Annotated in this window: 64 protein-coding genes and 1 pseudogene (1 of these 65 cut by a window edge); 43 read left to right on the top strand and 22 right to left on the bottom strand. The window is 70.9% G+C overall.

The genetic code is table 11. The annotated features are described in order from the left end of the window. The 4 genes in view from ABT297_RS14110 to ABT297_RS14095 are tightly spaced (at most 10 nt apart) and all read right to left on the bottom strand, a layout consistent with a single transcriptional unit that may run on beyond the window. On the bottom strand, positions 1-113 hold the beginning of the coding sequence (locus ABT297_RS14110) for an ABC transporter permease (RefSeq protein ID WP_350548707.1). It extends 700 nt beyond the left edge of the window; 113 of the gene's 813 nt are visible here — the first part of the coding sequence; its start codon is at positions 111-113; its stop codon lies beyond the left edge, outside the window. Between the two features lie 10 nt (positions 114-123). After that, positions 124-906 carry an ABC transporter permease gene (locus ABT297_RS14105; protein WP_350548705.1) on the bottom strand — a complete coding sequence of 261 codons (783 nt, stop codon included), beginning with the start codon at positions 904-906 and terminating at the stop codon, positions 124-126. Further along, positions 906-1,841: an ABC transporter ATP-binding protein gene (locus tag ABT297_RS14100; RefSeq protein ID WP_350548703.1), complete on the bottom strand. Its 936-nt coding sequence runs from the start codon at positions 1,839-1,841 to the stop codon at positions 906-908. The genes ABT297_RS14105 and ABT297_RS14100 overlap by 1 nt, the downstream gene beginning before the upstream one ends. Continuing rightward, positions 1,838-3,226: a condensation domain-containing protein gene (locus tag ABT297_RS14095; protein WP_350548701.1), complete on the bottom strand. Its 1,389-nt coding sequence runs from the start codon at positions 3,224-3,226 to the stop codon at positions 1,838-1,840. The genes ABT297_RS14100 and ABT297_RS14095 overlap by 4 nt, the downstream gene beginning before the upstream one ends. A 403-nt stretch (positions 3,227-3,629) precedes the next feature. Between ABT297_RS14095 and ABT297_RS14090 the strand changes: the two genes are divergently transcribed. After that, complete coding sequence (locus ABT297_RS14090) at positions 3,630-3,905, top strand: phosphopantetheine-binding protein (RefSeq protein ID WP_350548699.1); 276 nt, start codon at positions 3,630-3,632, stop codon at positions 3,903-3,905. Positions 3,906-3,963: 58 nt separating this feature from the next. On the opposite strand, the gene ABT297_RS14085 is transcribed toward ABT297_RS14090, so the two are convergent. Both ABT297_RS14085 and ABT297_RS14080 read right to left on the bottom strand, forming a co-directional pair. Beyond that, positions 3,964-4,572, bottom strand: a complete 609-nt coding sequence (locus ABT297_RS14085) for a pyridoxamine 5'-phosphate oxidase family protein (protein WP_350548697.1) — start codon at positions 4,570-4,572, stop codon at positions 3,964-3,966. Between the two features lie 4 nt (positions 4,573-4,576). Then, a complete protein-coding gene (locus tag ABT297_RS14080; RefSeq protein WP_350548695.1) occupies positions 4,577-5,551 on the bottom strand; it encodes a TauD/TfdA family dioxygenase in 975 nt (324 codons plus the stop codon). A 162-nt stretch (positions 5,552-5,713) separates the two neighbouring features. Between ABT297_RS14080 and ABT297_RS14075 the strand changes: the two genes are divergently transcribed. From ABT297_RS14075 to ABT297_RS14015, 13 genes are read left to right on the top strand one after another with little or no spacing between them, the layout of a single operon-like run. Beyond that, on the top strand, positions 5,714-6,574 hold the full coding sequence (locus ABT297_RS14075; RefSeq protein WP_350548693.1) for an isocitrate lyase/phosphoenolpyruvate mutase family protein: 861 nt from the start codon (positions 5,714-5,716) through the stop codon (positions 6,572-6,574). A gap of 5 nt (positions 6,575-6,579) precedes the next feature. Further along, positions 6,580-7,545, top strand: a complete 966-nt coding sequence (gene sbnA / locus ABT297_RS14070) for a 2,3-diaminopropionate biosynthesis protein SbnA (RefSeq protein ID WP_350548691.1) — start codon at positions 6,580-6,582, stop codon at positions 7,543-7,545. Continuing rightward, the gene (gene sbnB / locus ABT297_RS14065) at positions 7,535-8,575 is read left to right on the top strand and encodes a 2,3-diaminopropionate biosynthesis protein SbnB (protein ID WP_350548689.1); all 1,041 of its coding nucleotides are present in this window, start codon (positions 7,535-7,537) and stop codon (positions 8,573-8,575) included. The genes sbnA and sbnB overlap by 11 nt, the downstream gene beginning before the upstream one ends. Further along, positions 8,572-10,263 (top strand): amino acid adenylation domain-containing protein, encoded by a 1,692-nt coding sequence (locus ABT297_RS14060; protein WP_350548687.1) that lies wholly within the window; start codon positions 8,572-8,574, stop codon positions 10,261-10,263. Before sbnB ends, ABT297_RS14060 begins: the two co-directional genes overlap by 4 nt. A 2-nt stretch (positions 10,264-10,265) precedes the next feature. Beyond that, positions 10,266-11,429 (top strand): nucleotidyltransferase domain-containing protein, encoded by a 1,164-nt coding sequence (locus ABT297_RS14055; RefSeq protein ID WP_350548685.1) that lies wholly within the window; start codon positions 10,266-10,268, stop codon positions 11,427-11,429. Next, the gene (locus ABT297_RS14050; protein ID WP_350548683.1) at positions 11,426-12,232 is read left to right on the top strand and encodes an amino acid kinase family protein; all 807 of its coding nucleotides are present in this window, start codon (positions 11,426-11,428) and stop codon (positions 12,230-12,232) included. Before ABT297_RS14055 ends, ABT297_RS14050 begins: the two co-directional genes overlap by 4 nt. Then, positions 12,229-13,338, top strand: coding sequence for a pyridoxal-phosphate-dependent aminotransferase family protein (locus tag ABT297_RS14045; protein WP_350548681.1), 1,110 nt, complete (start codon positions 12,229-12,231; stop codon positions 13,336-13,338). The genes ABT297_RS14050 and ABT297_RS14045 overlap by 4 nt, the downstream gene beginning before the upstream one ends. Continuing rightward, positions 13,335-15,548 (top strand): FAD/NAD(P)-binding protein, encoded by a 2,214-nt coding sequence (locus tag ABT297_RS14040; RefSeq protein ID WP_350548679.1) that lies wholly within the window; start codon positions 13,335-13,337, stop codon positions 15,546-15,548. The genes ABT297_RS14045 and ABT297_RS14040 overlap by 4 nt, the downstream gene beginning before the upstream one ends. Further along, positions 15,545-16,255 carry a maleylpyruvate isomerase family mycothiol-dependent enzyme gene (locus ABT297_RS14035; RefSeq protein ID WP_350548677.1) on the top strand — a complete coding sequence of 237 codons (711 nt, stop codon included), beginning with the start codon at positions 15,545-15,547 and terminating at the stop codon, positions 16,253-16,255. The genes ABT297_RS14040 and ABT297_RS14035 overlap by 4 nt, the downstream gene beginning before the upstream one ends. Before the next feature lie 25 nt (positions 16,256-16,280). Next, positions 16,281-16,820: a thiamine pyrophosphate-binding protein gene (locus tag ABT297_RS14030; protein WP_350548675.1), complete on the top strand. Its 540-nt coding sequence runs from the start codon at positions 16,281-16,283 to the stop codon at positions 16,818-16,820. After that, on the top strand, positions 16,817-17,365 hold the full coding sequence (locus ABT297_RS14025) for a thiamine pyrophosphate-dependent enzyme (protein WP_350548673.1): 549 nt from the start codon (positions 16,817-16,819) through the stop codon (positions 17,363-17,365). The genes ABT297_RS14030 and ABT297_RS14025 overlap by 4 nt, the downstream gene beginning before the upstream one ends. Then, positions 17,365-18,384: a FomB family phosphonate monophosphate kinase gene (locus tag ABT297_RS14020; protein WP_350548671.1), complete on the top strand. Its 1,020-nt coding sequence runs from the start codon at positions 17,365-17,367 to the stop codon at positions 18,382-18,384. Before ABT297_RS14025 ends, ABT297_RS14020 begins: the two co-directional genes overlap by 1 nt. A 34-nt stretch (positions 18,385-18,418) precedes the next feature. Further along, a complete protein-coding gene (locus tag ABT297_RS14015) occupies positions 18,419-19,273 on the top strand; it encodes an EamA family transporter (protein ID WP_350548669.1) in 855 nt (284 codons plus the stop codon). A 12-nt stretch (positions 19,274-19,285) separates the two neighbouring features. On the opposite strand, the gene ABT297_RS14010 is transcribed toward ABT297_RS14015, so the two are convergent. The 3 genes from ABT297_RS14010 to ABT297_RS14000 all read right to left on the bottom strand — a co-directional run bounded on the left by ABT297_RS14010 (position 19,286) and on the right by ABT297_RS14000 (position 21,277). Further along, on the bottom strand, positions 19,286-20,002 hold the full coding sequence (locus ABT297_RS14010; protein WP_350548667.1) for a hypothetical protein: 717 nt from the start codon (positions 20,000-20,002) through the stop codon (positions 19,286-19,288). 111 nt (positions 20,003-20,113) lie between these two features. Then, positions 20,114-20,521, bottom strand: coding sequence for a helix-turn-helix domain-containing protein (locus ABT297_RS14005; protein WP_350548665.1), 408 nt, complete (start codon positions 20,519-20,521; stop codon positions 20,114-20,116). Positions 20,522-20,716: 195 nt separating this feature from the next. Further along, positions 20,717-21,277 (bottom strand): CGNR zinc finger domain-containing protein, encoded by a 561-nt coding sequence (locus ABT297_RS14000; protein WP_350548663.1) that lies wholly within the window; start codon positions 21,275-21,277, stop codon positions 20,717-20,719. A 152-nt stretch (positions 21,278-21,429) separates the two neighbouring features. Between ABT297_RS14000 and ABT297_RS13995 the strand changes: the two genes are divergently transcribed. From ABT297_RS13995 to ABT297_RS13975, 5 genes are all read left to right on the top strand, one after another. Beyond that, positions 21,430-21,882 (top strand): VOC family protein, encoded by a 453-nt coding sequence (locus ABT297_RS13995; protein ID WP_350548661.1) that lies wholly within the window; start codon positions 21,430-21,432, stop codon positions 21,880-21,882. Positions 21,883-22,025: 143 nt separating this feature from the next. Beyond that, complete coding sequence (locus ABT297_RS13990) at positions 22,026-22,844, top strand: pyridoxamine 5'-phosphate oxidase family protein (protein WP_350548659.1); 819 nt, start codon at positions 22,026-22,028, stop codon at positions 22,842-22,844. A 14-nt stretch (positions 22,845-22,858) separates the two neighbouring features. Continuing rightward, positions 22,859-23,050: a ferredoxin gene (locus ABT297_RS13985; protein WP_350548657.1), complete on the top strand. Its 192-nt coding sequence runs from the start codon at positions 22,859-22,861 to the stop codon at positions 23,048-23,050. Between the two features lie 3 nt (positions 23,051-23,053). Beyond that, positions 23,054-24,196, top strand: coding sequence for an NAD(P)/FAD-dependent oxidoreductase (locus tag ABT297_RS13980; protein WP_350548655.1), 1,143 nt, complete (start codon positions 23,054-23,056; stop codon positions 24,194-24,196). Further along, positions 24,193-24,648 carry a nuclear transport factor 2 family protein gene (locus ABT297_RS13975; RefSeq protein WP_350548653.1) on the top strand — a complete coding sequence of 152 codons (456 nt, stop codon included), beginning with the start codon at positions 24,193-24,195 and terminating at the stop codon, positions 24,646-24,648. The genes ABT297_RS13980 and ABT297_RS13975 overlap by 4 nt, the downstream gene beginning before the upstream one ends. Positions 24,649-24,765: 117 nt before the next feature. Here ABT297_RS13975 and ABT297_RS13970 read toward each other — a convergent pair whose 3' ends face one another. Beyond that, complete coding sequence (locus tag ABT297_RS13970; protein WP_350548651.1) at positions 24,766-25,377, bottom strand: CueP family metal-binding protein; 612 nt, start codon at positions 25,375-25,377, stop codon at positions 24,766-24,768. Between the two features lie 287 nt (positions 25,378-25,664). On the opposite strand from ABT297_RS13970, the gene ABT297_RS43135 reads away from it, so the two are divergent. Further along, positions 25,665-25,856 (top strand): hypothetical protein, encoded by a 192-nt coding sequence (locus tag ABT297_RS43135; protein ID WP_502885568.1) that lies wholly within the window; start codon positions 25,665-25,667, stop codon positions 25,854-25,856. Here the strand turns inward: ABT297_RS43135 and ABT297_RS13960 are convergent. After that, the gene (locus tag ABT297_RS13960; protein ID WP_350548649.1) at positions 25,844-28,588 is read right to left on the bottom strand and encodes a BTAD domain-containing putative transcriptional regulator; all 2,745 of its coding nucleotides are present in this window, start codon (positions 28,586-28,588) and stop codon (positions 25,844-25,846) included. The two genes, ABT297_RS43135 and ABT297_RS13960, sit on opposite strands and share 13 nt — an antisense overlap. A 187-nt stretch (positions 28,589-28,775) precedes the next feature. On the opposite strand from ABT297_RS13960, the gene ABT297_RS13955 reads away from it, so the two are divergent. Next, positions 28,776-29,210, top strand: a complete 435-nt coding sequence (locus ABT297_RS13955) for a hypothetical protein (protein ID WP_350548647.1) — start codon at positions 28,776-28,778, stop codon at positions 29,208-29,210. Between the two features lie 101 nt (positions 29,211-29,311). Here the strand turns inward: ABT297_RS13955 and ABT297_RS13950 are convergent, their stop codons facing one another. Then, positions 29,312-29,509, bottom strand: a complete 198-nt coding sequence (locus ABT297_RS13950; protein WP_350548645.1) for a hypothetical protein — start codon at positions 29,507-29,509, stop codon at positions 29,312-29,314. 54 nt (positions 29,510-29,563) lie between these two features. Here ABT297_RS13950 and ABT297_RS13945 point away from each other — a divergent pair, with 54 nt between their 5' ends. The 5 genes from ABT297_RS13945 to ABT297_RS13925 are packed head-to-tail and all read left to right on the top strand — an operon-like array spanning position 29,564 to position 33,185. Continuing rightward, on the top strand, positions 29,564-30,103 hold the full coding sequence (locus ABT297_RS13945) for an RNA polymerase sigma factor (RefSeq protein ID WP_350548643.1): 540 nt from the start codon (positions 29,564-29,566) through the stop codon (positions 30,101-30,103). A 13-nt stretch (positions 30,104-30,116) separates the two neighbouring features. After that, positions 30,117-30,938 carry a hypothetical protein gene (locus ABT297_RS13940; RefSeq protein ID WP_350548641.1) on the top strand — a complete coding sequence of 274 codons (822 nt, stop codon included), beginning with the start codon at positions 30,117-30,119 and terminating at the stop codon, positions 30,936-30,938. Then, positions 30,935-31,792 carry an ATP-binding cassette domain-containing protein gene (locus tag ABT297_RS13935; RefSeq protein WP_350548639.1) on the top strand — a complete coding sequence of 286 codons (858 nt, stop codon included), beginning with the start codon at positions 30,935-30,937 and terminating at the stop codon, positions 31,790-31,792. The genes ABT297_RS13940 and ABT297_RS13935 overlap by 4 nt, the downstream gene beginning before the upstream one ends. Beyond that, entirely contained in the window at positions 31,789-32,544 is a 756-nt protein-coding gene (locus ABT297_RS13930) for a hypothetical protein (protein WP_350548637.1), read from the top strand. Before ABT297_RS13935 ends, ABT297_RS13930 begins: the two co-directional genes overlap by 4 nt. Before the next feature lie 8 nt (positions 32,545-32,552). After that, positions 32,553-33,185, top strand: coding sequence for a hypothetical protein (locus tag ABT297_RS13925; RefSeq protein WP_350548635.1), 633 nt, complete (start codon positions 32,553-32,555; stop codon positions 33,183-33,185). Between the two features lie 128 nt (positions 33,186-33,313). Here ABT297_RS13925 and ABT297_RS13920 read toward each other — a convergent pair whose 3' ends face one another. Both ABT297_RS13920 and ABT297_RS13915 read right to left on the bottom strand, forming a co-directional pair. Then, positions 33,314-33,931 (bottom strand): TetR/AcrR family transcriptional regulator, encoded by a 618-nt coding sequence (locus ABT297_RS13920; protein WP_350548633.1) that lies wholly within the window; start codon positions 33,929-33,931, stop codon positions 33,314-33,316. Between the two features lie 66 nt (positions 33,932-33,997). Further along, on the bottom strand, positions 33,998-35,428 hold the full coding sequence (locus ABT297_RS13915) for an MFS transporter (RefSeq protein WP_350548631.1): 1,431 nt from the start codon (positions 35,426-35,428) through the stop codon (positions 33,998-34,000). 235 nt (positions 35,429-35,663) lie between these two features. Here ABT297_RS13915 and ABT297_RS13910 point away from each other — a divergent pair, with 235 nt between their 5' ends. From ABT297_RS13910 to ABT297_RS13860, 11 genes are all read left to right on the top strand, one after another. Next, the gene (locus ABT297_RS13910) at positions 35,664-35,834 is read left to right on the top strand and encodes a hypothetical protein (RefSeq protein WP_350548629.1); all 171 of its coding nucleotides are present in this window, start codon (positions 35,664-35,666) and stop codon (positions 35,832-35,834) included. A gap of 217 nt (positions 35,835-36,051) precedes the next feature. Further along, the gene (locus ABT297_RS13905) at positions 36,052-36,534 is read left to right on the top strand and encodes a helix-turn-helix domain-containing protein (protein WP_350548627.1); all 483 of its coding nucleotides are present in this window, start codon (positions 36,052-36,054) and stop codon (positions 36,532-36,534) included. Between the two features lie 5 nt (positions 36,535-36,539). Then, a complete protein-coding gene (locus ABT297_RS13900; RefSeq protein ID WP_350548625.1) occupies positions 36,540-37,001 on the top strand; it encodes a phosphotransferase family protein in 462 nt (153 codons plus the stop codon). Continuing rightward, positions 36,998-37,126 carry a hypothetical protein gene (locus tag ABT297_RS13895; RefSeq protein WP_350548623.1) on the top strand — a complete coding sequence of 43 codons (129 nt, stop codon included), beginning with the start codon at positions 36,998-37,000 and terminating at the stop codon, positions 37,124-37,126. Before ABT297_RS13900 ends, ABT297_RS13895 begins: the two co-directional genes overlap by 4 nt. A gap of 1,748 nt (positions 37,127-38,874) precedes the next feature. Further along, positions 38,875-39,522: a GOLPH3/VPS74 family protein gene (locus ABT297_RS13890; RefSeq protein WP_350548621.1), complete on the top strand. Its 648-nt coding sequence runs from the start codon at positions 38,875-38,877 to the stop codon at positions 39,520-39,522. 133 nt (positions 39,523-39,655) lie between these two features. Continuing rightward, the gene (locus ABT297_RS13885; RefSeq protein WP_350548619.1) at positions 39,656-41,200 is read left to right on the top strand and encodes an APC family permease; all 1,545 of its coding nucleotides are present in this window, start codon (positions 39,656-39,658) and stop codon (positions 41,198-41,200) included. Positions 41,201-41,268: 68 nt separating this feature from the next. Then, positions 41,269-41,811: a GNAT family N-acetyltransferase gene (locus ABT297_RS13880; protein WP_350548617.1), complete on the top strand. Its 543-nt coding sequence runs from the start codon at positions 41,269-41,271 to the stop codon at positions 41,809-41,811. A gap of 299 nt (positions 41,812-42,110) precedes the next feature. Then, entirely contained in the window at positions 42,111-42,920 is an 810-nt protein-coding gene (locus tag ABT297_RS13875; protein ID WP_350548615.1) for a tetratricopeptide repeat protein, read from the top strand. Positions 42,921-42,996: 76 nt separating this feature from the next. Next, a complete protein-coding gene (locus tag ABT297_RS13870) occupies positions 42,997-43,314 on the top strand; it encodes a hypothetical protein (protein ID WP_350548613.1) in 318 nt (105 codons plus the stop codon). A gap of 395 nt (positions 43,315-43,709) precedes the next feature. Next, positions 43,710-44,522, top strand: coding sequence for a hypothetical protein (locus tag ABT297_RS13865; protein ID WP_350548611.1), 813 nt, complete (start codon positions 43,710-43,712; stop codon positions 44,520-44,522). A 244-nt stretch (positions 44,523-44,766) separates the two neighbouring features. Continuing rightward, positions 44,767-45,180 (top strand): hypothetical protein, encoded by a 414-nt coding sequence (locus ABT297_RS13860; RefSeq protein WP_350548609.1) that lies wholly within the window; start codon positions 44,767-44,769, stop codon positions 45,178-45,180. Between the two features lie 180 nt (positions 45,181-45,360). Here ABT297_RS13860 and ABT297_RS13855 read toward each other — a convergent pair whose 3' ends face one another. Both ABT297_RS13855 and ABT297_RS13850 read right to left on the bottom strand, forming a co-directional pair. Then, a complete protein-coding gene (locus tag ABT297_RS13855) occupies positions 45,361-45,747 on the bottom strand; it encodes a hypothetical protein (protein WP_350548607.1) in 387 nt (128 codons plus the stop codon). Positions 45,748-45,966: 219 nt separating this feature from the next. Next, positions 45,967-47,754: an MFS transporter gene (locus ABT297_RS13850; protein ID WP_350548605.1), complete on the bottom strand. Its 1,788-nt coding sequence runs from the start codon at positions 47,752-47,754 to the stop codon at positions 45,967-45,969. Between the two features lie 65 nt (positions 47,755-47,819). Here ABT297_RS13850 and ABT297_RS13845 point away from each other — a divergent pair, with 65 nt between their 5' ends. Together ABT297_RS13845 and ABT297_RS13840 are read left to right on the top strand one after the other, a co-directional pair. Further along, entirely contained in the window at positions 47,820-48,203 is a 384-nt protein-coding gene (locus ABT297_RS13845) for a winged helix-turn-helix transcriptional regulator (RefSeq protein WP_350548603.1), read from the top strand. Positions 48,204-48,670: 467 nt separating this feature from the next. Then, entirely contained in the window at positions 48,671-48,961 is a 291-nt protein-coding gene (locus ABT297_RS13840) for a GNAT family N-acetyltransferase (RefSeq protein ID WP_350548601.1), read from the top strand. Positions 48,962-49,182: 221 nt separating this feature from the next. On the opposite strand, the gene ABT297_RS13835 is transcribed toward ABT297_RS13840, so the two are convergent. Together ABT297_RS13835 and ABT297_RS13830 are read right to left on the bottom strand one after the other, a co-directional pair. Further along, complete coding sequence (locus ABT297_RS13835) at positions 49,183-49,473, bottom strand: DUF4287 domain-containing protein (protein WP_350548599.1); 291 nt, start codon at positions 49,471-49,473, stop codon at positions 49,183-49,185. 332 nt (positions 49,474-49,805) lie between these two features. Continuing rightward, positions 49,806-50,219 (bottom strand): hypothetical protein, encoded by a 414-nt coding sequence (locus ABT297_RS13830; protein ID WP_350548597.1) that lies wholly within the window; start codon positions 50,217-50,219, stop codon positions 49,806-49,808. 51 nt (positions 50,220-50,270) lie between these two features. Between ABT297_RS13830 and ABT297_RS13825 the strand changes: the two genes are divergently transcribed. Beyond that, on the top strand, positions 50,271-50,429 hold the full coding sequence (locus tag ABT297_RS13825; protein WP_350548595.1) for a hypothetical protein: 159 nt from the start codon (positions 50,271-50,273) through the stop codon (positions 50,427-50,429). 68 nt (positions 50,430-50,497) lie between these two features. Here ABT297_RS13825 and ABT297_RS13820 read toward each other — a convergent pair whose 3' ends face one another. The 3 genes from ABT297_RS13820 to ABT297_RS13810 form a co-directional block, all read right to left on the bottom strand. Beyond that, positions 50,498-51,277 carry a hypothetical protein gene (locus ABT297_RS13820; RefSeq protein WP_350548593.1) on the bottom strand — a complete coding sequence of 260 codons (780 nt, stop codon included), beginning with the start codon at positions 51,275-51,277 and terminating at the stop codon, positions 50,498-50,500. Beyond that, positions 51,277-51,804 carry a SigE family RNA polymerase sigma factor gene (locus ABT297_RS13815; protein ID WP_350548591.1) on the bottom strand — a complete coding sequence of 176 codons (528 nt, stop codon included), beginning with the start codon at positions 51,802-51,804 and terminating at the stop codon, positions 51,277-51,279. The genes ABT297_RS13820 and ABT297_RS13815 overlap by 1 nt, the downstream gene beginning before the upstream one ends. A 155-nt stretch (positions 51,805-51,959) precedes the next feature. Then, positions 51,960-52,442, bottom strand: coding sequence for a helix-turn-helix transcriptional regulator (locus tag ABT297_RS13810; protein WP_350548589.1), 483 nt, complete (start codon positions 52,440-52,442; stop codon positions 51,960-51,962). 209 nt (positions 52,443-52,651) lie between these two features. Here ABT297_RS13810 and ABT297_RS13805 point away from each other — a divergent pair, with 209 nt between their 5' ends. Beyond that, positions 52,652-52,993, top strand: coding sequence for a response regulator transcription factor (locus ABT297_RS13805; protein WP_350548587.1), 342 nt, complete (start codon positions 52,652-52,654; stop codon positions 52,991-52,993). Positions 52,994-53,056: 63 nt separating this feature from the next. Here ABT297_RS13805 and ABT297_RS13800 read toward each other — a convergent pair whose 3' ends face one another. Then, positions 53,057-53,392 (bottom strand): winged helix-turn-helix transcriptional regulator, encoded by a 336-nt coding sequence (locus tag ABT297_RS13800; protein ID WP_350548735.1) that lies wholly within the window; start codon positions 53,390-53,392, stop codon positions 53,057-53,059. Positions 53,393-53,554: 162 nt separating this feature from the next. Here ABT297_RS13800 and ABT297_RS13795 point away from each other — a divergent pair, with 162 nt between their 5' ends. Next, positions 53,555-54,424 (top strand): alpha/beta fold hydrolase, encoded by an 870-nt coding sequence (locus ABT297_RS13795; RefSeq protein WP_350548585.1) that lies wholly within the window; start codon positions 53,555-53,557, stop codon positions 54,422-54,424. A gap of 281 nt (positions 54,425-54,705) precedes the next feature. Beyond that, positions 54,706-54,831: pseudogene (locus ABT297_RS13790) on the top strand (IS3 family transposase); the annotation flags it as partial. Positions 54,832-54,888 lie beyond the last annotated feature (57 nt).

The raw sequence follows: 54,888 nt of genomic DNA, 5'->3' as shown, positions 1-54,888 counted from the left end.
ACGAACCAGGTGTGCCGATAGATGAACAGGTTGCGTTCGACCATGGCCGCGGCGCGTCCACGGCGCAGCGGCCCGCTGAGCGGGTTGAGCAGGGTGCTGGCAGTCGTCGGCATGCGGGCCCCGTCAGATGTAGAGGTTTCGGCGGAAGTTGCGGCGGGCGAAGTACAGCCCGACGACGGTCATGGCGCCCAGGTAGCCGGCATGGACGGCGACGCCGGCCGGGGTGGCGGTGCCGACGGCGGTGTCGCGGGCCAGTTCGACGCCGTGCCACAACGGGGTGGCCTGCGCTACCCACCGCAGCGCCGGGGTCACCGTGTCGAGGGGGAAGAACGTGCCCGACAGCATGTACATGGGCATGACGATGAACCGCAGGATCGCCACCATCGTGGACAGCCGGTGCACCCGGACCGCCATCGCGGCCACGCACGGGGCGAACGCACAGCCGACGAGCACCGCGCAGCCGACGACCAGCAGCCCGCGCAGCGGATCCAGCGCGCCCATCGCGGCCGCGACGGCGGCGAACAGCAGCGAGGTCACCGTCACCCGCAGGATGATGAACACCAGGTGGCCGTAGAAGATGGTCTCCGGCCACATCGGGGTGGCGGCGGCGGCCTGGTAGTTGTGCCGCCCTCGGATGGACTGGAAGACCGGCCCGGCGGACTCGACATAGGTGGTCTGCATGGCGGCCGCGATGAGCAGCCCGGGCACGACGAAGCGCAGGTAGGTGCCGCCGGGCAGGGCCTGCGGGTCGGCGACGAGCTGGCCGAGGCCGACGCCGATGGCGATCAGGAACAGCAGCGGGTTGACGACGCTGATGACGATGCTGCCGCGCCAGGTGCGGCGGTAGCGCAGCAACCAGTACCGGGTCTCCCGCAACGTCTGGCTGGTGAGGGCGACGGTGCTCATCAGTCCACCAAGGTCCGGCCGGTCAGGGTGAGGAAGACGTCCTCGAGGGTGGAGCGGCGCACGAGCGCGGTCAGCGGCGTCACCTTGCGCGTGTGGACGGCGGCGAGCGTCTCCTCGCCGTTCTCCGTGTACAGCAGTACCCGGTCGGCGAACACGTCGACGCGGTCGGTCAGCCCCTGGAGCTTCTCTGCGGCGACCTCGCGCTCGGCGGCGGGGAAGCGCAGTTCGAGGACCTCGCGGGTGCTGTGCCGGGCGATGAGGTCGGCCGGGGTGCCCTCGACGAGGATCTTCCCCCCGTCCATGATGATGAGCCGGTCGCACAGCTGCTCGGCCTCGTCCATGTAGTGCGTGGTGAGCAGCAGCGTCACGCCGTCCTGCTTGAGCTGGAAGAGCCGCTCCCACAGCAGGTGCCGGGCCTGCGGGTCCAGGCCGGTGGTGGGCTCGTCGAGCAGCACGATCGCGGGGTCGTTGATGAGGGCCCGGGCGATGGTGAGCCGGCGGCGCATCCCGCCGGAGAGGTTGCCGACCTGTTCGTCGGCGCGTTCGGTGAGGCGGGCGAACTCCAGCAGCTCGGTGGTGCGCCGCTTGATGTCGGCCCAGCGCATGCCGAAGTACCGGCCGTAGACCAGCAGGTTCTCCCGGACGGTGAGGTCGGTGTCGACGCTGTCCTCCTGAGGCACGACGCCGAGGCGGGCGCGGACCGCGGCGCCGTCGCGGTCGGGATCGCCGCCGAGGACCCGCAGCGTGCCGCCGGACACGGGGGAGGTGCAGGCGACCATGCGCATGGTGGAGGACTTGCCCGCGCCGTTGGCGCCGAGCACGCCGAAGGCCTCGCCGCGGCGGACCTGGAACGTGATGCCGTCCACGGCGCGCAGCCCGCTGGCGTACGTCTTCACCAGGTCGCGGGCATCGACCAGGATCTCGTCGGTTGTCATGGCTGTGCTCCGAACTCGCGGCGCAGGGCGGCGATGGTGAGAGTGGTGTCCGCGGCGGCCAGGATGAGGATGCGTTCGAGGTCGCCGAGGGCGTCGGTGGCCGCGCGAGGGGCGAGGAACGCCGGGTGGGCGCTGAGCTGGAGCACGGCCTGGTCGCCGAGCTCCTTGAGGAACAGGAAGAACTTGCTGGTCATCTGCGTACGGGTGTCGTCGAGCGCGATGAGCTCGGTCGCGGTCCGCGCCTTGGCGAGCCGGTCGGTGAGCTCGTCGCCGTCGGGCAGGTCGTCGCGGGCCGGGGCCGCGTCGTAGCGCACGTCGTTGAAGAAGCAGTAGCCGCCGACCTCGATGCCGCGCTGCGCGGCGATCCGGGCGACGAGCTCCTCCAGGCGCCGCGGGTGGTACTCGCTGTTACGGCTGGCCGCCAGGGCGGCCGCGCCGGCGTGACGGAAATAGTCGTCGGCAGTGCCGGCCTCCGGTACGTCGACGCGGAAGAGGGCGTTCTGGTTGAAGGCGCCGACGAGGCGGCGGCTGTTCGGCTGAAAGCGGGTCGCGACGAGCACCCGCAGCCCTGCGCCGTTGCTGCCGGTGTGCAGGGCGAGCAGCAGCCCGGCGCCGGCGAGCACGACCTGTGAGTCGCTGAGGCCGTTGCGCCGGGCGAGCACCCGGGCGGCGAGGGCCAGGGCGGTGGACCGGATCTCGGCCCAGTCCGGCCGGGTGTCCGGTGTGGACGGTGGCGGGGTGAGCAGCGCGGCCGGCATCGTCGTCATGTGCCTGGCCCAGAAGGCGAGGGCCCGCTCCTGCCGCTGCTGGGCGACGTCGCCGCGTTCGTGGGCGGCCCGGGCGAGGGGCTGCTGGGCGGGCGGCTCGAGGGTCCTGCCGGTCGGGTCGCGCAGCAGCTCGCGCAGGTCGTCGGCGACGATCTGGATGCTCCAGCCGTCCACAGCCATGTGCGACACGACCATGACGATCAGCCGCGGCTGCCCGTCGCTGGTGAGCACGGCGAGGCGGATGGGCTGGTCGGCGGCGTGATCGAAGGGCGGCGCCAGCAGCCGGCCGGCGGTCTGGCCGGCAGCGCGGTCGAGGTCGGTCGTCTCGATGAGCTCGACGAGGACCTCACCTTCGGCTTCGACGGTCTGCGTCGGCTCCGGCTCGCCCGGGTGCCAGCGGCTGTGCAGCGCGTCGTGGCGCTCCAGCAGCGTTCGCAGGGCGCCCTGGACGGTGTCGAGGCCGACGCCCGGGGGGACCTCGATCCGGCGGATCAGGTTGAGCGTGTGCCACTCGTCCGGCGGTAGCCAGGCGAAGACGTCCCAGATCGCGATCTGTCCCCACATGAGTGGTCCGCTGCCGTGGTTGCCGGCGAAGCGGACGGGCATCCGATCAGGCACCGGCAGATGCTATGTCTGTGGGCACCGGCTTGCAATCCTTTGCGTTAACGGTTTGACACCTAACGGTTACTTGACGTGGCTTGGTTGGGGAGAATGTCCGCATATGGCAATGCTCCTCGAAACCTCGCACGAGACGGTGTCAGATGATGGAAATGCTGATCAAGAAGATGATGATCATTGTCGGCTTTTTTGCGTTCTCATTTCGGATGCTTGCAGGTAAACATCGCGTCGTCATACAGTCACCGTGAGGCCGCAACGCAGTTCATCGATGTGTTCGCCGGCCGCCTGCCACGGGGCCCGGGCTCAACGCTGCGTCGGCGTCACCTGGCGAGATCTGGTTCGTGTGTGCGCCACAGCCGGGATCGGCGCGCGACGGACCCCGTGACGGACTGGGAGCAGCGGGATGACGACGCCGTTGGACAGCACGACCGGCAATGCCTGGGATGAGCGGTTCGAGCGGGTGTTGCGGGTGCACCTCGCGCCCGGCGCGGCGCCGCTGAGCCCCGACGACAGGCTGTTCGAGCTCGGCCTCGACTCCCTCGCCGTGGTGCAGCTCGCCACCGACCTGGAGGACGCCTACGGAGTGTTCCTGCCCGATGAGTCGCTGACCCGGGAGAGCTTCGCGACGCCCGGCCGGCTTTGGGCCGTCGTCCACCCACTGCTGCCCGCCGACCGGTAGTCCGGTGTCAGGCAAGGGAGCCGGCATGCGATCCATCGACTGGCCGTGACCGCTCACGTCAGTACAGCCGCTGCTCGTACTGCGGGCCGTATCGTTCCTCCAGCTCGGCCATTGACTTCTCCGTCCACTCGGTCGCCTTGGCGATGCGGGCCCGCGAGGAGACCGCATCCGGGGCCCAGGTCTCGGGGCGCCACACGTCGCCGCGCAGGAACGCCTTCGCGCAGTGGAAGTACGCCTCCTCGACGCGCACCCGCAGCGCGAGCTGCGGCCGCCGGTCCCGCACGACCATCCGCTCGAACCACGGCTCATCGCGCACCAGGGCGGCGCGGCCGTTGACGCGCAGCGTGTCGCCCCGGCCCGGGATCAGGAACAGCAGCCCGACGTGCGGGTTGCTCAGCACGTTGAGCCAGCTGTCGAGCCGGCGGTTGCCGGGCCGGTCGGGCAGGGCGATCGTCCGCTCGTCCAGCACGAGGGCGAAGCCGGGCGGGTCGCCGCGCGGTGACACGTCGCAGGTGCCGTCGGCGGCCGAGGTGGCCAGCAGGCACAGCGGGGAGTGGGCCAGCCACTCGCACTCCAGCGGGCCGAGGACCGCGGTTGCCTTGCGGTACACGACGGGGCTCGCCTCGCCCGTCAGTGCCCGCAGCTCCTCGGCCGAGGTGATCTCCATCGGGCTAGTTCGCCGGCTGCTTCGTCGACCACATGCGGAACATGTAGCGGTTGACGTCCTGTGGCCGGTCGGTGCGCATGTCGATGGGCCGCGGCGGGTGGCGGTCGGCGAAGGCGGTGCGGGTGTGCAGGAACCGGTCGTCGGCGGAGACGAGGATCTGGCCCCGGTCGAGCTGGACCCGGATCTGCACCGAGGACTGGTCCATCACGGCGTCGAAGACGTCCAGCGCGGCGGTCGTGTCGTCGCTCAGCGGCTCGCCGAGCTTCTCGTGGGCCACCTCGATGTAGGTGCGGAAGTAGCGGACGAGGGCGGCGCCGTCGGGGGAGTACCGGATGATCGGCGAGCGGAAGAACTCCGGCTCCAGGGCCATGCCGCGCTTCTCGAACCAGAACTCCCGCTCCAGCTCGCCCAGCACCTCGGGGTGTGCCCGCAGCGCCTCGTGCACGGCCACGGCGTCCACCAGGATGCTCTCGCCGCCGACGAGGGCGTCCTGGCCGCAGGACAGCAGCAGATAGTCGATCGGGTCGACGTCGTTGACGGCGTCGTTGTGCATGTACGAGCCCTGCCGCGTCTGGTGGTAGCGGGCGCCCTCGGCGATCGTGCGGCCGGTGCCGCGGTCGTAGACCTCGATGATCCGCCAGCCGTCGGTGTTCTGGACCATGGGCGTGCCGAGCGCGTGGCCGAGCACCCAGGTGTAGATCGCCTGGCCGCGCAGGGTGTCCACGTCCAGCACCCGGTTGTAGACGACGAAGTGTGGCGAGGCGTCGATCACCCGGCGGGTGGCCTCGACCTCCGCGGTGAAGACCGGCACCGCGCCCAGGTCGACCACCAGGTCGTCGACGCGGCCCTCGGGCTGGCCGCGGTCGAGGATGTCCACATAGGACGCCAGCTCGTCCTGCGCCGCGGCGGAGAACGTGTGGAAGGTCTGCGGCGGCGCGGCGAGCGTGCGCGGCTGGCTGGCGATGGTCGCACTGGTCATGGTCGTGACGTCCCCCTGTGCTTGCGGTCTGCCCGGTGGTCGTCGCCGAACGTAACAGCGCTTGGCAATTGATGACAAGCGGTTTGTCAAGCTTGACGAGATCGTCAAATATCACTACCTTCGGCCGACGACACAGCCGTATCGGCGATCAGGGGGGATCGAATGCAGCGATTGACCTACCCGTCCTTCCGCACCGTGCTCGAGGAGCGGGCCTTCGTTCGCGTCGCGGGCGTCAACCACGCCCTCGGCGGGCTGCTCGCCGAGGAGGCCGGATGTGATGCGGTCTGGTCCTCCAGCCTGGAGGTCTCGGCCTGCCGCGGGGTGCCCGACGCCAGCATCCTGACCATGTCGGAGTACCTGGAGGCGGCGGCCAACATCCAGAAGGTGCTGCAGATCCCGGTCGTCGCCGACTGCGACACCGGCTACGGCGGCACGATGAACGTCGCGCACATGATGCACGAGTACGAGGCCGCCGGTATCACCGCGGTCTGCCTGGAAGACAAGCGGTTCCCGAAGATGAACAGCTTCGTCGGTACCGGCCAGCACCTGCTGGACACCGGCGAGTTCACCACGAAGATCAGCGTCGCCAAGCGGGCGCAGACCTCACCGGAGACGTTCTTCATCGCCCGCACCGAGGCGCTCATCGTCGGCCAGCCCGTCGCCGAGGCCCTCGAACGCTGCCGGGCCTACGCCGACAGCGGCGCCGACGCGGTCCTCATCCACTCCAAGGCCAAGACCCGCGACCAGATCATGGCGTTCCTGGACGGCTGGGACTTCCGCGTCCCCGTCGTGGTCGTGCCGACCACCTACCCCGACTGGCAGATCGACGAGATGCGCGCCGCCGGCGTCTCCGTCGTCATTTACGCCAACCAGGGTCTACGCGCCACCGTCGCCGCGCTGCGCGACACCTACGCGGCGATCCTGCGCCACGGCGACTCGACGATCGTGGAGGGCTCGATCGCCTCGGTGCGGGACATCTTCGACCTCCAGCGCCTCGCCGAGTGGCAGAAGCTCGAGGTCTGAACGCGGTGGCGGTCATCACCCGAGCCGACGAACTGCATGACAGCGACCTGTACGTCGACCTGCGCGCCGAGCTCGGCCTCAACCTGCGCCTGCGCTGCGACGGGCTCAACCTGGCCGGGTCGGTGAAGCTGCGGCCCGCCGTCGCGATGGTCGCGCAGGGCCTGGCCAGCGGCGCCATCACCAGCGACTCGGTGCTCGTGGAGTCCTCGTCGGGCAACCTCGGCGTCGCGCTGGGTCTCGTCGCGGCGGCCAACGGGCTGCGCTTCCACTGCGTCACCGACCCTAAGTGCAACCCGACCGCGCTGAAGCTCATGCGAGCCTTCGGCAGCGTGGTCGAGGTGGTCGCCGAGCCCGACGCCACCGGCAGCTACCTCACCGCCCGCAAGGCCCGCATCCGCGAGCTGTGCGCCGCCGACCCCCGGTATACGTGGCTCAACCAGTACGAGAACCCGGCGAACTGGATCGCCCACCAGGAGTCCACCGCCCCGATGATCGCCAAGGAGTTCCCCGACCTCGACGTGCTGTTCGTCGGCGTCGGCACCGGGGGCACCCTCGCCGGCTGCTCCCGCTACTTCCGGGAGAACCGCTCCGGCGTGCGGATCGTCGCCGTCGACAGCGTCGGGTCGATCAACTTCGGCCGGCCCGCCGCGCCCCGGCACATCCCTGGCCTCGGCGCCAGCGAGCCGATGCCGCTGGTCACCGCCGACCTCATCGACGACCTGGTCCGGGTGGAGGAGCCGGCGTCGCTGCGCATGTGCCGCCGGCTCGCCGGCCGTGGGTTCCTCTTCGGCGGCTCCACCGGCACCGTCGTCGCCGGCGCCGAGCGGTGGCTGCGCGAGTACGACCCCGCCCAGCGGCTCACCGCCGTCGCCGTCTCCGCCGACATGGGCGAGCGATACGTCGACACCATCTACGACGACGCCTGGATCACCGGACTGTACGGGGCATTGGAGGACGACCGTGACCGCTGACGACATCATCCCCGCCTTCTCCGTCGTGTCCGGCGCGGCCGTCGAGCGCGCCCTGCACGGTCGCCGCCGCGAGATCATCGACCTCGTCGAGCACGCCTACCGGCTGCACGGGCAGGGCGACACGGTGAACCCGCCGTCGTACTTTCTGCGCTTCCCGGATCGGCCGGACGCCCGGATCATCGCGCTGCCCGCGTCCGTCGGCGGTGACGTCGGCGTCGACGGCATCAAGTGGATCTCCAGCTTCCCGTCGAACCTGGCGCTGGGCATCCCCCGCGCCTCGGCGCTGCTGATCCTCAACGACGCCCGCACCGGCGTGCCGTTCGCGTGCCTGGAGGGCTCCATCATCAGCGCCGTGCGTACCGCCGCCTCCGCCGCGGTCGCCGCCCGCGCCCTCGTCGCCGGCCGGGAGGCGCCGGGCCGCGTCGGCTTCATCGGTGCCGGCCTCATCGCCCGCTACATCCACGCCTACCTGTCCGAGCTGGACTGGAAGGTCGAGCAGTACGCGGTGCACGACCTCGACACCGGCTACGCCGCGTCGTTCGCCGAGCGGGTGCTCGGCGCCGACGGCACCGACGTGCGCGTCCACGACAGCGCCGAGGCGCTGATCCGCGACAGCGACGTCGTCGTGCTCGCCACCACGGCGGCCACGCCACACCTGCACGACCCGGCGCTGCTCGCGCACAACCCGCTGGTGCTGCACGTGTCTCTGCGCGACCTCGGCGAGGACGTCGTGCTCGGCGCCGCCAACATCGTCGACGACGTCGAGCACGTGCTCAAGGCCGGCACCTCCGTGCACCTCACCGAGCAGCGCACCGGTCACCGCGATTTCATCGACGGCACCCTGTACGACGTGCTCACCGGCGCGGTCCGGGTGCCCGTCGACCGGCCGGTGGTCTTCTCGCCGTTCGGGCTCGGCGTGCTCGACCTGGTCGTCGGCGCCGCCGTGCACCGCCACGCCACCGAGCACGGCGATCTCACCACTGTCGACGGGTTCTTCCACGAGCTGAGCCGGCACGGAGGGACCCGATGAGCCTGCCGCCACCTGCGGCCATGCCGCCGCCCGCCTCCGCCGCGTGGGCGGTCCTGCCGCTGCGGCCCGGCGCCGCCGCCCGGTCCGCCGAGCTGGCACTGCGCAACCCGGTCCGCTTCGACACCGCCACCGGCGTCCTGCAGCACGTCACCCGCCACGCCCGGACCCATCCGGACGCCCCGGCGGTCACCGACGGCGACCGCGTGGTCGGCTACGACGAACTGGCCGGGCGCGCGCGGGGGCTGGCCGGCGCGCTCGCAGCCGCCGGCGTCCGCGCTGGTGACCTCGTCGCGGCGGCCGGGCCCCGCAGCGCCGAGACCGTCGTGACGTTCCTGGCCCTGGAGCGCCTGGGCGCCGTCTACCTCCCGGTGGACCCGCAGTGGCCGCAGCGGCGCACCGCCACGGTGCTCGCCGTCAGCGGCGCCCGGCACCTGCTCGACTACGCCGACGGCACCGCCGACACCACCGCGGCCCGGGCCGCCGCCGCCGACTCCGGCGCGGCCGTGCACGCGTTCGGCGACCTCAACCGCGAGGGGGCACCGAGCGAGGAGCCGGACCGGCCGGCCGAGCGCGACCACGGCCGGGAGCCCCGCTACTGCATCTTCACCTCCGGCACCACCGGACGGCCGAAGGGCGCCCTCGTCGAGCACCAGGGGATGGCCAACCATCTGTGGGCGAAGGTCCACGACCTCGGCCTCACCGCCGCGGACCGGGTCGCGTTCACCGCGCCGCTGGTCTTCGACATTTCGATCTGGCAGATGCTCACCCCGCTGGCGGCCGGCGCCACCGTCGTCGTCGCCCGGGATACCGACCTGGCGTTCCCGCGCCGTCTCACCAGCCTGCTCGACCGCGCCGCCGTGACCGTCGTGGAGCTGGTGCCGACGATGGTCGGCTGGGTCGCCGACGATGCCGAGCGGCGCGGCGCCGACTCCCTGTCCCGGCTGCGCTGGCTCATCTCCACCGGCGAGGAGCTGCCCGTCGGGCTGGCCCGGCGGGTCCTCACGGTCGCACCGCACGTTCGGCTCCTCAACGCGTACGGGCCGACGGAGTGCTCCGACGACGTCACCCACCACGAGGTACGCGCCGCGGACCTGGACCTGCCCCGTCTGCCGGTCGGCGCCGCCGTGCCCAACGCGGTGCTGTACCTGCTCACCGACGACGATGGCGTCGGCTGGCGCACCGCCGAACCCGGCGAGACCGGGCAGCTGTTCGTCGGCGGCGTCGCCGTCGGCCTCGGCTACCGCAACGACCCGGACACCACCGCCGGCGCGTTCTTCGCCGACCCGTTCGACCCGCACTCGCCGACCGGCCGGCTGTACCGCACCGGCGACGCCGCCCGCCTCGCCGACGGCCGCGTGTTCTACCTCGGGCGCATCGACCGGCAGGTGAAGGTCGCCGGCGTCCGCATGGAGCTGGACGAGATCGAGGTCGTCCTGCGCCGCCACGCGGCCGTCGACGCGTGCGCCGTCACCGTCGTCACCACCGACGGGCGGCCCGACCTCGCCGCGTTCGTCACGCTGCGCACCGCGGGCACCGACCACACCGACCTACTCAAGTACCTCGCCGAGGAGTTGCCCGACGCGATGGTGCCCCGGCACCTGCTCGTGCTGGACGCATTGCCGCTCACCGGCAACGGCAAGACCGACCACCGGGCCCTGGCCGGGCTCGTCACCCGAGAGGCGCCGTGACCATGCCCGACCACACCGCTGACGACACCGCCGAGCTCACCGTGGCCGGTCTGCCGGCCCACGCGCAGCTCCTGCTCGCCCTCGCCACGCTGCGGCTGTCCACCGACGAGGTCGCCGCCGTGCGCGCCCTGGCCCGCCGCCCAGACCTCGACTGGGGCGCCTTCCTCGAGGCGTCCGCGCGGCACAAGATGCTCCCGCTCGTCGGGCGGCTCGTGGACCGGCACCGCCTGGACCGCAAGACCCCCGACGGCGGTGCGTTCCCCTACCCGTGGGTGTTCACCACCGCGTACCTGGGCAACCGCACGCGCAACCTCGCCCTCGCCGACGAGTTCGGCCGCGTCTTCGACGAGCTCAACGCCGCGGGCATCCGCTTCGCCGTGCGCAAGGGCTTCTCCCTCGGCGAGGCCGAGTACCATGATCCGGCGCTGCGGCGCATCGCCGACCTCGACGTCCTCATCGACCGTGCCGACGCCCCCGCCGCCCATGAGGTGCTGGTGCGGCTCGGGTACGCCCAGGGCACCGTCGCCGACGACGGCGAGCGCATCGAGCCCTTCAGCCGCCAGACGCAGGTCTTCTGGCGGGTGAACCTGAGCAACCAGCTGCCCTACCGCAAGCCGGCCGGCCGCCCCGACGTGCTCGACTTCAACGTCGACCTGTGTCACGACATCTTCCAGCAGCGCTCCGGGATCTCCGCCACCGCCGCCGATCTGCTGGACCGGGCCGTCCCTGCGGTGCTGTGCGGCACCCTGGCCGCCGTGCCCGCGCCCGACGACCGGCTGCTGGACCTGTGCTCGCACCTGCACAAGGAGGCCACCAGCCTGCACTTCATCGAGGACAGCCAGGACCTGCAGCTGAGCAAGTTCCTGGACCTGAGCCTCGTCGCCGCGCGGCGCGGGCCGGACGACTGGGCCCAGTTCGTCAAGCGGGTCCAGGAGCTGGGCGCGGAGACCATCGCGTACTACGCGCTGCACTTCACCGCGATCCTGTTCCCGGCCTCGATCCCCGCCGACGTGCTCGACGTGCTGCGCCCGGCCGACCTGTCCTACCTGGACAGCTACGGCGCCATGGACGGGCAGACCGCGACCTGGCGACAGCCGTTCCTCGCCCGCCTCTTCGACGTGCACCGGCACACGGGCGCGGCCGCGTCGAACGTGCCCCGCACATGAGGACGGCCCCTGGGCCGCGGCTGCTGGTGCTGAAGGTCGGCGGCAGCGTCCTGTCGGACAAGCACACCACCGGCGCGACCGACTATGCGGCGATCGACGACTTCGCCGCCCGCATCGCCGACCTGCACGCCGAGCAGCCCGGGCGGATCGTGCTCGTCACCGGCGGCGGAGCGCTGTGCCACCCGGTGGGCCTGCGCATCAAGGCCGACCGGACCGACGCGTACGCCGCAGTCGCGCTCACCGAGCCGGCGTTCGCGATGCGGTGGGCGTGGACGACCCGGCTGCGGGCGCACGGCGTGCGGGCGGTGCCGCTGCAGGTGTCGGCCATGTACACCGAACGCCCGGACGGCACCGTCGTGCAGACCGAGGCCGTCGAACGGCTGCTGCGCGCCGGCGCCCTGCCGGTGCTGTCCAGCGACTTCGTCGTCACCGCCGCCGGGACCCTGCGCATCTTCAGCAGCGACGAGGTCCCGGCGCTGTTCACGGCAGAACGGTTCCGGCCGCTGCGGGTCGTCGCGCTCAGCGACGTGCCGGGCATCCTCACCGGCGGCGGCGCGGTCCTGACCGCGGTGGACCCGCACCGGCTGGACGAGATCCGCGGCCTGCTGTGGAGCAGGCCCGGCGACGCCACCGGCGCCATGGACGGCAAGGTCGAGGCCCTCGCCGCGCTGGCCCGCGACGGCGCCGAGTGCGTCATCGCCCGCGGCGAACGGACCCAGCCGCTGCGGCACCTGTTCGCCCCCATGACCGAATGGCCGCCGGCCACCCCTCGCACCCTGATCGCGGTTGGAGCGCACCGATGACCCGTGTCGTGCTGATGAATCCGGGACCCGTCAACGTCGACGAGCGGGTCCGAGCGGCCATCGCCTCGCCGGACGAGTGCCACCGCGAGCCCGAGACCCGCGAGCTGCTCACCCGGGTCCGCGGCAAGCTCACCGCCGTGGCCGGCGGCGACGGGCACACGGCGGTGCTGCTGACCGGCTCCGGCACCGCCGCGCTGGAGGCGACGGTCTCCTCTGTCGTGCCGGCCACCGGCGGGCTGCTCGTGCTCGACAACGGCCACTACGGCGAGCGGCTGCACCGCATCGCCGAGGTCCACGGCATTGCGGCTCGGCGACTCGAGTTCGGCTGGGCGAACCCGGTCGACCTCGACGCCGTCGACCGGGCCCTGGCCGCCGAGCCGTGGCTCAGCCACGTCGCGATGGTCCACCACGAGACCAGTACCGGCATGCTCAACCCGGCCGGCGGCGTCGGCCGGCTCGCCGCCCGGCACGGCCGCTCGTTCATCCTCGACGCCATTTCCAGCATCGGCGCCGAGGACCTGGACGTCGTGGCCGACCACGTCGACTGGTGCGTCGGCACGGCCAACAAGTGCCTGGAGGGCCTGCCCGGCATCAGCTTCGTCCTGGGCACCCACGCCGCCTTCGACGCCCTCGCCGAGATCCCGGCCCGCACCTTCTACCTGGACCTGCACGCCGGCTACCGGGCGCAGGTCACCGGCGGCGCACCCCAGTTCACCCCGGCCCTGCAGGTGCTGCGGGCCTTCGACGTCGCACTCGAGCTCACCCTGGCCGAAACGGTCGCGAGCCGCGGCGCGCGGTACCGGGCCCGCGCCGAACAGATCCGGACCGGTCTCACCGGCCGCGGCGTTCGGCTGCTGCTGCCACCGCAGCACCGGGCCGCCTCGATCACCAACGCATGGCTCGGCGGCGACCTCACCTATGACCAGCTGCACGACGGGCTCCGACAGCACGGATTCGTCATCTACGCCGTCCAGGACCGCGCCGCGGGCTCCTTCCGGCTGGCCAACATGGGTCAGCTCACCGCCGCCGACATCGACCGCTTCTTCATCGCCTTCGACGCCGTGACCGCCCGGCCCGCCGTCACCGCCCTGGGGGTCGCACAGTGACCGGCACCGGCCAGGCCCGCATCGGGCTCGCGATCGTCGGCGGTGGACCGACGTGCACCTACGTCCTGGAGCGCCTCGCCGCGCTCACCCTGGACCGCGCCGGCGAGCTCGCCCTCGACCTGGTCATCTACGACCACTCCGGCGAGTTCGGCTCCGGCGCCGTACACAGCCCGAAACAGACCACGACGAGCTACCTCAACCGGATCGTCGGACAGGTCGCCTTCGCCGCCGACGAGAGCGTCATCGACGCCGGCCCGCTGCTACCCCGCGACGCCCGGCCGACGCTGCTGGACTGGTGCCGGGCCAAGTACGCCGCGACCGGCGACCCCGCCTACGACCTCGTCGCCGAGGACTGGCCGAAGCGGTACCTGCACGGTCTGGCCCTGCAGGACCAGTTCGCCTGCTACATCGACATGCTGCGGGCCGCACCCGGTGTCAGCGTCGAGCTGCGCCAGGCCGACGTCACCGACCTCGTCGAGAACGGTGACGGGCTCGTCGTCGTCACCGCCGACGGCGACGCCCCCTTCCAGGCCCACTACGTGCTGCTGCTCACCGGCCACTCCACCAACCGCCCCGAGACCGATCCCATGCAGGCCGAGTGGGCCCGGTTCGCGGCCCGCACCGGCACGCGGCTCATCCCGTCGGCCTACCCGATGGAGGAGACGCTGCACGGCCCGCACACCGGGCCCGGCTCCACCGTCGCCTGCCTCGGCATGGGCCTCACTGGCATCGACGTGCTGTTGTACCTCACCGAGGGTCGCGGCGGCCGGTTCACCCGCGGCGACGACGGCACGCTCACCTACCAGCCGTGCGGGCGGGAGCCGGACTCGATCGTCGCGTTCAGCCGCAACGGGCTGTTCACCTTCGCCCGGCCGTACAACCAGAAGGAACGTGACATCGCCAAGTACGAGTACCGCGGCGTGTTCCTCACTACCGCCGCCGTGCAGCGGCTGCGCGACGCGTTCGGGCTGGTGCACCCCGTGCCGGCCCTCAGCCGGCCGCAGCTGGACTTCGAACGGCACGTGTTTCCGCTCGCCGTGCTGGAGATGGCGCTCATCTATTACAGCACCCTGTACGGCGCCCGGTTCCGTGACGCGGCGATCAACGCCACCGGGCCCGCGTACGAGCAGTTCCTGGCCACCGCGGACGAGTATCCCGATCACCACGCCGCGTGCGCGGAGCTCACCGCGCCGGTGCAGGATCTCGCCGCGGCCGTCGCCGCCGACGTCGACGCGGTCCTCACCGGGCGGCGGCCCCTCGGCGACGACCCGGCGCTGCACGAGGCGGTGACCGCGTTCCTCACCGTCCTGCACGACCCCGCCCGCGCCGCCGACCTGCTGACCCGAGCCGACCGGCCCGGCGACCTGGCCGCGGCCGTGTTCGCCGCCCCGTCGCCGCACCGGCACCCGGCCTCGGCGGCGCGGCACCGCTTCTCGTGGGCCGAGGCCATTGAACCGGTGCCGCCGCACGCGTACACGACCGCCGAGGAGTACCACCGCGCGTTCCTCGACTTCCTCGACGCCGACATCCGGTGGGCGGCGCAGGGCAACCTCAGCAACCCGGGCAAGGCCGCCGCCGACGCCGTGTGGCGCGACCTGCGCGGCGTCATGATCGACGCGGTGGACTTCGGCGGGCTGCGCGCCGGGTCGCACCGAACCTTCCTCGACGTGTACACCGGCCACCACAACCGGCTCTGCCAGGGCGCCTCCTGCGAGGCGATGGAGAAGGTCGTCGCGCTCATCCGGGCCGGCTACGTCGACGTCACCGTCGGCCCGCAGGCGCGCGTCACCGGCGACGAGCGCACCGGGAAGTTCCGCGTCAGCGGGCCGGTCACCGGCGTGGACCGCCACGCCGACGCGCTCGTCGACGCGCGGGTGCAGCGCTTCGACGCCGCCCGCGACGTCAGTGCGCTCTACCCGAACCTGCTGCGGCGTGGCCTGATTCGCCAGTGGACCAACCCCGGCATCGACGAGCCCGACTTCACGCCCGGCGGGCTGGACCTGACCCCCCAGTTCCACCCGGTGCGCGGCGACGGCACCGTAGAGCGCCGCATCACCGTCCTCGGCCCGCCGAGCGAAGGCGTCATGTACCACCAGATCGGTGCCCTGCGTCCGAACAAGGACCACCACGTGATCCGCGACATCCTCAGCTGGACCAACGTATTCCTGCCGCACGCGGCAGCCCGTACACCAGAAAGGGTCTCCCCATGACCGACCGACAGCCCACCCAGGACATCCCGGGCCGGCTGGCCGAGATCGACGCCGTGCACGCCTGGATCCGTTCGGCGATCGCCGGCCTCGACGAGGACGGCGTCCGGGCCCCGAGCGGCCTGCCGGGCTGGACCCGCGCGCACGTGCTGGTCCACCTCGGCGACCTGTCCCGGGCGTTCGCCCGCCAGGCGCGCTACGCCCGGCGTGGCGAGACCATCGAGGTGTACGACGGCGGCCGGTCCACCCGCGACAAGTCGATCGAGGAGAATCACACCCGCGACGCCGCCTGGCTCGTCGAGCACGCCGACACCGGCCTCGCGGACCTGCGGGACGCCTGGTCCGGCCTCTCGCCGCAGGACTGGCAGCGGCCGTGCGCGTACCGCGACTCGCCGCTCATCGCCACCCAGTACGCGTGGTGGCGCGAGTCGGAGCTGCACGGCGTCGACCTCGCCCTCGGCCGCACCAGCGAGCGGTGGAGCGCCCCGCTGGCCGCGCACGTCGTCACCTACCTCCAGCCGCGCCTCGGCCCAGACGCCGGCGTCCGCCTGGAGGCCCCCGACGCTGAGCTCACCTGGAACCCGGACGGCGCCGTCACCGTCTCCGCGCCGCTGACCGCGCTCGCCGCCTGGATCTCCGGCCGGCCCGCCGCGGCCGCCCCTGTCGTGTCGCCGTCCGGCCCCCCGCCGCTGCTGCACGCCTGGCCGTGACCGACCCCTCGTCGAAAGGTTCCCCGTGCCCACTGACGCACTGCAAGCGGCCGCCCCGCCAGCCCTGAGCACGGCCGAGGAGGTGATCAGGGCCTACACCGGACAGGGCTTCACCCACTTCACCGGTGTGCCGTGCTCACTGCTCAAGGGCCTGTTCAAGCTGCTGGACGGGCCGCCGACCGAGCTCACCCGGCAGGTGTCCTACCTGCCGGCGCCCCGCGAGGACGCGGCCGTCGGCGTCGCCACCGGCCTCGCCGTCGCCGGCGCCCGGCCGGTCGTCATGATGCAGAACTCCGGCCTCGGCTACTGCCTCAACGTGCTGACCTCGCTCAACCTCATCTACGACGTGCACGTCCCGCTCATCGTCAGCTGGCGGGGCCACGACGGCAACGACGCCGTCGAGCACGACATCATCGGCCGTGAGCTCACCAACTTGCTCGACGTCTTCGGGCTGCGCTGGAGCGTGCTCGACCCGGCCCGCCCGCACGACAGCGTGCTGGACTGCCTGGCGGCCGCCGCCGACGGGCGGGCCACCCCGGTGCTCATCGTCAAGGAGGGCATATGACGACGCCAGGCATCACCGAGGCGATCCTCGCCGTGACCCGCCGGTTCCCGGCCGCGCTCACCGTCTCCACCTGCGGCTTCATCACCCGGGATCTGTACAACGTCGCGGACCGGCCGCGGAACTTCTACCTCGTCGGCTCGATGGGGATGGCCGCGCCGGTGGGGCTCGGCATCGCCCTCGCGGCCCCCGGCCGGCAGGTCGTCGTGCTCGACGGCGACGGCTCGTTCGCCATGAACCTGTCCGTGCTGCCGATGATCGCCGAGCACCGGCCGAACCTCGTGCACGTGGTGCTCGACAACGGCGTGCACGAGAGCACCGGCGGCCAGCGGCCCGTGCACATCGGCGACCCGGCCGGGCTGGCCCTGGCCGCCGGGTACGCCGCCGCGCACACCATCGACAGCCTCGACGCCCTCGAGGCGCTCGACCCCGCGGACGGGCCGACACTCGTGCACATCCGGTGCGCGCCGCGCGGCAAGTCGGCGGGCGCCCGGGTGCGGTGGACGCCGGCGCAGATCGTCGCCCGGTTCGCCGAGGCGGCCGCCTGATGCGGGTCGGCGCGGACGTGCTCGACCCGGTGCTGCGCTCGTCGAGGACCGTGGATCTGGGTGTGCTGACGCTGCGGATCTCCTCCAACCTCGAGGAGTTCGACGGATACGCGTACTTCCCCCGGCCGGCGGCCCCCGACAGCGAGCCCGACGACGAGCTCGTCTGCGTCGACCTCGACCGCGACCCGGTCGACGTCACCGCGCTCGAAGCACTGACGGACCGGACGCTGCGCGCCAAGCGCCTCCGGACCGGCTACTACCTCAGCCACGTCTTCGGCGCCCCGGCCTACCTCGTGACCCGGGGCCGGCGGCGGTACGTCTTCGGCCGCCGGCTGGAACGCACGGTGTGGCCGTACTTCGTGAAGACCATCCTCACCGCGCACGCCATCGAACACGGCCGGCTGCACCTCAAGGCCGCGGGCTTCGCCGTCGGCGGGGCGGCGACGCTGCTCGTGGGCGCCAATGCCGGCGGCAAGACGGTGTTCCTGGAGCAGGCGTGCCGGGCCGGCGCCCGGTTCCTGAGCAATACCCACACACTGGTCCGGCCGGGCCCCGGCGCCGGGGTGGCGGTCGGGGTCCCGTCGGCGGTACGGGTCCGCGAGGTCGCACCGGACCTGCTCGCGTCGGGGCGGGCCCGCCGGCACATCGAGGCCGGCGACTACATCGTCGACCCTGCCGACCTGTTCGGCGGCGACCCCGTCGCAGCGGCCCCCGTGCGTAACGTCGTCATCGCCAACTACCGGCCCGGCGCGCCCTTCGCGTTCGACCGGATCGACCCGGCCGATGCCGAGGCGTTCTGCGAACAGTTCGCCTCGGCGCTGACGATGTACGGGCTCAAGGACGACGTCCTCGCCTACGGCGGCGGCGACGCCCTGCGCTTCGCCGGCATCGTGCGCGACATGCGCCGCCGCCTGCACCACCTGGTGACGGCGGCGCGCTGCTACCGGGCCACGGTCGACATGCACGACGCCACGCACCGAGCCGCCGTGCTCGCCGAGCTGGCCGCACCGGACCCGTGACGGCTTTCCTGCCTGTACCGCCGGTGGTGGCCGGATGACGGCGGCGGTGTTGCTGGCGGTGCTGGTCGCGGCGGTTGTGCACGCCAGCTGGAACGCTGCCGCCCACACGATCGACGACGAGCTGGCCGGCCTGACCCTCGTCGGCGCCGGGCGGGTGGCGTGCGGTCTCACCCTCGCGGTCGCCGTGCCGGCACCGGACCCGGCCTCGTGGCCGTGGCTGGCCGCCTCGGCGGTGCTGCACGTCGTCTACCAGATCCTGCTCGTGCGCTCCTTCGCGCTCGGCGACTTCGGGCAGGTGTACCCGATCGCCCGCGGCACCGCGCCGATCGTGGTGACGCTCGTGGCGACGACCGTCCTCGGCGAACGGCTGCACCCCCTGACCCTCGCCGGGATCGCCGTCACCATGGCCGGGCTGGTCGGGCTCGCGCTGTGGGGCTACCACGCCCGCCGCGCCGACGCCCCGCGATCGTGGCCCGGGATCGTGGCGGCGCTCGGCACGGGGCTCACCATCGCGGCGTACACCGTCGTCGACGGCGTCGGCGTGCGCGCGGCGGTCGCCACCGCCGGCTACGTCGCCTGGCTGATGATCAGCGACGGCATCGCCGTCCCCACCTACGCGACCGTACGCCACGGCACCGCGATCCTCCGCCGGGCCAGACCGGTGGTCGCGAAGGGCCTCATCGCCGGCGCCCTGTCCGTACTCTCCTACGGCCTGATCCTGTGGGCGCAGGCGCACGCGCAGCTGGCACCGGTGGCGGTGCTGCGCGAGTCGAGCATTCTCGTCGGCGCGGCTATCGCCACGTTCTGCTTCCGGGAACGCTTCGGCGCGCCCAGAGCCGTCGCCGCCGGCGTGGTACTCGCCGGCATCACGCTCATCCTGGCCCGCTGACCCCGCGCCCGTTCAGTCTGTCGCGGCGTCGTCGGCCGTGGCGGTCATGGCGATCGTCCGCCAGATGTCAGCGGCGACCTCCGGCATGTTCATCGCCGCCACCCGCTCAGCCAGCGCCGTGAGCCGGGAAAGGGCGTCGCGCTCACCGAGCCGCATCCCGATCCGGCCGTCCAGGGCCTCCAGCATCACCTGGTCCCGGAACGCCATCAGGCTCGTCGCCGCGCGGGCCTCCTTCGCCAGCAGCGCCGCCCGCTCCAGCTCGCCGCGGTGGTACGCCAGCTGCGCCCGCAGATACAGGTGCTCCTGCTGGTGCCGGGCCGTGCCCACCAGCGCCAGCGCCGGCGCGACCGCGTCCAGCAGCGACTGCGCCTCGTCGACCCGCGGCGGTGACGCCTGCAGCGACAGCGAGGTCGCGGCGAGCCGGATGCGGATCCACAGCACCATGTCGTCGCGGGCGTCGATCGCGGCCATCGCCGCGTCGATGAGCGCCCCGGCCCGGGGGTAGTCGCGCTGCCACGTCGCGACGGTCGCCGCTGTCCAGTACGCCTCCGCGGCGAGGGCCCCCCGGTCAGTGGTGAGCCCGTCGCACACCTGCGCACAGAGGCGCGCCGCCTCGGCGATGTCGCCGAGCTCCGCCTCTGCGGATACCAGCATCAGCCGGGCCCGGGTCAGGTCCGACGGCGGCACCATGAACTGGTGCCGCTCGCCCAGGCGCAGCGCCTCCCGCACCGTGTCGCGCGTCGCCGCCGCGTCGCCGAGGTGCCGGTAGCAGCGGGCCAGCTGCAGCCGCGCCTGCGCCTGCAGCGCGGGCCGCTTCAGCTCGTCGCTGATCGCGCACGCCTACACGAGCATGTCGCGCTCCCGCTCGTGCTCGCCGAGGACGCTGTACAGCCGGGCCAGCTCCGACAGGGCGAGCCATCGCGTCGTGGCGTCCGCGCCGGGCGTGCCGTCCAGCGCCGCGGTGAGCAGGTCACGAGCCTCGGCGGCGCGGGTCGCGTCGCTGGACGTGAACACCATGCCGAGCACGTCGGCGAGGTTCGGCCCGGCCAGGTCCTCGAACGCCTCGACCGCCACCCCGAGCGCCTCGGCCAGATACTCCACGGCCCGCGCCGTCGGCTCCCGTGACCCCGACTCCAGCCGGGACAGGTAGGCCGCCGACATGCCCAGGCCGACGAGCTCCGCCTGCGACTTGCCCCGCTCCATTCGAAGCTGGCGAAGCCGCCGGCCGAACTCCGGCTGCTGCAACACGTGAGAGGACCGTCCCTGGGGATCGACGCGGCTATGGTCCATCGGATGGTACCGGTCGCCCCCCGCCGGCCCGGCAACGCCACAACTGATACTTCAGTACCCATATTCCGTACAAGCTGCGAAACCCGTCTATCACGGCCAACGATCGCACGTGGGGTGTCCGTGGGCTGCCTCGTGGGGGCGCGGGGGGACCCGTCAGGTGGTGTCTCGTGTTTTGGCGTAGTGGCGGGCGGCTCGGGCCCGGTTGCCGCAGCCGGCCGAGCACCATTCGCGCCGTGGCGTGTCGCGAACGAAGTAGAGCACGCAACCGGGGCCGTGGCAGGCGCGCAGTTCATGGCGTATTGGACCGGCGAACAGGCTGACGGCGTCTTCGGCCACCGCGGCTAGCGCGGCTGCGGCCGGCCGGCCCAACGAATGTATCGACGCGTGCGGCTCGGGCGTCATGGACAGTTCGCGCCACCGTGGGGTGTCGCGCACATGCTGATTGAGCGTCGCGACCACCTCCGGATCCGGCGTACGGCCCGCTGTCGTCGCGGCGACGAGGGCGCGGATGACGTCCCGGAGTTCTCGGGCGACCTCCAGGTCGCGGTCCGTTACGCCGAGGATGTCAGCGTCGGTGAGCGGGATCGCCAGGCGATGGCGCATGTCGCGTAGCCACGCAGCCAGGTGCTCGACGGTCCGCAAGCCGTCCTTGAGACGACCTCGCACCGCGTACGTGGTGTTGCCGAGCTCGATCGCGGGCGGCTCGCCGAGCAACGGGGCTCCGCCGTCCGTAAGGTCGGTCACACTCACGCTTCTAACGGTACATCGCGCTTGACGCCGTAAGAAACTGCCCCCATATTCTAATGGTCAACTAGCGCTTTATGCGTTAGAAGTGATGGCCAAACAATCCGCCCTGGAGGATTCACATGAGCGCACCCGCTCTGCAAACCGGACACGTCGGCCTGAACGTGACCGACCTGCCGCGTTCCACCGCCTTCTACCGCCGGGTCTTCGGCTTCGACCTCATCGGTGAGCAGACCGACGGCGACCGCAGGTTCGCCTTCCTCGGCCGTGACGGTGCCCTGCTGGTCACACTGTGGCAGCAGAGCGACGGCGCGTTCGCCATCGACCGGCCCGGGCTGCATCACCTGTCCTTCCAGGTACCCGACATCGAGGCGGTCCGCCGCGCCGAGACCACCCTGCGTGAGCTCGGCGCGGAACTGGTCTACGACGGGATCGTCCCGCACGGCGAAGGCGCGTCCTCCGGCGGCGTGTTCTTCACCGACCCGGACGGCATCCGCCTGGAGATCTACGCGCCGGCCGGTGCCGACACCGCACCAGCACCCACACAGGCCGCACCGACCTGCGGCTTCTTCTAGAAAACCCTTCCCGGCCCATCCCGGTCCGGGCCGCTCACCGCGGCCCGGACCGACACGGAAAGGAGTCGCCCATGCTCCATCGAGGCGAACGGGTCGTACAGCGCCGTGCTGGTGTGACTGTCGACGGCTGGGGATCAGCCGGCGTGGGCGCGACCATTCCGCCGGTCGCCGCGGAGTTTCTCGGCCAGCAGCGCCTGGTGGTGATCGCAGCCGCCGACGAAGGTGGGGCGGCATGGGTCAGCGCGCTCACCGGTCCACCCGGGTTTACCGCCGCGCCCGACGACCGCACCGTCATCGTCGACCGACTCCCCGGCGCCGGCGACCCACTCGCCGGCAGGTTCGACACCGAGCAGGACATCGGCATGCTCATGATCGAGCCGGCCAGCCGGAAACGGATGCGGGTCAACGGCCGAGCCCGCGGCGACGGGGAGCGGCTCGTGGTGCGCACCGAACAGGTCTACGCGAACTGCCCCAAGTACATCCAGACCCGTGCCTACGTCGACGACGCACCGCCGGTGACCAAAGCCGTGGCCGCCACCAGCGAACTGACCACCGACCAACAGCGATGGATCGCCGCAGCCGACACGTTCTTCATCGGCACCTACGCGGCGGGGCTCGGGACCGACGCGTCACACCGCGGCGGCAACCCCGGCTTCGTCACGGTGACCGACGGACGCCGGTTGACCTGGCCCGACTACGTCGGCAACTCGATGTACATGACGCTGGGCAACCTCGAGCTCGAGCCGCGCTGCGGGCTGCTGTTCCTCGACTGGGAACACAGCCGCACGCTGCACCTGACCGGCCGTGCCCGCACCGTCCGGGACCCGGACCGGGCCGCCGCGGTGCCCGGCGCGCAGCGGCTGGTCGACTTCGATGTCGGCCAGGTCGTCCAGGTCACCGGCGGCCTCCCACAACGCTGGTCATTCGGCAAGTACTCCCGGTTCAATCCACCCATCAGCTGAAAAGAGCAACCACGATGCGCGTCCGTGTCGACATGAGCCGGTGCGAGACCCATACCCAATGCGTGTTCGCCGCTCCGGAGGTGTTCGCCCTCGACGACGGCGACGAACTCGTCTACGACGCCATGCCCGACGACGCGTCGCGGCCAGCCCTCGAGCAGGCCGCCCGCGCCTGCCCCGTGCAAGCCATCTTCCTGGACGGCAACTGACCGATGCACCGCATCGCCATCGCCGGCGCCGGCCTTGCCGGGCTGACCGCCGCCCAGGAACTGCGCCGCCTCGGCTACGACGGTGACATCAGCATGGTCGGCGCCGAACGCCACCGGCCCTACCGGCGTCCACCACTGTCCAAGGAGTACCTACTCGACCCCGGCGCCGACATCGCCCTCGCCGGCACCGACGACCTCGACGTGACCTGGCTGCTCGGCCACGCCGCCACCGGCCTGGACCTGTCCGGCCAGCGGCTGCACCGAGGCCATCGGTCATCCGTGCCGTTCGACGCTCTGGTCATCGCCACCGGCGCGCGGGCCCGTGCCCTGCCGGGCGTCGGTGACCTGGACGGCGTGCTCACCCTCCGCGGCCTCGACGACGCCCACGCGTTGCGTACCGCACTCACGACCCGTGCCCGCGTGGTCATCGCCGGCGCCGGCTTCCTCGGATCGGAAGTCGCGGCCACGCTGCGCACCCGGGACCTCCCGGTCACCCTGGTGGAATCCGACCACGTACCGCTGCGCCGACCACTCGGCGAACGCATCGGCACGATCATCGCCGACCTGCACCGCGCCCATGGCGTCGACCTGCGCCTCGGCCGCCGCGTCGTCGCCGTCACCGGCACCCGCCGCGTGGAGCAGGTACACCTCGACGACGGCACAGTGCTACCAGCCGACCTGCTGATCGTGGCGCTCGGCGCCGAACCGGAGACCGACTGGCTACGCGGCAGCGGCCTGCGTCTCGACGGCGGCGTCGTCGTCGACGGCCAAGGGCTGGCCGCCCCACAGGTCGCAGCCGCCGGGGACGTCGCCCGCCGGCCGTCCACCCTGCTCGGCGGGGAACTGATCCGGGTGGAGCATTACAGTAACGCCATCGAACAGGGCGCACACGCCGCCCGGGCACTGCTCGGGATCGCCGGCCGTTTCGACGCGATTCCGTCCTTCTGGTGCCACCTGTACGGCCACCGGCTGCAATCCACCGGCTTCACCGGCGCCAGCTACGACCTGCACCTGAGGATCTCCGAACCCGACGGCCGGTTCCTCGCCGAATACCACCACGACGGCCGCGTGGTCGGCGTGGTGGCCGCGGGCTTCCTCCGCCAACTCGCCGCCTACCGGCAACTGCTGACCAAGGAGTACGTATGACCCGCCCGCCCGTCCCGCCCTTCACCGCCGAGACCGCCCGCGCCAAGGTCCAAGCCGCCGAGGACGCCTGGAACACCCGCGATCCGCACCGCGTGGCCCTCGCCTACACACCGGACTCGGCCTGGCGCAACCGCGGCGAGTTCATCACCGGCCGAGACGAGATCGTCGCCTTCCTGACCCGCAAGTGGACCAAGGAACTCGACTACGCGCTCCGCAAAGACCTCTGGGCCTTGACCGACGACCGCATCGCCGTCCGGTTCCAGTACGAGTGGCACGATGCCGACGGGCAATGGTGGCGCAGCTACGGCAACGAACTGTGGGAGTTCGACCCCGACGGGCTGATGCGACGGCGGGAGGCCAGTATCAACGACCTCCAAATCACCGCCGATCAGCGCCGCATCCTCGGACCACGCTCGGACAGCGAGCACAATGTGTCGATTCCGCTCCGCTGACTGTCCCTACCGGCCCGACGCCAACGTGCCCGTACGTCACACACGACGTCGACACCGCTCCGCCTGGCATCTTCGTCGCGGGCCCCCCTCGGCATGGGCCATCCTCGGCGCCGGGCGTCAGGTCAGGCGGAGCGTCGTCAGGCAGGTCGGGGCGTCCGGGGCGGTGGCGATGTCGGTGGTGGCCGTACGGCCATTGTGGGTGATCTGCAGTGTCGCGGTGATGCCGCTCGGCAGCCAGAAGCCGGTGAAGCCGTTCTCGGACGTCTTCGCGGCGCCGTCGACCAGCACCTTGCCCGTCGCGGTGTCGGTGATCCGCACCTGCAGGTCCTGGCCGGTCAGCTCGCCCTGGCAGGTGGTCAGGCTGTGGAAGAAGCACTCGTGGGTGCGGTCGACGTACGGCGCGACGGAGAGGTAGAACAGCCCGGCCGGGATGTCGAGGGCCGTTGTCGCGCCGGTGCGGGTGTCGGTGAGCTGGAGCTGGCTCGGGCGGACCGACGCCCTCAGCGTCTGCGGGCGGTCGGCGACCGGTGCGCGTTCGAGGCGGTCGATGATCCCGCGGGCGTCCAGGCCGGACAGGCCGTGGGCGGCCAGGAACGAGCCGTCCGCCGGGGCGGCGGCCGAGGTACCCGCCGTGGACGCGGCCGGGCCACCGCCGTCGCCGGGCGACGCGCATCCGGCGGCGAACATCGTCGCAAGCGCCGCGAGGACCAGGGCTGTCGTTCGCTTCATGGTTTCGATTATCCGGAGTGCGGTCGGGACCGGAAGGGCCGGAGGGCCCGCCCCGCGCGGACAGCACCCGGCCGGACCCCGGCCGTTCGGCCCGTGCCCCCCGCGCGCCTCGGACCGTCCCCGGCCAGGTGAACGACACCTGTGTAGCGGCGGCCCCTCAGTCCCGAGCGTCCGCCCGTGTCGCCGCACCCGTGCACCTCAGCTTCAACCCGGGCCTCGGTCCAGACCGCCGAGCCCGACGAGTTGTGGGTCGCCCGCGCGGCTCGGGGCTCCTGCGCTGCCGGGGGATGTCGACCTTGCGCGGGACCTTCGACAGCTCGGCCCGCATGCTGCTCGCCCGGCGCGGCTGCACCGCGGTTGCGGTCGTAGCGGCGGGTGGTGCGCGGGTCGGTGCGGCCGGGCAGGTTCTGGACATCGCGGAGGGGAGCGCCGTCGTCGAGAGCGGCGGTGGCGGTCGCGTGGTCGGCTATCGCCGGTGAGGTCGGCGGTCGGCGAGATGGTCGTGCAGCCGGGTGTGGCGGAACTGGTAGTGAGCACCGGCCAGGCGCAGTACGCCGCGCCGGTGGGCGTCCTGCAGGAACCGGTTCAACCGCAGTGGTGTCTGCCCGCGAAGGGCCAGCCAGGCCCGGCTGAGCTGGTAGGTGCCCCAGCACCGGGACAGCGCGGCGGTGAGACCGACAGCGAGCCCGAAGATCGCTCCCGCCGCCAGTCCGAGGCCCAGCGAGATGTGGTGGGCCATCGCCAAACCGCCGATGACGAAACCGGCGAGCGCGTAGCTCGCGGCGCCGACGTACCGGAAGGAAAGCCAGCCAAACAAGGCGGACACACCTCCGGCCGGCAGCGCCCGGTTCAGATGAAAGGGATCCGCGGCCGGGCCGAGGTTGGAGTGGGGCTGACTGACGGATATGGCGAACGCATAGAACAGCCCGATCGACGTGGCCACCGACAACGCGAAGGCCAGCGTGGCGACACGATCCTGCGCGTAGGTCGTCGCCGGACTTGACGCGTAATCCGCCTTCGTCGGGGTCTTCAGCCAGACGTGCAGCCCGGTGCCCAGCCCGAAGGCCATCGCCAGTATCACCACCGGCCCGATCGAGAGCGACCAGAGCAGCCCGATCACGACGCTGATGGCCACCCCGATCACTGCCCGGCCGAGGAAGGCTACGGCTGTGCCTCGGAAGCGGAACTCGACCCTCGATGGTGCTGAGCGTGTGCCCCAGGCTTGGGCGGCGAAACCGCCCGCCGCGGTGGACAGGCCGTAGACCCAGGCTGCGGCGGGGCCACGGGCCAGGAGTCCGACGATCGCGAACAAAGCCGCCGGCGGCAGGCCGAAAACAAGTCCTCGGACGTGACGCGGTATCGCGTGGACCAGGTGCCACCATGCGGAGTCCCGGGTCCGCAGGTTGCGTAGGTGGCAAGCGAGAAACATCAGCCATCGTTGGGCCTGATCCGGACCGTAGCTGCGGACGGTCGAGGGCGGCAGTCCCGGCGGTTGGGGACGCCGGGCGTACACGGCAGGCAGAAACGCACCGAGCAGATGGTCCTCGATCGCGGCTCGATCCCTGAACCGTTGCGGGTCAATCAGCGCGCCCGGGTCGCTCGCGACGTCTCGGTAGGTCGTGCGGGCCAGGTCGACCATCAGCGGGGTCGACAGCGCCTGCGCGAGCGGACCGTCTCGGTGGTGGCGCAGGTGCTCGACGACCGGCTGCCAGCGGGTGTCGCCGGGGAGGCGGCCGGCGGTGAGGAAGGTGACGGCGTCGTCGAGTTCGACGGGTTCGATCTTCACCACCGCGGCGGCGAGGATGTCACCGTGCCGGACCGCGTTCTCGTATTCGGCGGCGCGACACGTCACGACGAGCGGACGGCCGCCGGCAATCGCCTGGTCGATGGCGTCGATCGCGGCGGCGTGTACGCCCGGTGTCATCTCGTCGAGGCCATCGAGCACCGGAATCACCCGGTCCTCGCCCACAAGGCGGGTCGCGGCATCGCGTCCGTAGGCCTTGGCGTTGCCGAGGCCGGGATAATCCTCCAATATTCGGCGGGCCAGCCAGGAGTGCAGGTGTTCCCGGTGGGGATTCCAGGACGACAGCGACAGCAGCACCGGCGTCGGATCGCCCGGCCCGCGATCGGCCAGCAACCCGAGGGTCAGCAGGATCGCCAGCACCGTCTTGCCCGCCCCCGGCTCGCCGAGAACCACCATTTGCCGGGTCGCGAGCCCGCGAAACGTCGTGGCCATGTCGAGGATGTCACCACGCGGCGCCTCACGCTCGCCGGCCACCGGACGGCCCGTGGTCGACCACCGTACCCGTGCTGGTGCCGGTCGGTGCAGCGACCGAATCTCGGCTTCGGCTGTCCACTGCTGTTTCGCGGCGGTGGCCAATGCATCGGTCGCCCGATCGAGCCGAACAGCCGGAGCGGGGTCTTCGACGGAGACAAGCGGCCGTGCACGCGGCTGGGTTAGGCCCGGTTCCGCGGTGAGTATCTGCTTGAACAGGTATTGAGTGTCTGGGCCGGGGTCGGCGCCGAGCTCATCGGCCAGCCGACGGCGCAGCGCTTCATAGTGCTGCAGCGCGTCAGCCTGCCGGCCACAGCGGTACAGGGCGAGCATCACCTGGCCGGCCACGCGTTCATCCAACGGATGCTGTCTCGCTCGCGCCGACAGGCTCGGGAGCAGTTCGGCGTGCCGGCCGCAGCGCAACGCGGCGTCGACGTGGTCGAGTTCGGCAGCCAACCGTTCACCGTCCAACGCGGCGCGCAGACCCGTCGCCCATGGCGTGTCCAACTCGGACATCGGCTCGCCTCGCCACAACCGCAGGGCCTGCTCGAACAATTCGACGGCCTGTTGATCATCGTGCGCGCCCCGTCCCTGGGTGACCAGGGCACTGAACCGATGGACGTCCACGGCCTGGTCGTCGACCGCGAGCAGGTAGCCACCGGAACGGCGGTGCAGGCGAACCTCCTCGCCCGCGGTGCGCAAGGCTGCGCGCAGGCGGGACACATAGTTGTAGACCGTTTCCCGCCCCCTGGCCGGGGCCTGTCCTCCCCAGACCCGGTCGAGCAATTGGTCGACGGTCACGAGGTGATTGGCCTCCACGACCATCACTCCCAGCACCGCCCGCTGCCTGGGGTGCCCCACGTCGACCACGACACCGTCAATCTGAACCTCGACGCCACCCAGAATCCGGAACCGGACTCCCATCACGACTCCCACCCACCGACTCTCCGGCGCCGGTTTTGCCGGCCTGACCTGCGAGTTTTAGGTTCTTCGCACCATTCTCCCATTGTTCGGTGCCGCATCGTGAGTCCCGTTGCGACGGCTGCGAAACCCGACGGGCGACCGTCACGAATCCGAGCACGCCGCAACGTCGAGCGACAATGTCTACAGGGAGGAGCACATCGTGCGAAAGCGCAAAGGCCTATGGGTGGTTGCCGCCACCGTTGCCGGCCTGATCAGCATGCTGGCGTTCACCGCCTCACCAGCGTCCGCCGCAACCACGAGCCGGCGCGACGCCTGCTTCACCGGCGCCTGCGGCAGTGCCACGGTCACGTGGGGGGCGGACTTGTACTCTCCCGCCTACGTGAAAATGTCGGTGAAGGACACCGACTGCGACAATCACGCCGCCGAAATCCGGTTCATCGCCGACCAGAGCCACCTTGGCGCTTCTTACAAGTGGTACGGGCCGTGGCACGTCAACAACAACGGCTGCCACGGTGATTACATCCACGCTGACGGGTACTTCAATCACCAAGACCCGCTGTACGGATTCTGGGTCGAGGTCTGTGTCAAGGACACCTCCCGGTGTGTGACATCGACCGAGGCCTTCTTCTCCTGACCGCCCACACGGCTGCCGCCGCACCCGACACCGGGTGCGGCGACAGTCGGCGAGGTTCACGGCGGTCCGGTGGAGTCCCTGGGGGCGGACCGTCGACGCGCTCAGAACCAGCCTTCCACCGCCGAGATCAGCAACCGTCCGTCACGCTCGTCGACAATCAGGCCCTTCCGGGCACGCAGGCCCTCGGCGAGACGTACCGGATCAGCCTCAGCGAGCAGCAGCAGGAATAATTGCCGCGCCGTCCCGTGAACCGTTCGCCTCGCCCGGTACGACGAACAGTGCATGGATGGGAGCCGCATCGCCCGGCATGTGACTCTTGACCTCGTCGAGCTGCGAGAACCGGGAGGTCACGCATGCTGACGCGACCGCCGGACCCTCGGGAGGACTCCCAGCTTCTCGCGGCGATCATGGATGGCGACCGGGAGGCGTTCGCCGAGCTGTACCGGCGGCATCTGCCGTGGCTGTTGGTACGCCTGGGGCGGCGGTGCTCGTCGCCGGAGCTCGTCGACGAGGTCGTGCAGGACACGTTCGTGGCGGTCTGGCGGTCGGCCGGGCGGTGGAACCGCCGGGGCGAGGTGGCCGCATGGATCTGGGGCATCGGTATCCGCCGCCTGGTCGACGCGCTGCGGCGGGGCCGGCCGCCGGCCGATGAGCTGACCGAGTTCGCCGGCGTCGAGACGTCGGCCGAGGAGCACGTGCTGCTCGCGGTCCAGTACGGCGACGTCGGCGCGGCCCTGGCCAGCCTGTCCCCGGAGCTGCGGGCGGTCGTACAGGCGACGGTCCTGGACGGGCTGACCACGCGGGAGGCCGCCCGGCTGCTGGGCATCCCGCCGGGCACGGTCAAGACACGGATGATGCGCGCCCGTGCTCAGCTGCGGGAGCGCCTGGCATGACGGGGAGGATGGGATGACCGTCTGGCACCTGGAACCGGAGGCGATCCGCCGGTATGCGCAGGGCGCCGCCCCGCCGGACCTGGCCGCGTCGGCCGAGGCACACCTGATGAAGTGCGCGACCTGCCGGGACGCGATCGCGTCGCACGTCGATACCCGGCGGGTCGAGGCGATCTGGCACGAGGTGGTCGACCGGGTCGACACCCCCCGGCCGAGTTGGCCCGAACGGGTGCTGGCCCGGCTCGGCGTCGGCGAGGCGACGGCGCGTCTCATCGCCGCGACGCCGACCCTGCGGGGACCGTGGCTGCTGGGGGTCGCGGGCGTACTCGCGCTCTCCGTCTGGGCGGCTCAGGTCGACGAGCGCTTCCTGCGGATGTTTCTCGTGGCCGCTCCGCTCGGGCCGCTGGCCGGGGTCGCGGTGGCCTTCGCGGGCGGCCTCGACCCGACCCGGGAGATCGGGCTGGCCACGCCGTACTCGGGACTGCGATTGCTGTTGATCCGCACGGCCGCGGTCCTGGCGGTCACGGTGCCGATCGTGACCGCGGCCGGGCTCGCGCTACCCGGCTCCCACCGGCTGGCCGCCGCGTGGCTCCTGCCCACCGCCGGGCTCACCTGCGTCGCGCTGGCGCTGACGGCCCGGATGACACCGGTTGTCGCCGTCGGCATCGTGGCCACGGCCTGGGTGCTGGTGACCGCCCCGACTGCCATGGCCGGCCACCTGGACCTCGCCCTCGGCGTCGGCGCCCAGATCTTCTGGCTCGCCGTGGCCGTCGGCGGCGGCCTGTGGCTCGCCGTCACCCGCAACACCATCACGATCAAACTCGGGAGCAGTGCATGACTGTACGCGTGCAGAGCGCGACGAGATCCTTCGGCCGCACGACGGCGCTGGACAGCGTCGACCTCGACGCCGGCGAAGGGGTGACCGGCCTGCTGGGACCGAACGGCGCCGGCAAGACGACCCTGCTCCGGATCATCGCCACCGTCCTGGCGCCGGACCGGGGTACGGTGACCCTGCTGGGCCGTGATCCGTCGCGCCCCGGCGACCGGACCTGGATCCGCGAGCGCCTGGGCTACCTGCCGCAGGAAGCCGGCTTCCACCGGGGGTTCACCGTCTTCGAGTTCATCGACTACGTGGCGATCCTGAAGCAGATGACCGACCGGCGGGCCCGGCACGACGAGGTCCGCCGGGTCATCGAGCTGACCGGGCTGGCGTCGGTCAGCGCCAAGCGGATCCGGGCCCTCTCCGGCGGCATGAGCCGGCGGGTCGGGTTGGCCCAAGCCCTGCTGGGCGAGCCCGACCTGCTCCTCCTCGACGAGCCGACGGTCGGCCTCGATCCCGAGCAGCGGCTGCGGTTCCGGGAGATGATCTCGCACGCCGGCGAGGGGCGCACGGTGGTCATGTCCAGCCACCAGACCGAGGACATCGCCGCCCTGTGCACCCGGATCGCCGTGTTCCATCAGGGCCGGGTCCGATTCACCGGTACGCCCAACGAGCTGACCGCGCAGGCCGCGGGCCGCGTGTGGGCCGACACGCGGCGCTCGCCCGCCGCCCTCGCCGCGTGGCGCACCGGCGACGGCACCTTCCGCAACGTGGGCGACCCGCCGGCCGGCGCCGAGCTGATCGCACCCTCGCTGGAGGACGCGTACCTCCTGCTCATGGGCGAACCCGATCTGGAGGTCACCCACTCATGAGCACCGCCATCCTGATCGGCCGGGAGGCCCGCCGCCTCGCCCGGCACCCCGTGCTGTGGCTGGTACCGGTCGTCGCCGCCGTGACCGCCGCCGCCGACTCGGCCAGCGACGGCCGCAACGCCGACTACTGGTACGGCACCATCTTCATCGCCGTCGCGTTCTTCGGGCCGATCATCGTCCTCTTCGCGGCGAACCTGGTCGCCAGCGGCGCCCGCCGCAGCCGGGCCGAGGAGATGCTGAGTGTCACCCCGATTTCGGACACGCGCCGGACCTGGGCGATGAGCCTGGGCATCGCGCTGCCTCTGGCCGGCATCGGCGCCGTAGCGGCGGCGGCCATGGCCGCCATCGGCAGCCTCAACGACATCCCGGCCAAGGACCTGATGAACGCCGGCGAGCTGGCCCAGCTTCCGCTCGTCATCGCCGGCGCCGGGCTGCTCGGCGTTCTCGCCGCCCGCTGGCTGCCCTTCGCCGGCGGCGTGCTGATCACCTTCGTGGTCGCGACGCTGGGCGGTCTCGTCGCGTTCCGCCGCTTCGACGGCGGCGCCTGGTGGATGTGGTGGACGACCGGGATGACGTTCGAGGGCTGGGTGCCGGGGCCGGGCCGGCCGTGGCTGCACGTCGCGTACCTGACCGGGCTCTGCGCGTGCGCCGCCATCGCCGCCGTGTACCGCTCCCACGGCCGCCGGCTGGTCCTCGTCGGCGGGCCGGTCCTGGCCGCCACCCTCGTCCTCGGCGGGCTCCAGCTGCCATGACACCGTCCGTGGCACGGGAACTGGTCCGCAGCGGCCACCTGGTACGCAGCCTGCGCCTGGCCCCGTTCGCAACGAGTGCCGCCGCCGTCGCCGTGTACCTGCTGGCCCGCCTCGGCGACACGCACGACGCCATCGGCGACCTGCGAGTCCTGGGTCTGCTGCTGGCCCTGGGCAGCGGCTACGCGCTCGACGACAGCGCCGCGATCACGTTGCAGGCCAGCCCGTACGGCCTGGCGCGCCGGCTGTGGCTGCGGATCGCTTGTGCCGTGGCCGTCGTCGTGCCGGTGTGGGCGGCGGTGCTCACGGTCTATCTCCCCTCGGCGCCGGCGGGCGATCGGTGGAGCCTCGGCCTCGGTCTCACGACCGAGTTGGCCGCCACGGTCACCGTGATGTGGGCCGTGGCCGCGTGGGCCCGTCGCCGGGGATTCGACCAGCCCGGCATCATCACCACGCCCGTGCTTCTGGCGTCGCTGCTGCTGGCCACGTCGATGCCACAGGCCCCGATGCTGGTCGGTTTCGGCCGGGAGTGGACGCCCGCTCACCTGCGCTGGTCAGGCATCGCGGTCGCCGCGACTTGGGCGCTCGTGTCCGCGATGCGCGACCCGGCCGCGCGCTGGGCGACCCGCGGGCGACCCCAATAGCGATCGAGATGACAACCGCGCATCTGGATGCGGGCGGTCTGCCCGGACGTTTCGTGGGTACGCCGGGCGTCGTGGGCGGCACCGGTTGAGGACGGTCGAGGGCCTGGACCTGACTTTCGCCTTCTCGGTCAGCCGGCGGAGGTCTCCCGCCCGGTGCGAATGATCGCATCGAGCAGCAGGTCGATGAGCCGGTCGCTGGGATCGTGGTCGGCGGTGGCGTTCTCCCGCGTCCACGCGGCCGAGGTGATCATGGTGAACAGGTCATCGGGGGAGAGGTCGGCGCGCACGTGGCCGCTGCCCTGGGCGCGGCGCAGCAGCTGACCGCAGGACTCGTGCATGGCCACACAGGCGTGATGCAAAGGTGTTCCCTCGTCGTAGCTGCTGGTGGCGAGCAGCCCGACCAGACCGCGGAACGTGCTGCAGTGTGCTACCGCCTGGCGGAACCACAGGGTCAGCGCCGCTGCCGGGTTCTCGGTCTCGGCCAGGGCGTCCGCGCTGGCGCGCAGCTGATCCAGACCGTCGCGCATGGTGGCCTCGATGAGCGCCTCGCGGGTGGGGAAGTGGCCGTAGAGCGTGCCGATCGCCACGCCCGCCGCCCGGGCGATGTCCTCCAGCGAGGCGCTGGTGCCGCCCTCGTCGAAGGCGGTCCGGGCGGCGGCCAGGATGTTGTCGTAGTTGCGGCGACCGTCGGCACGCTGCGGACGCCGCGCCAGCGTGGCGGATCGCGCCGCCGGTGGCGGGCTCACGGCTGGCACGGCGCCGTCGGCCCTGGATTGTTCCGGCCCTGTTCGCGACCCCACATGATGAGTACCTTACTGCGCGTCGGCGGCAGCATCCGTCGTGGCGACACCGGCGGCGGGCTTGCGGGCGCCCGGGCCGAACCAGAACAGCAGCGACAGGATCAGGCTGGCGCCGGCGATGATCGCGCCCCAGGTGAACACCGCGCCGATCCCGGACGCGAACGGCAGCAGCAGCATCGCCAGGCCCAGCGAGCCGCCAATGGTCAGCGAGGCCTGCAACAGACCGGCGGTGATACCGGTGTCGGCCGGGTCGGAGGTGGTCAGCACGATCATGTTGAACGGGGTGACCGCGATGCCGACCCCGACGCCGAGGATGATGATCTGGCCGAACACGTCGGCGAAATAGGTGCTGCCCGGGCCCAGCCGGGCCAGCCAGACGAGCGCCACCACGACCAGGAACATCCCGATCACCCCGCGTATCGGCAGCGATACCCTGGCGATGTACTTGGTCAGCAACTGGGTGGCGGCCAGCAGGGCGAGCCCGAAGGGCAGCAGGGCCAGGCCGGTGTGCAGGGCGTCCAAACCCAGGCCGCTGTGCAGGTACTGGCTCGTGTAGAACAGGAAACCGGTCAGCACCGAGGCCAGCAGCAGCAGATTGACGAAACCGCCGAGGCGGGCGCGGTTCGCGAACACCCGGCCCGGCAGCATCGGCTCGGCCGCGCGTGAGTCGACGGCCAGCAGTGTGCCCAGCAGCACCAGCGCCAGCGGGATGATCGTCCAGCTCGACGCCCAACCGTGATCGGCCGCGTTGACCAGGCCGTACACCGCGGCGGTCAGGGTGGCGGTGACCAGCACCGCACTGGGGATGCCGAGCGAGCGGTCGGCGGTGGTGCCCCGCCCGGTGCCGACCGCGCGCAGTGCGAGGCCGATGATCGCCAGGCCGATCGGCACGTTGATCAGCAGGCTCCAGCGCCAGGAGCCGGTGCTGGTCAGCAGCGCGCCGAGGATCAGGCCGGCCGACGCGCCCAGCGCGGTGACCGTGGAGTAGAAGCCGAACGCGCGCTGCTGGCGTTCGCCGTCGAACAGGATGGCCAGCAGCGCCAACCCGGCCGGGCCGGCCAGCGCGGCACCGGCGCCCTGCAACACCCGGCCGACCAGCAGTACGGGGAAGTTCGGGGCCAGCCCGGCCACCAGCGAGGCCAGCGTGACCAGGCCGATGCCGATCAGGAACAGCCGGCGGTGGCCGAGGACGTCGCCCAGCCGCCCGGCCGCCAGCAGCAGGCCGCCGAACGCCAGGAAGAACCCGTTGAGCACCCACGAGGCCGTCGGGACGTCCAGGCGCAGATCCTGACGCATCGTCGGCAGTGCGACGTTGGCGATCGTTCCGTCGAGCTGCAGCAGGAACTCGGCGCCGACGATGGCCGCCAGCGCGACGGCCCAGGGACTCGACAACGAGCCGTGGTTCGTTGCCGTCGACTTTGTCGACGAGATGTCGGCGCTCACGCCCAACCTCCACGAGAAGCTTAAGTCGAGACAGCCTCGACTTAGGGGCAATATAGCACCGTGCCACTCCGGAGCGGCCGGCTTCCTATGAGTCGGCTTCTATGTGCCGCCGGGAGAGTGAGCGAGGCGCCGCCCGGCACGACTGCGGTGGCGAGCTCAACCGGCTTGCCGGCCAGGGCGCCCCTTTTCCGCGTCAACCGCGCGTGCGGACCGCCACCGCGGCCACCGCCCGGTGGTGGCGCTCGACCACCGGGCCGTCGAGTTGCGGGCCGTCGGTGCCGACGGAGAACAGCTCGCGGTGGTGGTGGGGGAGTACGAGCGCGCCTTCTACGGCGATCAGCTGCTGTCGTTGGCGCCGGTGTTCGAGGCGCATGGTGTGTCGTACGTGGACGAAGTGTGTTGGTGAGTACGAGCTTTCTTGGGTTGTGGCCGATCGATCGGTTTCATGCGCTCTTGATGCAGACGAAATGAGCTCTTGGAGCAAGCGTCCACGCTGGCGGCACGCACGGGAGAGACGAACTACCACTACGGTCTCCCTGGGCGGCAATGACGGGGATTCGCGTCGATGTATTGTGTCCCCGTCGGCTGATAGTCGCAGCTGGTACGGGAAGGAGACGAGGGAGTTGGCGCAGAAGCTTGCCGAGCTGCGGCCTTTCGAGTCACCGCAGCATTACCTCGGCGCTGAACTCCGTTCTTGGCGACTCCTGCGGGGATATTCCCTCGCGCGGCTCGGGTCTGCGGTCCACATCTCCGGCGCGCTGCTGGGCAAGGTCGAAAAGGCCCAGCGTTGGCCGAGCAAGGACCTTGTCGAACGCTGCGACGAAACCCTCAATGCCGCCGGGACGCTCACACGCTTGTACGGGCTGGCCTGCACCGGGTTCCAAGTCGGCGAGGGATTTCGTGGATGTTCCTGTGGCAGTGTGGGACGTGGCGACCAGAGCCCAGTCGTCGCTGCGGACCCCGTGTTGTATTCGGACGCGCTGGCGGTCGTTGTGGACTTCGAGGTCTACCGGCGTCGGCGACTTGACGCCGTGCCTGACGCAATGTCGGCCATGACAGCGCCGGATGTCAGGTCGGCGAGAGTGAGAGGCGACACGAGAAAATGACGTCCATGGCGTTCCAATCGATTGAGCGCGCGCACGTTCAGGTGAGCTCTGCGGTCGAGTTGGGCGCCGGGATGTACAACAACACCTATCGTGTGCAGGTCAGGGGGCGCGACCAGCCGGTGGTCCTGCGGGTCGCGCCGCCTGCCGCGAAGCAGTTCCGCAGCGAGCGGGAGTTGATGCGCAACGAGTACGCCACTGTGCCGTGGCTGACGTCGATCGCGCCGTTGATGCCCCAGGTGGTCGCCGCGGACTGGTCCCACGAGGTGATCGACCGCGACTATCTGGTGCAGACGCTCCTGGACGGCGTTCCGGCGCCTGATCACCTGGGCAGCTATCCGCGCACCACGTGGCCTCATTTTTCCGGCAGTTGGGCGAGATCGCCCGCCAGGTGCATGCCATCCGTGGGCCGCGCTTCGGCCCGGTTGCCGGGCCTGGGTATGCGACGTGGGCGCAGGCGTTGCAGGTGAGCTTCGCCGATATCGCGGCGGACGTGGACAGCGTCGGGCTCGACGCCGCCGATCTGCGGGCGGTTGCTGCGCTGGTCGGCGAGCATAGTACCGTGTTCGACGAGTGCGCACCCGCCAGTCGATAGTCGCGTTCGGGCCGACCGTGCCTCCTTGGCTGTGCGTGCGCTGTCGCTGCCATTGGTGGCCGGTGACCGTAGCCACCTCGTGAACAAGCCGGCCTGCGTCGACGGCCAGCGCCAGCGGTGCCGCGATCTCGGTCATGACGTTGAAGCTCACCCGATCAGTCAGCCGATCGAATTGGGTCCGGAGAATTTGGCGGGCGCGCCGTTCGATCGCATGGAGATCCTGCGCGTGCAGCGCGTTCACGAACAGGCTCCGCACCGGCGCCTGAGCGGGCGGATCCATCGCTTGGACGCTCAGGCTCGCCTGCGGCACAACGACGCCGGTCACGAGCGAACAGTTCATGGTCGCGCAGCACCGCGACGCAGTCCGCATACCGCGTCAGCGCCCAGCACTGCATCGCGTCGTGCCAGAAGATCGGCGAACTGCGCCGGAGCGTGGCGAGAACGGGATATGGATCCGCCAGTGTCGCGGCGTCCAGCGGGTCATAGATCGTCATGGACGGCATCGGGCTCTCTTGTATCCATCCGGGCAATGTGCCAGTGGGCCGTATCAGCCGAGGCCGGCTGTAACCGGCCTCGGCCGGAATCGGAGCTCAGTCGTCGTAGAACATGATCAACCACTCCCGAAAGGTGGACTCGACGACAAGTCCATTCATGCTGAGTGATTCCTGCGGGGCAATGTGGTCTATGCGGACAACCCAGTTGTCCGCATGGCATGGCGGTGCTTGGAGCGCTTTCCCCCGTGGCGGCCAGCCGGTGGTGAGGCAGTCTTCTGTGCTGTGATCGACGGGTGCATGTCTACCCGTCTACCGCTGGTCGTGTTCTTTGCCCGATCTGTGTGGTGATCAAAAGCAAGGCCGAGGAGGTCCGCTCCGTCGTTGGTGCGGAGCACCAGGCTGCTGGGTGTATGCGCCGGTACGCGGTAGTGCCGCGCCCTTTTGTAGCAGCGTTCGCTCGCCGGCGAGGGTCCTGACTGTTGCCGATCGCTGCCCGACACCAGCCAAATCGCGGCTTGTGGCATAGAGCGCCACACGAACCGACGAAAACCGGGGCAGCCGCACTCCGCGGTGGCCGATCCCTCGAGGTGCCGATGCGGACAGGTGCGTTGTCCGCATCCAATGTATCGACGTTCGTCGGCTCAGCGGGGATGGTCATCTGGACGCCGCCGTTGGGTCGCCCGGACCGCACCAGACGTCGTACGGGATACAGCGGCGGCACGCAGTGCGGAGCCTGGGCGGGCCGTGGCCCATTGGGCTTTCGGCAGGTGCATGGTGCGGACGTGCTGGGAGGCATGGTGGACGAACCGACGTCAGTGACGGTGTCAGACCGGATGCTGTCGGCAGTCGGCAGGGCAGTGCGGGAACCGCACGAGGCTGTTCGGAGCGCGACGGATGTGCGCAGCAGAGACGACGTTGCTGTAGGACCTGCAGTCGGCCGGCCGCTCACTGGACCCGTCATCCCGACGGAAACAGGCACGGTCTCAGACGCGCTGGTTCGACGCTGGCGGCAACCAGCGCCCGCGCCGGGCGTCTTCTCGGGTCCTGCGACGCGTTGTGCCCCCCGAACCGCACTTGGACCGGCCGGTCAGCCGGGCTGGGGCTGGCGATAGCACACGGGGGTATCTCGCCGAGCAACCGACGCAACTCTTGCCGGTCGTCGGGGGCGTCCAGCCACGGCCCGGCGCCCCATCAACAGATTCCCGCCGGCGGAAGCAATGCGTGACTGCTGCGCCGGTGGAGAGCGGGATGGCCATGACCACTGCAGGGCGGTCCGCGGAACCGCTTGCGGACGACTTCTTCCGACTGTGTCACGACGACCGTACGGGCGGTCTGCTGCTCGATGATGACGCCGCATATATCGGCCTGGCCTCGGCGTTGCTCGGGGAGTTGGGCTGGGCGGGCAGGATCACCGTGGAGCGTGGACTGCTGATGGTGCTTGACGGGCCGGTGCCCGGCGACGCTCTCGCGCACGCTGTGTTGGACGACATCCGCGGCGAGCGGGAGTTGCGTGATGTGCGGACCTGGCTGACGTATCTGTCGATGGATGGCTACGACCGGGTTGCTCGGCGCCTGGTCGCCGGTAACCATCTGCTGCCGCACGAAGGCCGCCGGCTGCTGCGCCGCTACACCTACTACCTGCCCACGGACGTCAACGACCACGTCTGGCCGCGAGCGAGGCTGGCGACTGGCCTGGGGCAGCGAAGACCACTCGACCCGCGCGACGTGCACCTGCTCGGCATCGCGGACGCGACCGGTCTGCTGCCGCAGATCGCGGACTGGGGTGGTCGGGCGGCGCTCGACTACTTCACCCACCTCTTCCAGCAGGCATACCCGGATGTCCAGGTGCTGATCCAGGAGACCAGAGCCGTGATCGGCAACAAGGTCATGGGCCGCCGCTGAATTTCACCACGGCACCACGCGAGACCCTCCGGCGCTGATCGGCGCCGTCGCCAGGGGAGTCATCACCGGCGCCACGCACCGCGGCCTGCGGCTGGCCCGGTGTACTCCGTCCCCTCACCTCACGGGAGATGTCATGTCCATCGCCACGATGCCGCCGCCCGGCGGCTACGTCAGCAAGGTCGATTCGGCGCTGAACCGCAACAAGCTCACCGTCCTCACCGTGATTCTGATGGTGATCGCCGCCGCGGCGCCGTTCACCGTCATCGGCGGTGGCGCGACAGCGGGCTGGGCCGTCACCGAGGTGCTCGGCATCCCGGTCGCGTACGTCGCCATGGCCGTCACGTTGGGTGTGTTCAGCGTCGGCTACACCGAAATGTCGCGGCACATCGTCAACTCCGGCGCGTTCTACGCCTACGTCGCCCAAGGGCTGGGCCGGATCACCGGTCTCGGCGCCGCCGGCGTCGCCGTCGTGGCCTACAACTTCATGCAGATCGGCCTGTACGGCGGGTTCGGCGCGGTCGCCAGCGGCTTCCTCAAGGACCGCTGGGGCGTGGACTTGGCCTGGTGGTTGGTCGCCGCGATCGGCTGGGCCGTTATCGCGGTGCTCGGCGTGCTCAGCATCGAACTCAGCGGCGCCGTGCTCGGCGTGCTGCTCGGCGCCGAGATCGTCATCGCGCTGGTCTTTGCCGTCGTTGAGGTTCTGCATCCGGCCGGCGGCACGGTCACCTATGACACGCTCAACCCGTCGCAGCTGTTCAGCGCCGGCACCGGCGCCGCGCTCGCCACGGCGGTGGCCGGGTTCGTCGGGTTCGAGTCCACCGCTGTCTACAGCGAGGAGACCCGCAACGCCAAGCGCAACATTCCACGCGCTACGTACCTGTCGCTGATCATCATCGGGCTGCTGTACGCGTTCTGCTCGTGGGCGATGTCCGTCGCCGCCGGCCCAGCCAACATCATCGCGCTGTCCGCCGAGCACGGCTCGGAGACGATGTTCACCCTCGTGGACCCGCACCTGGCGAAGATCTGGCTGGACCTCGGCCACGGCCTGTTCATCACCAGCCTGTTCGCGGCGCTGCTGTCGTTCCACAACACCGCCGCCCGCTACACGTTCTCCCTCGGCCGGGAACGGGTCCTGCCCGGCTGGTTCGGCACCGCCGGACGGCGCTTCCGCGCACCGCTGTGGGGTTCACTCACCCAGTCGCTGCTCGCCATCGCGGTCCTGGCGGTATTCGCCGTCACCGGCCTTGACCCGTTCGTCTACCTGTTCTTCTGGTGGACGGTCACCGGCGGGTTCGGGGTACTCATCCTGATGACCGTCACCTCCCTCGCCGTCGTGGTGTACTTCGTGCGCCACCGCACCGGGGAACTGGCACAGGTCTCGGCGTGGCGACGGTTCATCGCCCCCGTCCTCGGGTTCCTGATCCTGCTCGTCGTGCTGATCGTGACGCTGCAGGAGTTCGACACCCTCCTCGGCGTCACCGCCGACAGCCCATGGCGGTGGATCTTCCCCGCCGCGTTCGCATCCGCCGCGGTCATCGGCGCCGGCTGGGCGGCCATCCTGCGCGCCACCAGGCCGGCCGTCTACCGCGGCATCGGCCAGGGCGCCAGCGCCGATCTCCTCGCCGCGCGATCCGACGGCGGCGCGGCACACCGCGCGGAAACGGCGGCGCCCCGATGACCGGCACCGACCTCCAAACCACCGCGATGCCGGCGATCCGGCAAGCGAGACCGGAGGACTTGCCGGCGGTGATCGCAGTGCTCGCCGCGGCACTGGACGACACCGACATCGCCCGCTGGCTGGTACCCGACCGTGCCGAACGGGCGGACGTCTACCGCCGGTACTTCGCACTGGTCACGCCATGGTTCTTCGACAACGGCACCGTAGACGTCGCCGACGACAGGTCCGGCGCCGCGCTCTGGGCCCGCATCGACGGCAAGTTCGAACCCGACATCGCCGACTACGACCAGGAACTGGCCCACGCCTGCGGCCCGGCGCTCGGCCGGTTCCTCCAGCTCGACGAGGACATGCACGAAGCGCACCCCGCCGGCATGCGGCACGACTACCTCGCATTCCTCGGGGTCGCCCCGGACCGGCAGGGCCACGGCATCGGCAGCCGCCTGCTGCAGGCCCACCACCGCCGCAGCGACCGGGACCGGCTACCGGCATACCTGGAGGCCACCGGACGGCGCAACGCCGCCCTGTACGCCCGCCACGGCTATGCCGAGAACGAACCGTTCCACATCGGTGACGGGCCACCCCTGTACCCCATGCTGCGCCAGCCGCAGTGACCGAAGCCGCGCGCGTCCCCTCCGCATGCGCGGCATCCCTAGGCACCGGCCGGCGTCAGTCGGGATGCCACGGCCCGACCGCGCCGGCCATTCCTGGCGGCCACTGCGGACATGAGGGGATCCGCGGTGGCCGCCACCCCCGACCAACCTGCGTTCTCCCTGGCACAGCGTCACGCCGACCGGAGCTCAAGGCCGCGCCACGACGTCGATCGTGCAAGCGACCGGCAGTCCGCGCCGCTGGGGACCGCCCGCATCGCGCCGAGCAGCTCCACACGCTGCGGACAATCCGGGCCAAGAGCGTGACCGAACACGTTCACATCCCAGAGGGCAAACCGACCAGCACCGCCTCACCGCACGGCCCAGCGGGTCGGGCACTGCGACGCACCGCCGCCAACTACGCCCTGCTCCACCGCGACGTCGGCCGCCACGACCGGGCACTCAATGAACTCACCATCGCCCACGCCGCCCTCCAGCGCTACCAGGGCGCCGCCAACGTCGACACCCTCCACACCGCCGCCGAACTCGCCGCCCTGCTCCACCGGCACGGCCACACGGACGACGCCGGGTACCTGCTCACCCGCAGCATCCACCACGCTCGCGCCGGACTCGCCGCCGACCATCCCTCATCGCCCTGCTCAACGCCGAGTTGCACGACCTCACCGCCCCACCCGGACGACACCACCACGCCGACAGTGAATCCGGCACCGCGCCAGCGCTGGCATTCCGGATCGGGACAGGTGGCGCTGGAGTACATCCGGGCAGTCGCTCGCGGTGACTTCAAGGCCGCGATCCCGCTCGTTGCTCCGAACCAGCGGATGATCCTGGAAGCCATCGCACTCGGACAGGGACCCGGAAGCCTGCCGGCGGTAACCGGCGAAGTGTCGTTGGGTGAGGTGGTCGAGGATGGAGACACGGCTACTGTCTCCATCCTCGGCAAGATGTGCCGTACCGGGCCGGCTTCCGCCGGCTCGACCTCGGCACCGGTCACCGACTGCATCGAGGATCACGATCCGAAGACGAAGTCACCGGTATTCGTTGTGCACCTGGCGAGAGAGGAGAAAACGGGTTGGAAAGTGGTCTTGAATTTCGCCGCAACGGGCAAGCCGTGACATGGCGATGACGACTGGGCAGGACCACACCGGGAGGCCTCGTCCACCACTTTGGGCCTTCGCCTGGTGGGCCGTGGTGGGAGCCCTCATCGGCCTTGGTCTCGCTTCCATTCTCACGATCGGGCTGGTACTTCTGCTGGCGGGTTGTGTGCTCGCCGTGGTCGGGATCCGGCTTGGGCCCCTGCGAAATCATTCGGCAGCCGCCGTTCTGGCCGGTGTCGGCGTGGCGGCGCTCTACCTGGCCTGGCTGAACCGTGGGGGGCCGGGGCGGGTGTGTCAGACCACGGGCACGACCACGTCATGCATAGATGCGTGGAGTCCATGGCCGTTCCTGGTAGTCGCATTGCTGCTCGTCGCCGCCACGGTATTCCTCATCCGCCTCGCAAGGCGCTGAACGCCTGCCTGCCCGTCGCGTTACCTGGGACCGGCTCGTGCTCTCAGCGCGCGCCCGGCAGCCAACCGACGCGGGGCCCCCAGTCGCGGCTGGGCGCCTCGGTTGCCGTCCGGATTAGATGTACGCCGTACACTTGGCCTGGTCGTTTGAGTTGGTGCTGATGCAGGCTTGGGCCCGGTTGTGCGGCGAGTACACCAGCGGCGAGATGGCGTCGCTCAGGTGAAGTTGCCCGACATGGGTATCGCGAGCTTGTGGTAGGCGAACGCGACGGACGGGCCGCGTGTTGCTCGTGAACCCGTGCTCAGGCGCTCCCAGCATGTTCCAGGTGCCGATCGGGCACCGGGCGGCATCGAGTGCGGCGGAGGAGGTGCCGTTTCTTGGCGTACGGTGCGTCGGTGGGCTTCTTCGGGACGTTCGTGCTGGCGCGGTCCGATCGCCTCCTCACCGATGAGGACGCGGCGCTCGGTTTCGGATATCAGCATGAGCATCTGTACGAACTCGGCGCGGGATGGCAGCTGCTGGAGACCCGGGGCGATGTGGACCCGCAGGACTTCGCGGCCGCCAGCGAGCGGTACGTCGCCGGCACCGGTGGTGGCGTGCTTGCCGCGTACGTCAACGACGGCGACTGCATCGGCGTCTACGGGCGGACGCCGGACGGCTGGACCACGTCGTTCCACCTGCCCGTCGACGAGGCGCCGTGCTCGTATCGGCATCGCCCTCAGCCGGCAGGGCGCACGAGGGAGGCCGTCGGCGCCGATCTCGAGCAGTGGGCCCGCGCCGCCGGGCTGACTCCTGTCCCGGAGCAGATTCGGGCCATCGCGGCCTACGACTATCGCAGCAACTCCGGCTGGGGCTACCTGCTGCCGCTCGAACTGCTACCGGCGCTCGGCCTGCCCGAGGCCGCCGAACCAAGCCCAACCCTGATCGACCTCGAACAGCCGCCCTGGTGCTCGATCGTCGGTTCCAGCGGCCTGGCCCACCAGGCGTTCGGACGCAGGACGTACCGCGACAGCCGCGACGCACCGGACGGCGGATACTTCGGCCCGGAACGCGAGTGGGAGCGCGCGGTAATCGCGCTCGAGGCCGACATCTGGGCCGCCAGACATCGCCCGGACGCCGACACCACGACATTGCGAGAACGCGCCGAACGGCTGCTCGAGACCTGCCGAAACGACGACAAAGCAGTGATCTACCGCTGGCGCTCCTGAACTCACCACCGCTGCGTCGAACTCATGCCGCGTGACGAGCGTCTGGCGTCGCTGGGCTACAGGGCCCCGGATTCTGCCCTCCCGTGCGCGGCCTCGCCGCCCGGCTCGCGGCCCAGATCAGCATCCTGCTGACCCTCGGCGGGATCCCATATGCGCTCTACACGCTTGCCCAGAAGCCGGGCACACAGGCCGAAAGCGTTTGCACATACCGATAACGACGGTGGATGGCTGATAGCATTTCCGGGTGGAACGTGGCGAATTTTGGTGGGCCGAGTTCGACGAGAAGCGGCCGGTGGTGCTGCTGTCGGGCGGTGCCGGTCCGGAGTTCCGGATCATGCAGATCGTCGCCCCGGCCACGCCGGCCGAGAAGCGCGGGTTCGTGGTCATGTCGGGTGATCAGGCGCTCGACGCCGACAACCGGCGCCGGATCGTCGAGGAGGCCGGCCCGGCCCGGGCGGTCGGCATCGAGGTCTTCTTCGGCACCGCGGAGGGGCTGGCCGAGGACGGCGTCGTGCGGGTGGCGCTGCCACAGGACGGGACGATCTTCTGCACGTGGGGAGCGAGCCTCACCGAGGAAGCTTTGATCGAGCGGATCGGGGTCTGCTCCTCGGAGAAGCTGCACGAGCTGGACGTAGCCATGAAACTGGCCGGGGCGTAGACGTTCGCGCCTACGGGCGGCCGGCCGTCAGTATCGCGCCCGCCAGGGACGACCGGTCGCCGAGGCGTGCCGGCAGCACCGGAGCGGGGCAGTGGCCGGGCCAGCATATCCAGCTCCGAGGCGACCTGCTCGACGTAACCCGGCAGCGACGCGGCGAAGCCGCCACCGGTCACGATGGCCTCAGGGTGCGGCAGCTCGGTCGTGCTGATCAGGGCGGCGGCCAGGGCTGCGCAGCCCTGCTCGAATGAACCTTGCCCGGGCGGCGGCGAAGAAGGGCAGGTAGACGTCGTCGAGGTCGGCGGCCTCGGCCGCGGTCGCCGGTGTTGTGGCCGCCACCACGCGCACGGTGCGCACGCCGATTCGGGTGAGCGTGGCCCGCAGGGCGTCGCCGAGACTGCCCGGGTCCTCGGTGGTGAGCAGCAGGAGCCCGCCCCCGATCACCTCGTCGAACAGCCCGGTGACGCCGTCGGCGAGCACCCGTCCCCGCGGCATGAGCGATCCGGTTGGCGGGGCGGCGACTGTGCCGACCGTGCGGTGCGGCAGGCCGGCCCGCAGTGGGCGCGACACCGGACGGTCCGGCGTCTTCTCCGCCGCCAGCGCGGCGTCCCGGGAGGCCGCCTCCGCCTGGTCGGTGACGCAGACGATCTTGCCGAGCCGGATCGAGAACTCGATGGTGTCGAGGGCGTGGGTCCGACGTTCCGGCTCGTACGCGTCGAGCAGCCGGTCGTCCGAGGCGTTGTTGCGGGAGCCCTGACCGCTGGTGCTGGCATCCTCGCGGTCCTTCCGTCACTGTCCCACCCGTTGTGGACCGCCGCCGCGCTCGCCGTCTTCGACGCGGGGTGTTTCGCTGCGCAGGTCGCCAACCAGGTCCTCGTCGTCTCGATCGACGAGGCCCGCTCCGGCGCGCTGAGCTCGGTCTACCTCACCCTGTACTACACGGCCGGCGCGATCGGCGCGGCGATCGCCGGCCCCCTCCTTGCCGTCCTCGGCTGGCAACGCGTCGGCCTTACCGCGGACGTCGCCGCCGCCATGGCTGGCGTCGTCGTCCGAGCCGGCGGGTAGCTCGGCGGGCAAGGAGCCCGTCGGCGGCGTGTCTGCGGCGGGTGCGGCCTTGCGGTCGCGCAGGACCGTCACGGTGAGCACGGCCGCGGTGAGCAGGAATCCGGCGGACACCAGGAAGGAGAAATGGTAGCCGCCGTTGAGCGCGACGTTCTCGGTCTCGCCCGCGGCCCGCAGCCGCTCGCTGTGCGCCGCGGCCAAGGTGGCCAGTACCGCGAGGCCGATGGCGCCGCCCACCTGCTGGGTGGTGTTCACCAGTCCGGAGGCCAGGCCAGCGTCCCGCGGGCCGGCGCCGGACATGGCCAGCCCCATCACCGCTGGCATCATCAGACCGGATCCCACGCCCATCAGCACCATGACCGGCAGGAGGTCGACCACGTAGGTGCCGTCGACCGGCGCGCGAGCCAGCAGCAGGAGCCCGGCGGAGACCATGGCCAGCCCGACGGCCAGCACGGTGCGGGGTCCGAACCGGGGGATCAGCTTCGGGGCGGCGCCGAGCGACAGCACGCCGATCAGCGCGGGGCCGGGAAGGAACGCCAAGCTGGTCTGTATGGCGCTGTAGCCGAGCACTCGTTGCGTGTACAGCGCCCCGAGGAACTGGAAGCCGAACAGCCCGGCCACCAACAGCAGCATGACGACGTTGGCGCCGGTGAGCTGGCGCGAGCGGAAGATGCCGAGGTGTAGCAGCGGCTGCCGCGCCTTGAGCTGACGCACCGCGAACCCTGCCAGCAGCACGACGGACAGCGTACCGAGGCCGAGCGTGTGCAGCGAGCCGAAGCCGTACCGGCCTGCCTGGACGATGGTGTATACCAGCAGCGAGATCCCCGCGGTGACCAGCACCGCGCCGATGACGTCCGCGCCTTCGCGCAGGCCCGCCCCGGCATCGCGTGCTACGACCGACAGCGCCAGCAACAAGGTGACCACGCCGATGGGGACGTTGATGAAGAAGATCCATGGCCAGCCCACGCTGGTGGTGAGCGCGCCGCCCGCGATCACGCCGATGGACGCGCCGCCGGCCTGCACGAAGCTGTAGATGCCGATGGCCGTTGCCTGTTCGGCGGGCTCGGGGAACATCGTGACGACCATGCCGAGCACCACGGCGGACGCCGCGGCGCCGCCGACTCCCTGGACGAAGCGACTGCCGATCAGCAACGCCGGGGTGTCGGCCAGGCCGCACAGCAGCGACCCGACCGTGAAGAGGGTCAGGCCGGCGCCGAAGACGTTCTTGCGGCCGACAAGGTCGCCGAGCCGGCCGAAGAGCAGCAGCAGGCCGCCGAAGGCGATGAGGTAGGAGTTGACGACCCAGGCCAGGTCGTTGGTGCTGAAGCCGAGGTCGTTTTGGATCGTGGGCAGCGCCACCGTCACGACGCTGGAATCAAGCACGATCATGAACGCGCCAACACAGAGGATGCCGAGCGCCAGCCATTTCGACCGAGGCGCGGCGGCGGGACGGGAAGAGGACATGGTCAGCAGTTCCTTCGACGGGGTCGACTGCGGGACGGCAGGAAATCCCATGGATCACCATTTGTTACTGGGGACATGATGTGTGACCATCAGCGACGGAGGAAGGAGGCACTTTCATGTCCCAGAGGAACACCGATGTTTCCTGCCTGGTCCACGACGAGCCGGCGTGCACCGTCCTGCAGGCCCTCGAACGGGTCAGCAGCAAGTGGAGTATCGGCATCCTGCTCGCAGCAGTGGACGGGCCGGTGCGCTTCACCGAGTTGGAACGCAGGGTCAAGGGCATCAGCCGACGCATGCTGACCTTGACCCTGCGCAACCTCGAACGCGACGGTCTGCTCAGCCGCACCGTCTATCCCACGGTGCCGCCGAAGGTCGAATACACCGTCACCGACATGGCTCGCGAGCTGTACGACGCCCTACAGGCGCTCACCGCGTGGGCAGAGCGGAACCTGGACTCGATCGCCGACGCCCGCAGGAACTACGACGCCGCAGCGCTGTGACGCCGGGTCGCCTGTTGATCGCCGTTCAGGTCAACACCGTACGACTGCGCGACCACCGCCGGGAGGGTCCTGCAAAAGGTGACACCCCATGACACCTCCGGGCGGGCCAAGACTTCGGGGCGGCAGCCGGCACATTGCGTACGCCGCCCCGCCCCCATCAAGGCTTCCTCCAGCACGTGGCGTGGTAGTCCTTGGTGACCCGGCATCAGCCTGACGAAACCGACGTCGGCATGGGCCGAAATAGCGGCTGGAACGGCGCGTGGACGCGGACCGGCACCACCGTCCGCGTCACGCCGGCCGCGGGCGGAGGCGGCGCGCCGGGTTCTGGATTCCACACCGTTGTACGACGCGGCCACCGTTGTCGTTTGGCCGTGGTGGGGTTGGTGGTGTGGTGAACGGCGCCAGCCTGGGCGGCGAGCCAGCCGGGTGGTGCGCGGTGCAGCCACCGGCGGCTGCTGGCCGCGCGCGTGCCCTGGACCGGCCGGGACGACGACCCGGCCGACCCGTCGGTCTGGTCCGTGACCTGCTTCGTCACCCGCCCGGGCTTCCGCCGCCGCGGCGTGTCCCGCGCGCTGGCCGTCGCCGCGGTGCCCTACGCCCGCTCGCGCGGCGCCCAGGCGGTGGAGGGCTTATCCAATGGCCACCTCGCCCGACCGCGGAGGTGGCGTGGGCGGCCGAGCTGTACGTCGGCACCATGGGCACATTCGCGGCCGCAGGCTTCGCGGAGGTGTCCCGCCCGACCCCGCGCCGCGTCGTGATGCGCGTCGACCTTCAAAGCGCCTGACGCGGTACCCCGAGCGGCGTGCCCGGGTTGCCGTCCCCTCGAGCCGCGCGTCCGGGTCGTCGTGCCCGGCCGGCGCCGCCCGCTGCACCGCCGGGTCCGGATGCGTCACGAACAGGTTGAGCGGCAGCCTGCCGACGGCGAGTAGCTTCTCGACGAATGCGACGGGCCGCGCGGGGTTGTGCGCCAGTGCGAGCCTCAGGCGGGCCGGGTCGCCTTGCCGTCGAGCCAAAGGGTGTCCGTCTCGTCGCGGTGGGTGCCGGTGGAGCCGACGTGCTTGCCCGGGATCTTCGGACCGTGCTTGAGTACGTGAACCAGGGCCATCGCATGGCCGCGGCCCAGGCCGTAGTCGTCCTTGAGCCACTCGATGATCGCGTCGGCTTTCACCCCGGGCGCGTCCAGCCCGCGGTCCGCGGCCAGGTTGAGTAGCTCGCGGGGGGTCTTGCCGGTCTTGGTCTCGATGTTGTCGAGGTACGCCTGGAACGACATCTCGGTTCTCCTCCGTAGCGGTTGCCTTCACCACGGCGTCGGATGGGCGCCGCCCGCTTCGACAAGTTCGGCGGAGACTTTTTCGTTCGTCAGGCCATCCGAGCTAAGCGAGCCCGAGGGCAGACCGGGAACGCCGCGCGGGCAGGCGAGGTGCTCGCACCGGCGGTGTTCCCGCTGATCGCCGCCGAGGGCTGTTCGCCCACGACGAGCCTGCTCGGTTCGCCACCCGCAGATCCGCGGCCTGACAGAGTTGCCGGTGGCCAGGGCGGTACTCAGCTCTTCCCCCTGATCCGCGGGGAAACCGACGCGTGCTCGGTTGGCGACGGTCAGGGCTACCGCATGTGTCTGCGGACGGTGTCGAGCGGGTCGGTCAGGAGATCGGCGAAGCCGAGTTCGCCCGCGCCGACGAGGGTCGTGTTGTCCGCCAGCGCGGCGACGCTGAGGCAGGTCCGGCCGCGGGAGACGGCCAGGACGTGCCGGGCCAGCCGGGCGCGCCGACCCAGGTAGTCCTCCGGCGCAGGAGGACATGCCCGAGGCGCCGCCGTCCTGATGCGGAAATGACACTTGGGCTTGGTGGGTGCTCCAGCGCGTCGTAGGTGTAGCCGGCCGTGTTCACCGGGTCGGCCGCGTCGTAGGTGCTCGCGCGGGTGCTCGCCGGTGTGTCGCCCTGGCAGGTGCCGTTGGCGCGCGTTCGGGTCGCTCAGCGCGGCGGCGTCCGGCGTGACGGTCAGCGTGGACCCGTCCACCTTGCGAAGGCGACCCGCCCGCCGCCGTCGGTCACCGCCGCGATGCGCGGCGTGCCGCTCACCGTGGCGCTCGCGGACCCCGACTCGCACTGGGTCGGCGAGCTCGGGCTGCCCTATCCGCACCTGGTGTACATCCACCGCCGCACCGGCGCCTTCCGGTCCGCGTTCCTGCGCCCGCTGCCGCCGGCGGAGGTCGCGGCGGTCCGCTGAGTTGGGTGGCGGCGCGCTCGGCGACGCCGCCACGGTGCCCATGGTCGCAGCACGTTCACTCGCCAGGATCAGACCGGCCAGGCCGGGTCGGTGGCGATCGCCTGCAGTTGCTGGACGGTCAGCGGCGGCTCGGCGCGGGTCGCGGTGTTGGTCTTCTCGTGCACCGCGTTCCACGTGCCGATCACGATGCGCACGTGGTCCGGCCGATAGACGTCGGCCATGCGCAGCTTGATCCGGTTGTGACCGGCGTCCTCCGAGGGGCCGTCGGTCAGCACGACGAGCGTGCCGTCCGGCAGTGTCGACTCGGTGCAGCGGGTGCCGGCCGGCATGCCCCGCTTGGCGCAGGAGAACAGATCCATCGGGGCGTCGCCGACGGGGCGGCGGGACGGCGGTTCCGCGAAATGCGGCTGCACATTGACCTGGACCTTGCCGCGGCCGGCCGGGTCGGTGAGGATCACCTCGGCGAACCCCGGGCTGCTGAACGGTTCGGACGTGGCCACGCCGGCCGGCAGCAGCCGCTGCAGGGTGGCGAGCACGACGTCCCCCGGCACATCGGCACGCCGCCCGCCGGGGCTGGGACCGGGACTCGGGCCGGGGCCGGTCGGGGCGGATGAGACCACCACCGGCGCCTGCGCGGTCGTCGATGCTCCGCCCGATCGGTCGACGGCCAGCGCGGCGGCGCCGATCGCGACGCCCAGCACCGCGACCCCGCTGACCAGCATCGTGAGCCGTTGCCGGGTCCGGACCCGGTCTGCGCGGGCGAACACGGCCGAAGGCCCGGTCCCGATCGCCGGCTCGTCGAGCTCCACCGCCTGGCTCAGCGCCGTACGCAGTTCATCCAGCGGCATCAGAGCACACCTCCATCACTGAACATGAGTTCCCCCAGACTTCCGGCGAGGATCTGGCGCAGCGCGGCCAGGCCCTTGGCCGACTGACTCTTCACGGTGCCCTCGCTGACCCCGAGCACTGCCGCGGTGTCCTCGACACTGCGGTCCTCCCAGTAGCGCAGCACGACAGTCGCGCGCTGCCTGGCCGGCAGGGTGCGCAGCGCCGCCAGCACCGTGAGCGCCACGGCCTGGTCACCGGACGCCGCCGGCGGTTCGGCCGCGGCCGCCGGGTCCGCCCAGTTCCGCTCGCGCCGGCGCGACCCGCGCTGGTTGTCGTCCAGGTAGACCCGCAGCAGGACCCGCCGGGAATATGCGTCGAGGCTGTCCACCCGCCCGCGCCGCGCCGCCACCACGACCCTGGCCAGCGCGGTCTGCACGAGATCCTCGGCCCGATGCCACTCGCCGCACAGCAGGTACGCGGTGCGACGCAGGTGCACATACCGGGTCTCGACGAACTCGTGCAGGTCGGACTCGATCTCCTTGTTCACAGGCACCCCCTTCACCACACCTAGACCGGTGCGGCGTTCAGGCGGGTTGCCTCAGCAGCCGGACGAATGCACGACGGCGGTCACGCGCTCGCACCGCACCCGCCCGGCCGGTCGGCCGGCCGGCCGGAACGACTATGGGCGAGTCGTACGAGCGATCACGCCGGCCGTGTTCTGAGGGCAGCCGCGAGCTGGCGCCGGGAGGTGAGGCCGAGCTTGCGGAAGATCTTGTTGAGGTGGTACTCGACCGTCGAGTCGGTGACGAAGAGCTGGGTGGCGATCTCCGTGTTCGTGGCCCCCGCCGCGGCGAGCGCGGCGACCCGGGCCTCCTGGGACGTGAGGTCGTGGCCGGCCGGGACGGCGCGAGCGCGGGCGTGTTGACCCGTGGCCAGCAGCTCGACTCGGGCGCGTTCGGCGAAGGCGGCGGCGCCCATGTCGGTGAAGGCGTCGTGCGCGAGGCGCAGCTCCCGGCGCGCGTCCGTCCGGCGTTTCCGGCGGCGCAGCCACTCGCCGTACAACAGGTGGGTGCGGGCGAGTTCGGTGACCATCCGGCTGCCGGCGAGGTGCTCGGCCGCCTCGTGGTACAGGGCGTCCGCCCCGTCGTCGTCGGCCAGCAACGCGCGGCTGACTCGGTCGGTCACCGAGCGCGAATGCGGTCCTCATCAGCCGACGAATCACACATCCGTCGGTACAACGCTGGACGGCTGGACGGCGACCGCAACTTAAGGTTGGTCGGTGGATTGAGGCTCTCGGCGAGGTCGTCGACCGGGATGCTCAACGCGCCGGGGATGTGCCCGGCCAGGAATTCCTCCAGTGTGGGAACGTCGAGGACATGACATCGAGGTGGTGGGTGAGGCGGCCGAACCAGGCCATCCTGTCCCGCGAGAGTTCGCAGCCCACGCCCGACGCCAGCTTGGTCGAGGTCACTGATGGAGAGCGTGACGTGCTCGCCCTGCTCGGCGCCGGCCTGTCCAACGCGGAGATCGGCGAGCGGCTCCGGCTTGCCGTCACCACCGTGAAAACCCACGTCGCCAACCTCATGACGAAGACGGGAAGCGCCAACCGGGTGCAGCTGGCCGTGCTCGCGGTGCGGCTCGGCCGCCGATGCCCTGGGCGGGGGACGTCGTCGAGATCGCGCCCGACGCTGCGGCTGACACCCGCTCGGTCGGTGCAACGCGCTCGACGGCCATGACCCGAAACCTCCAGCAAGACGACGCAGTCTGACGGTCATCAGGTGCGTCTCCTTGATCAGGAGTTACACCGTTGTTTCCAGTCCCTCCCGAGGCGTCACAGCGTCGAAAGCGTTGGCGTTGTCTTGGACCTGTCGCATGTTCTGCTCGGCCCATTCGCGCAGAGCCAACAACGGCGGGACGAGTGATGTGCCCAGGTCTGTGAGGCGGTAGTGCACGCGTGGAGGCGTGGTTGTCTCAACGCGGCGTGCGACGAGTCCGTCTCGCTCCAAGGATTTGAGCGTCTGGGCCAGCATCTTCTGGGATATTCCGGCCATCTGGCGTTTCAGTTCCGTGAACCGCAGTTCGCCCTGGACGCTCGCCAGTGAGAGTACGGCCATCGTGGTCCATTTCGAGCCCACCCGGTCGAGCAGCAGTCTCGTCGGACATGCGGGGTTGAAGAGGTCTCCTGAGCGGGAGGGCGTTACCTGGGGGTGACGTGGTGCGTGCAAGGTGCCTTCTTGATGCATCGGGGTCGGTCTCCTACGGTAACCAGGTCGCCAAGTGTAAGTGAGGAGATTTCTGTGCGCCAGGATGCACTCACCTCCCACATCCCCGCAGCCGCCACGCGCCGGATTCCGGTCGACGGCGTAGAACTTGCCGTGGAGATCACGGGCCACGGACCTGCCGTGCTGTTGCTCCACGGATTCCCACACACCCGCGCGATCTGGCGGGACGTCGTACCGCATCTGGTCGCGGCAGGGTTCCGAGTTGTCGTACCCGACTTGCACGGGCTGGGCGACAGCGGGCCTGCCGTGCGCGGCTACGAGGCGCCGGTACTCGCCGCGGATCTGATCGGTCTCCTGGACGTCCTCGACGTCCGCCAGGCACATGTCGCCGGTATCGACCTGGGTGTGGCGCCGGCATTCGCGCTCGCAGCGGCATTTCCGCAACGGGTGATCACTCTGACGTTGTCCGAGGGTCTGATCGGCTCGCTGCCTGGTGCCGAGGCATTCCTGCAGAACGGGCCGCCATGGTGGTTCGGCTTCCATCGCGCCCCCGGCGGCCTGGCCGAAGCTGTCGTCGAACACGCCGAGGAGCGGTACGTCCGCTACTTCCTCGAGTCGGGAAGCCGCCGAGGCGTGCCGGAGGACCTTACCCGGATTCTCGTCGAGGCGTACCGGGGCAGGGAGTCGCTCACGAATGCTTTCGACCACTACCGCGCCATGCCGGCGAATGCCGAATGGATCTCGAACTGGGCGCGGGAGCACACGTTGCAGATGCCGGTTCTGGCTATCGGTGGCAACGCCATCGGTGAGGCCACCGCATTGCAGCTCCGACCGATCTCCGGAACGCTCGCACAGCACAACCTCCCGGACAGCGGTCACATAACTCCGATCGACCAGCCGGGCAAGTTCGCCGAACTCCTGGTCGATCACGCCAGAAGAACCTGAACGCGCACGCCGTTCGAGCACCTGCCGTTGCGCTGGGCAGGTGATCGCGGTGGTGACAATCGACGGTGTGGCATCAGGCCTGCTCGATTGGCCGGTCGGCATCGGCTGTCCATCCCGACCACGAGGCGACGTAGACCGGGACGGTGCCGGCCGAGGGTGGTGTAGGCGAACGCGACGGTGGTGGCCGGACAGTTCACGTGCCCGGCGCTGCAACACGTTGGCCGGCAGTCCCACGGCGTCGGCCAGCTCACCGATGCGTGCCTGCCACTGCCGACGACGCCTCCGACGGCACCTACGGCGCGCCGCGGATCCACGCGGAACTGGCCGACCAGGGCCGGCGCCATTCCCGCAAGCGGGTCGCCCGGCTGATGCGCGCCGCCGGCCGGCGCGGCCGGACCCCGAAGCGCCAGCGTCACCACCGAGGTCCTCCTGGACTCGGCCGCGCGCGACGACGGCCGAGGCTT

Source organism: Dactylosporangium sp. NPDC000555 (assembly GCF_040300025.1).
Lineage (GTDB): Bacteria > Actinomycetota > Actinomycetes > Mycobacteriales > Micromonosporaceae > Dactylosporangium.
This window is presented reverse-complemented; position numbering and strand designations above follow the sequence as displayed.

Excerpts from the sequence above, each read along its gene's own strand:
- ABT297_RS14025 (WP_350548673.1), top strand. The coding sequence starts at position 16,817 with ATGACGACGCCAGGCATCACCGAGGCGATCCTCGCCGTGACCCGCCGG.
- ABT297_RS14055 (WP_350548685.1), top strand. The coding sequence starts at position 10,266 with ATGCCCGACCACACCGCTGACGACACCGCCGAGCTCACCGTGGCCGGT.
- ABT297_RS14020 (WP_350548671.1), top strand. The coding sequence starts at position 17,365 with ATGCGGGTCGGCGCGGACGTGCTCGACCCGGTGCTGCGCTCGTCGAGG.
- ABT297_RS14090 (WP_350548699.1), top strand. The coding sequence starts at position 3,630 with ATGACGACGCCGTTGGACAGCACGACCGGCAATGCCTGGGATGAGCGG.
- ABT297_RS13820 (WP_350548593.1), bottom strand. The coding sequence starts at position 51,277 with ATGCCGCTGGATGAACTGCGTACGGCGCTGAGCCAGGCGGTGGAGCTC.
- ABT297_RS13980 (WP_350548655.1), top strand. The coding sequence starts at position 23,054 with ATGCACCGCATCGCCATCGCCGGCGCCGGCCTTGCCGGGCTGACCGCC.
- ABT297_RS13995 (WP_350548661.1), top strand. The coding sequence starts at position 21,430 with ATGAGCGCACCCGCTCTGCAAACCGGACACGTCGGCCTGAACGTGACC.
- ABT297_RS14075 (WP_350548693.1), top strand. The coding sequence starts at position 5,714 with ATGCAGCGATTGACCTACCCGTCCTTCCGCACCGTGCTCGAGGAGCGG.
- ABT297_RS14080 (WP_350548695.1), bottom strand. The coding sequence starts at position 5,551 with ATGACCAGTGCGACCATCGCCAGCCAGCCGCGCACGCTCGCCGCGCCG.
- ABT297_RS13890 (WP_350548621.1), top strand. The coding sequence starts at position 38,875 with ATGACCACTGCAGGGCGGTCCGCGGAACCGCTTGCGGACGACTTCTTC.
- ABT297_RS14060 (WP_350548687.1), top strand. The coding sequence starts at position 8,572 with ATGAGCCTGCCGCCACCTGCGGCCATGCCGCCGCCCGCCTCCGCCGCG.
- ABT297_RS13945 (WP_350548643.1), top strand. The coding sequence starts at position 29,564 with ATGCTGACGCGACCGCCGGACCCTCGGGAGGACTCCCAGCTTCTCGCG.
- ABT297_RS13970 (WP_350548651.1), bottom strand. The coding sequence starts at position 25,377 with ATGAAGCGAACGACAGCCCTGGTCCTCGCGGCGCTTGCGACGATGTTC.
- ABT297_RS14100 (WP_350548703.1), bottom strand. The coding sequence starts at position 1,841 with ATGACAACCGACGAGATCCTGGTCGATGCCCGCGACCTGGTGAAGACG.
- ABT297_RS14085 (WP_350548697.1), bottom strand. The coding sequence starts at position 4,572 with ATGGAGATCACCTCGGCCGAGGAGCTGCGGGCACTGACGGGCGAGGCG.
- ABT297_RS13950 (WP_350548645.1), bottom strand. The coding sequence starts at position 29,509 with ATGCGGCTCCCATCCATGCACTGTTCGTCGTACCGGGCGAGGCGAACG.
- ABT297_RS13835 (WP_350548599.1), bottom strand. The coding sequence starts at position 49,473 with ATGTCGTTCCAGGCGTACCTCGACAACATCGAGACCAAGACCGGCAAG.
- ABT297_RS13885 (WP_350548619.1), top strand. The coding sequence starts at position 39,656 with ATGTCCATCGCCACGATGCCGCCGCCCGGCGGCTACGTCAGCAAGGTC.
- ABT297_RS13930 (WP_350548637.1), top strand. The coding sequence starts at position 31,789 with ATGAGCACCGCCATCCTGATCGGCCGGGAGGCCCGCCGCCTCGCCCGG.
- ABT297_RS14050 (WP_350548683.1), top strand. The coding sequence starts at position 11,426 with ATGAGGACGGCCCCTGGGCCGCGGCTGCTGGTGCTGAAGGTCGGCGGC.
- ABT297_RS14105 (WP_350548705.1), bottom strand. The coding sequence starts at position 906 with ATGAGCACCGTCGCCCTCACCAGCCAGACGTTGCGGGAGACCCGGTAC.
- ABT297_RS43135 (WP_502885568.1), top strand. The coding sequence starts at position 25,665 with ATGTCGACCTTGCGCGGGACCTTCGACAGCTCGGCCCGCATGCTGCTC.
- ABT297_RS13940 (WP_350548641.1), top strand. The coding sequence starts at position 30,117 with ATGACCGTCTGGCACCTGGAACCGGAGGCGATCCGCCGGTATGCGCAG.
- ABT297_RS13845 (WP_350548603.1), top strand. The coding sequence starts at position 47,820 with ATGTCCCAGAGGAACACCGATGTTTCCTGCCTGGTCCACGACGAGCCG.
- ABT297_RS13850 (WP_350548605.1), bottom strand. The coding sequence starts at position 47,754 with ATGGGATTTCCTGCCGTCCCGCAGTCGACCCCGTCGAAGGAACTGCTG.
- ABT297_RS14045 (WP_350548681.1), top strand. The coding sequence starts at position 12,229 with ATGACCCGTGTCGTGCTGATGAATCCGGGACCCGTCAACGTCGACGAG.
- ABT297_RS14035 (WP_350548677.1), top strand. The coding sequence starts at position 15,545 with ATGACCGACCGACAGCCCACCCAGGACATCCCGGGCCGGCTGGCCGAG.
- ABT297_RS13935 (WP_350548639.1), top strand. The coding sequence starts at position 30,935 with ATGACTGTACGCGTGCAGAGCGCGACGAGATCCTTCGGCCGCACGACG.
- ABT297_RS13900 (WP_350548625.1), top strand. The coding sequence starts at position 36,540 with ATGGCGTTCCAATCGATTGAGCGCGCGCACGTTCAGGTGAGCTCTGCG.
- ABT297_RS13975 (WP_350548653.1), top strand. The coding sequence starts at position 24,193 with ATGACCCGCCCGCCCGTCCCGCCCTTCACCGCCGAGACCGCCCGCGCC.
- ABT297_RS14015 (WP_350548669.1), top strand. The coding sequence starts at position 18,419 with ATGACGGCGGCGGTGTTGCTGGCGGTGCTGGTCGCGGCGGTTGTGCAC.
- ABT297_RS13985 (WP_350548657.1), top strand. The coding sequence starts at position 22,859 with ATGCGCGTCCGTGTCGACATGAGCCGGTGCGAGACCCATACCCAATGC.